At 65.9% G+C, this 55,861-nt stretch carries 55 protein-coding genes and 1 tRNA gene (2 of these 56 only partly in view); 20 read left to right on the top strand and 36 right to left on the bottom strand.

Annotation, left to right across the window (positions count from 1 at the left end; all coding sequences use genetic code 11):
- Window positions 1-918: the 3' portion of an electron transfer flavoprotein-ubiquinone oxidoreductase gene (locus DES47_RS02600; protein WP_133699087.1), read on the top strand. 768 nt of this gene lie to the left of the window's left edge; the window shows 918 of its 1,686 coding nt (coding positions 769-1,686); its start codon lies off the left edge, out of view; the stop codon is at window positions 916-918.
- A gap of 10 nt (window positions 919-928) precedes the next feature.
- Here DES47_RS02600 and DES47_RS02595 read toward each other — a convergent pair whose 3' ends face one another.
- A complete protein-coding gene (locus tag DES47_RS02595) occupies window positions 929-2,392 on the bottom strand; it encodes a class I adenylate-forming enzyme family protein (protein WP_166651814.1) in 1,464 nt (487 codons plus the stop codon).
- 118 nt (window positions 2,393-2,510) lie between these two features.
- Between DES47_RS02595 and DES47_RS02590 the strand changes: the two genes are divergently transcribed.
- The 3 genes from DES47_RS02590 to DES47_RS02580 all read left to right on the top strand — a co-directional run bounded on the left by DES47_RS02590 (window position 2,511) and on the right by DES47_RS02580 (window position 6,712).
- A complete protein-coding gene (locus tag DES47_RS02590) occupies window positions 2,511-2,825 on the top strand; it encodes a hypothetical protein (protein ID WP_133699085.1) in 315 nt (104 codons plus the stop codon).
- A 123-nt stretch (window positions 2,826-2,948) separates the two neighbouring features.
- On the top strand, window positions 2,949-5,729 hold the full coding sequence (prsT, locus tag DES47_RS02585) for an XrtA/PEP-CTERM system TPR-repeat protein PrsT (protein WP_133699084.1): 2,781 nt from the start codon (window positions 2,949-2,951) through the stop codon (window positions 5,727-5,729).
- Between the two features lie 209 nt (window positions 5,730-5,938).
- On the top strand, window positions 5,939-6,712 hold the full coding sequence (locus DES47_RS02580; RefSeq protein ID WP_133699083.1) for a PEP-CTERM sorting domain-containing protein: 774 nt from the start codon (window positions 5,939-5,941) through the stop codon (window positions 6,710-6,712).
- Between the two features lie 94 nt (window positions 6,713-6,806).
- On the opposite strand, the gene DES47_RS02575 is transcribed toward DES47_RS02580, so the two are convergent.
- The 9 genes from DES47_RS02575 to DES47_RS02535 form a co-directional block, all read right to left on the bottom strand.
- Window positions 6,807-7,595 carry a PEP-CTERM sorting domain-containing protein gene (locus tag DES47_RS02575; protein ID WP_133699082.1) on the bottom strand — a complete coding sequence of 263 codons (789 nt, stop codon included), beginning with the start codon at window positions 7,593-7,595 and terminating at the stop codon, window positions 6,807-6,809.
- 305 nt (window positions 7,596-7,900) lie between these two features.
- On the bottom strand, window positions 7,901-8,845 hold the full coding sequence (locus DES47_RS02570; protein ID WP_166651813.1) for a branched-chain amino acid ABC transporter permease: 945 nt from the start codon (window positions 8,843-8,845) through the stop codon (window positions 7,901-7,903).
- Window positions 8,845-9,732, bottom strand: coding sequence for a branched-chain amino acid ABC transporter permease (locus tag DES47_RS02565; protein WP_133699081.1), 888 nt, complete (start codon window positions 9,730-9,732; stop codon window positions 8,845-8,847). Before DES47_RS02565 ends, DES47_RS02570 begins: the two co-directional genes overlap by 1 nt.
- An 86-nt stretch (window positions 9,733-9,818) precedes the next feature.
- A complete protein-coding gene (locus DES47_RS02560; RefSeq protein ID WP_133699080.1) occupies window positions 9,819-11,033 on the bottom strand; it encodes an ABC transporter substrate-binding protein in 1,215 nt (404 codons plus the stop codon).
- A 49-nt stretch (window positions 11,034-11,082) separates the two neighbouring features.
- Window positions 11,083-11,787: an ABC transporter ATP-binding protein gene (locus DES47_RS02555; RefSeq protein ID WP_133699079.1), complete on the bottom strand. Its 705-nt coding sequence runs from the start codon at window positions 11,785-11,787 to the stop codon at window positions 11,083-11,085.
- A 1-nt stretch (window position 11,788) separates the two neighbouring features.
- Entirely contained in the window at window positions 11,789-12,562 is a 774-nt protein-coding gene (locus DES47_RS02550) for an ABC transporter ATP-binding protein (protein ID WP_133699078.1), read from the bottom strand.
- Entirely contained in the window at window positions 12,559-13,368 is an 810-nt protein-coding gene (locus DES47_RS02545) for an IclR family transcriptional regulator (protein ID WP_133699077.1), read from the bottom strand. The genes DES47_RS02550 and DES47_RS02545 overlap by 4 nt, the downstream gene beginning before the upstream one ends.
- A gap of 306 nt (window positions 13,369-13,674) precedes the next feature.
- Window positions 13,675-14,277: a GNAT family N-acetyltransferase gene (locus tag DES47_RS02540; protein WP_133699076.1), complete on the bottom strand. Its 603-nt coding sequence runs from the start codon at window positions 14,275-14,277 to the stop codon at window positions 13,675-13,677.
- Window positions 14,278-14,288: 11 nt separating this feature from the next.
- Window positions 14,289-14,903 carry an FMN-binding negative transcriptional regulator gene (locus DES47_RS02535; RefSeq protein ID WP_133699075.1) on the bottom strand — a complete coding sequence of 205 codons (615 nt, stop codon included), beginning with the start codon at window positions 14,901-14,903 and terminating at the stop codon, window positions 14,289-14,291.
- Between the two features lie 92 nt (window positions 14,904-14,995).
- On the opposite strand from DES47_RS02535, the gene pdxR reads away from it, so the two are divergent.
- Both pdxR and alaC read left to right on the top strand, forming a co-directional pair.
- Window positions 14,996-16,474, top strand: coding sequence for a MocR-like pyridoxine biosynthesis transcription factor PdxR (pdxR, locus tag DES47_RS02530; RefSeq protein ID WP_133699074.1), 1,479 nt, complete (start codon window positions 14,996-14,998; stop codon window positions 16,472-16,474).
- 73 nt (window positions 16,475-16,547) lie between these two features.
- A complete protein-coding gene (gene alaC, locus DES47_RS02525; RefSeq protein WP_133699073.1) occupies window positions 16,548-17,762 on the top strand; it encodes an alanine transaminase in 1,215 nt (404 codons plus the stop codon).
- Window positions 17,763-18,022: 260 nt separating this feature from the next.
- Here alaC and DES47_RS02520 read toward each other — a convergent pair.
- The 6 genes from DES47_RS02520 to cysS all read right to left on the bottom strand — a co-directional run bounded on the left by DES47_RS02520 (window position 18,023) and on the right by cysS (window position 23,947).
- Window positions 18,023-18,116, bottom strand: a tRNA-Ser gene (locus tag DES47_RS02520).
- Between the two features lie 39 nt (window positions 18,117-18,155).
- On the bottom strand, window positions 18,156-19,424 hold the full coding sequence (locus DES47_RS02515) for an aspartate kinase (RefSeq protein WP_133699072.1): 1,269 nt from the start codon (window positions 19,422-19,424) through the stop codon (window positions 18,156-18,158).
- Between the two features lie 118 nt (window positions 19,425-19,542).
- Window positions 19,543-20,844 (bottom strand): tRNA lysidine(34) synthetase TilS, encoded by a 1,302-nt coding sequence (gene tilS, locus DES47_RS02510; protein ID WP_243748125.1) that lies wholly within the window; start codon window positions 20,842-20,844, stop codon window positions 19,543-19,545.
- A 4-nt stretch (window positions 20,845-20,848) separates the two neighbouring features.
- Window positions 20,849-21,820: an acetyl-CoA carboxylase carboxyltransferase subunit alpha gene (locus DES47_RS02505; protein WP_133699070.1), complete on the bottom strand. Its 972-nt coding sequence runs from the start codon at window positions 21,818-21,820 to the stop codon at window positions 20,849-20,851.
- Between the two features lie 50 nt (window positions 21,821-21,870).
- The gene (locus DES47_RS02500; RefSeq protein WP_166651812.1) at window positions 21,871-22,665 is read right to left on the bottom strand and encodes a DNA-3-methyladenine glycosylase family protein; all 795 of its coding nucleotides are present in this window, start codon (window positions 22,663-22,665) and stop codon (window positions 21,871-21,873) included.
- Window positions 22,574-23,947: a cysteine--tRNA ligase gene (gene cysS, locus DES47_RS02495; RefSeq protein WP_133699069.1), complete on the bottom strand. Its 1,374-nt coding sequence runs from the start codon at window positions 23,945-23,947 to the stop codon at window positions 22,574-22,576. Before cysS ends, DES47_RS02500 begins: the two co-directional genes overlap by 92 nt.
- 135 nt (window positions 23,948-24,082) lie before the next feature.
- Between cysS and DES47_RS02490 the strand changes: the two genes are divergently transcribed.
- From DES47_RS02490 to DES47_RS02475, 4 genes are read left to right on the top strand one after another with little or no spacing between them, the layout of a single operon-like run.
- The gene (locus DES47_RS02490) at window positions 24,083-24,652 is read left to right on the top strand and encodes a peptidylprolyl isomerase (protein ID WP_133699068.1); all 570 of its coding nucleotides are present in this window, start codon (window positions 24,083-24,085) and stop codon (window positions 24,650-24,652) included.
- A 3-nt stretch (window positions 24,653-24,655) separates the two neighbouring features.
- Window positions 24,656-25,159 carry a peptidylprolyl isomerase gene (locus DES47_RS02485; RefSeq protein WP_133699067.1) on the top strand — a complete coding sequence of 168 codons (504 nt, stop codon included), beginning with the start codon at window positions 24,656-24,658 and terminating at the stop codon, window positions 25,157-25,159.
- Complete coding sequence (locus tag DES47_RS02480; RefSeq protein WP_208114883.1) at window positions 25,146-25,949, top strand: UDP-2,3-diacylglucosamine diphosphatase; 804 nt, start codon at window positions 25,146-25,148, stop codon at window positions 25,947-25,949. The genes DES47_RS02485 and DES47_RS02480 overlap by 14 nt, the downstream gene beginning before the upstream one ends.
- Entirely contained in the window at window positions 25,949-26,731 is a 783-nt protein-coding gene (locus tag DES47_RS02475; RefSeq protein ID WP_133699066.1) for a M90 family metallopeptidase, read from the top strand. The genes DES47_RS02480 and DES47_RS02475 overlap by 1 nt, the downstream gene beginning before the upstream one ends.
- 45 nt (window positions 26,732-26,776) lie before the next feature.
- On the opposite strand, the gene clpA is transcribed toward DES47_RS02475, so the two are convergent.
- Together clpA and clpS are read right to left on the bottom strand one after the other, a co-directional pair.
- Window positions 26,777-29,080, bottom strand: coding sequence for an ATP-dependent Clp protease ATP-binding subunit ClpA (gene clpA / locus DES47_RS02470; protein ID WP_133699065.1), 2,304 nt, complete (start codon window positions 29,078-29,080; stop codon window positions 26,777-26,779).
- Window positions 29,077-29,433, bottom strand: coding sequence for an ATP-dependent Clp protease adapter ClpS (clpS, locus tag DES47_RS02465; RefSeq protein ID WP_133699064.1), 357 nt, complete (start codon window positions 29,431-29,433; stop codon window positions 29,077-29,079). Before clpS ends, clpA begins: the two co-directional genes overlap by 4 nt.
- A gap of 238 nt (window positions 29,434-29,671) precedes the next feature.
- On the opposite strand from clpS, the gene DES47_RS02460 reads away from it, so the two are divergent.
- Window positions 29,672-29,896, top strand: a complete 225-nt coding sequence (locus DES47_RS02460; protein WP_133699063.1) for a cold-shock protein — start codon at window positions 29,672-29,674, stop codon at window positions 29,894-29,896.
- A 106-nt stretch (window positions 29,897-30,002) separates the two neighbouring features.
- Here the strand turns inward: DES47_RS02460 and icd are convergent, their stop codons facing one another.
- The 4 genes from icd to hemN all read right to left on the bottom strand — a co-directional run bounded on the left by icd (window position 30,003) and on the right by hemN (window position 35,758).
- Window positions 30,003-31,262, bottom strand: coding sequence for an NADP-dependent isocitrate dehydrogenase (icd, locus tag DES47_RS02455; protein ID WP_208114913.1), 1,260 nt, complete (start codon window positions 31,260-31,262; stop codon window positions 30,003-30,005).
- A gap of 11 nt (window positions 31,263-31,273) precedes the next feature.
- Window positions 31,274-33,511, bottom strand: coding sequence for an NADP-dependent isocitrate dehydrogenase (locus tag DES47_RS02450; RefSeq protein ID WP_133699061.1), 2,238 nt, complete (start codon window positions 33,509-33,511; stop codon window positions 31,274-31,276).
- A gap of 133 nt (window positions 33,512-33,644) precedes the next feature.
- On the bottom strand, window positions 33,645-34,316 hold the full coding sequence (locus tag DES47_RS02445) for an urease accessory protein UreH domain-containing protein (RefSeq protein WP_133699695.1): 672 nt from the start codon (window positions 34,314-34,316) through the stop codon (window positions 33,645-33,647).
- A gap of 23 nt (window positions 34,317-34,339) precedes the next feature.
- Entirely contained in the window at window positions 34,340-35,758 is a 1,419-nt protein-coding gene (gene hemN, locus DES47_RS02440; RefSeq protein WP_133699060.1) for an oxygen-independent coproporphyrinogen III oxidase, read from the bottom strand.
- A 128-nt stretch (window positions 35,759-35,886) separates the two neighbouring features.
- Between hemN and fnr the strand changes: the two genes are divergently transcribed.
- On the top strand, window positions 35,887-36,720 hold the full coding sequence (gene fnr / locus DES47_RS02435; protein WP_133699059.1) for a fumarate/nitrate reduction transcriptional regulator Fnr: 834 nt from the start codon (window positions 35,887-35,889) through the stop codon (window positions 36,718-36,720).
- Here the strand turns inward: fnr and DES47_RS02430 are convergent, their stop codons facing one another.
- The 9 genes from DES47_RS02430 to DES47_RS02390 are packed head-to-tail and all read right to left on the bottom strand — an operon-like array spanning window position 36,721 to window position 44,435.
- A complete protein-coding gene (locus DES47_RS02430) occupies window positions 36,721-37,014 on the bottom strand; it encodes a hypothetical protein (protein ID WP_133699058.1) in 294 nt (97 codons plus the stop codon).
- Window positions 37,011-37,283: a nitrogen fixation protein FixH gene (locus tag DES47_RS02425; protein ID WP_133699057.1), complete on the bottom strand. Its 273-nt coding sequence runs from the start codon at window positions 37,281-37,283 to the stop codon at window positions 37,011-37,013. The genes DES47_RS02430 and DES47_RS02425 overlap by 4 nt, the downstream gene beginning before the upstream one ends.
- Before the next feature lie 39 nt (window positions 37,284-37,322).
- The gene (ccoG, locus tag DES47_RS02420) at window positions 37,323-38,813 is read right to left on the bottom strand and encodes a cytochrome c oxidase accessory protein CcoG (protein WP_133699056.1); all 1,491 of its coding nucleotides are present in this window, start codon (window positions 38,811-38,813) and stop codon (window positions 37,323-37,325) included.
- Window positions 38,814-38,822: 9 nt separating this feature from the next.
- Window positions 38,823-39,737 (bottom strand): cytochrome-c oxidase, cbb3-type subunit III, encoded by a 915-nt coding sequence (ccoP, locus tag DES47_RS02415; protein WP_133699055.1) that lies wholly within the window; start codon window positions 39,735-39,737, stop codon window positions 38,823-38,825.
- Complete coding sequence (locus DES47_RS02410) at window positions 39,734-39,928, bottom strand: cbb3-type cytochrome oxidase subunit 3 (protein WP_133699054.1); 195 nt, start codon at window positions 39,926-39,928, stop codon at window positions 39,734-39,736. The genes ccoP and DES47_RS02410 overlap by 4 nt, the downstream gene beginning before the upstream one ends.
- Before the next feature lie 9 nt (window positions 39,929-39,937).
- Window positions 39,938-40,558 (bottom strand): cytochrome-c oxidase, cbb3-type subunit II, encoded by a 621-nt coding sequence (ccoO, locus tag DES47_RS02405; protein ID WP_133699053.1) that lies wholly within the window; start codon window positions 40,556-40,558, stop codon window positions 39,938-39,940.
- Between the two features lie 16 nt (window positions 40,559-40,574).
- A complete protein-coding gene (gene ccoN / locus DES47_RS02400) occupies window positions 40,575-42,035 on the bottom strand; it encodes a cytochrome-c oxidase, cbb3-type subunit I (RefSeq protein ID WP_133699052.1) in 1,461 nt (486 codons plus the stop codon).
- Between the two features lie 40 nt (window positions 42,036-42,075).
- Complete coding sequence (gene ccoS / locus DES47_RS02395) at window positions 42,076-42,258, bottom strand: cbb3-type cytochrome oxidase assembly protein CcoS (protein WP_133699051.1); 183 nt, start codon at window positions 42,256-42,258, stop codon at window positions 42,076-42,078.
- 8 nt (window positions 42,259-42,266) lie between these two features.
- On the bottom strand, window positions 42,267-44,435 hold the full coding sequence (locus DES47_RS02390) for a heavy metal translocating P-type ATPase (RefSeq protein ID WP_243748123.1): 2,169 nt from the start codon (window positions 44,433-44,435) through the stop codon (window positions 42,267-42,269).
- 258 nt (window positions 44,436-44,693) lie between these two features.
- On the opposite strand from DES47_RS02390, the gene DES47_RS02385 reads away from it, so the two are divergent.
- Window positions 44,694-45,140, top strand: coding sequence for a DUF192 domain-containing protein (locus DES47_RS02385; RefSeq protein WP_425057400.1), 447 nt, complete (start codon window positions 44,694-44,696; stop codon window positions 45,138-45,140).
- A gap of 19 nt (window positions 45,141-45,159) precedes the next feature.
- Here the strand turns inward: DES47_RS02385 and DES47_RS02380 are convergent, their stop codons facing one another.
- The 4 genes from DES47_RS02380 to xseA all read right to left on the bottom strand — a co-directional run bounded on the left by DES47_RS02380 (window position 45,160) and on the right by xseA (window position 49,332).
- Complete coding sequence (locus tag DES47_RS02380; protein ID WP_243748176.1) at window positions 45,160-46,581, bottom strand: sensor histidine kinase; 1,422 nt, start codon at window positions 46,579-46,581, stop codon at window positions 45,160-45,162.
- Entirely contained in the window at window positions 46,581-47,303 is a 723-nt protein-coding gene (locus DES47_RS02375) for a response regulator (RefSeq protein ID WP_133699047.1), read from the bottom strand. Before DES47_RS02375 ends, DES47_RS02380 begins: the two co-directional genes overlap by 1 nt.
- Before the next feature lie 47 nt (window positions 47,304-47,350).
- Entirely contained in the window at window positions 47,351-47,932 is a 582-nt protein-coding gene (locus DES47_RS02370) for a superoxide dismutase (protein ID WP_133699046.1), read from the bottom strand.
- A 98-nt stretch (window positions 47,933-48,030) separates the two neighbouring features.
- Complete coding sequence (xseA, locus tag DES47_RS02365) at window positions 48,031-49,332, bottom strand: exodeoxyribonuclease VII large subunit (RefSeq protein ID WP_133699045.1); 1,302 nt, start codon at window positions 49,330-49,332, stop codon at window positions 48,031-48,033.
- A gap of 374 nt (window positions 49,333-49,706) precedes the next feature.
- Here xseA and DES47_RS02360 point away from each other — a divergent pair, with 374 nt between their 5' ends.
- The 7 genes from DES47_RS02360 to DES47_RS02330 all read left to right on the top strand — a co-directional run bounded on the left by DES47_RS02360 (window position 49,707) and on the right by DES47_RS02330 (window position 54,570).
- The gene (locus DES47_RS02360; protein WP_133699044.1) at window positions 49,707-50,384 is read left to right on the top strand and encodes a MotA/TolQ/ExbB proton channel family protein; all 678 of its coding nucleotides are present in this window, start codon (window positions 49,707-49,709) and stop codon (window positions 50,382-50,384) included.
- A gap of 13 nt (window positions 50,385-50,397) precedes the next feature.
- Window positions 50,398-50,841 carry an ExbD/TolR family protein gene (locus DES47_RS02355; RefSeq protein ID WP_133699043.1) on the top strand — a complete coding sequence of 148 codons (444 nt, stop codon included), beginning with the start codon at window positions 50,398-50,400 and terminating at the stop codon, window positions 50,839-50,841.
- Between the two features lie 13 nt (window positions 50,842-50,854).
- On the top strand, window positions 50,855-51,883 hold the full coding sequence (lpxK, locus tag DES47_RS02350; RefSeq protein WP_133699042.1) for a tetraacyldisaccharide 4'-kinase: 1,029 nt from the start codon (window positions 50,855-50,857) through the stop codon (window positions 51,881-51,883).
- 15 nt (window positions 51,884-51,898) lie between these two features.
- Window positions 51,899-52,102 carry a Trm112 family protein gene (locus tag DES47_RS02345; RefSeq protein WP_133699041.1) on the top strand — a complete coding sequence of 68 codons (204 nt, stop codon included), beginning with the start codon at window positions 51,899-51,901 and terminating at the stop codon, window positions 52,100-52,102.
- A gap of 85 nt (window positions 52,103-52,187) precedes the next feature.
- Complete coding sequence (gene kdsB, locus DES47_RS02340; protein WP_133699040.1) at window positions 52,188-52,955, top strand: 3-deoxy-manno-octulosonate cytidylyltransferase; 768 nt, start codon at window positions 52,188-52,190, stop codon at window positions 52,953-52,955.
- A gap of 84 nt (window positions 52,956-53,039) precedes the next feature.
- Window positions 53,040-53,693 (top strand): adenylate kinase, encoded by a 654-nt coding sequence (gene adk, locus DES47_RS02335; protein WP_133699039.1) that lies wholly within the window; start codon window positions 53,040-53,042, stop codon window positions 53,691-53,693.
- Between the two features lie 109 nt (window positions 53,694-53,802).
- Window positions 53,803-54,570 carry a 3-hydroxyacyl-CoA dehydrogenase gene (locus DES47_RS02330; protein WP_133699038.1) on the top strand — a complete coding sequence of 256 codons (768 nt, stop codon included), beginning with the start codon at window positions 53,803-53,805 and terminating at the stop codon, window positions 54,568-54,570.
- A gap of 51 nt (window positions 54,571-54,621) precedes the next feature.
- Here DES47_RS02330 and DES47_RS02325 read toward each other — a convergent pair whose 3' ends face one another.
- Window positions 54,622-55,861, bottom strand: the 3' portion of a protein-coding gene (locus tag DES47_RS02325) for a hypothetical protein (protein WP_133699037.1). It continues 14 nt past the right edge of the window; the window shows 1,240 of its 1,254 coding nt (coding positions 15-1,254); its start codon lies beyond the right edge, outside the window; the stop codon is at window positions 54,622-54,624.

The raw sequence follows: 55,861 nt of genomic DNA, 5'->3' as shown, positions 1-55,861 counted from the left end.
GGCTTCCTCTACCACCTCGAGGGCAACAAGGTCACCCTGGGCTATGTGCTGGGCCTGGACTACCAGAACCCCTGGATGAGCCCCTTCGAAGAGATGCAGCGCTGGAAGACTCACCCTGCCATTCGCGCGCATATCGAGGGCGGCAAGCGCATCGGCTATGGCGCCCGCGCGATCAACAATGGCGGCCTGCAGGCCCTGCCCAAGCTGGTGTTCCCCGGCGGCTGCCTGGTCGGCTGCGAGGCCGGCATGCTGAATGCCTCGCGCATCAAGGGCAGCCATGCGGCGATCAAGACCGGCATGCTCGCCGCCGAGGCCGCCTTCGACGCCCTGCAATCCGGCCGCGCGCAGGACGAGCTGAGCGCCTATCCGGTGGCCTTCGCGCAGAGCTGGCTGCATGCCGAGCTGGAGCGCACGAAGAACTTCAAGCTCTGGTTCAAGAAGGGCAAGCTGATCGGCAATCTGATGACCGGCATCGAGCAATGGTTGCTGCCCAAGCTGGGCGTCAAGGTGCCGCCCTGGACCCTGCATGGCACGAAGCCCGACCACCTGGCCCTGCGTCCGGCGGCCGAGATGCCCAAGATCGAGTATCCGAAGCCCGACAACAAGCTGACCTTCGACCGACTCAGCTCGGTCTTCGTCAGCAACACCAATCACGAAGAGAACCAGCCGGCCCACCTGACCTTGAAGGATGCCTCGGTGCCGGTGGCCATCAACCTGGCGCAGTACGCCGGCCCGGAGAGCCGCTACTGCCCGGCCGGCGTCTACGAGTTCGTCAAGAACGCCGACAACAGCGACCGCCTGCAGATCAATGCGCAGAACTGCGTGCATTGCAAGACCTGCGACATCAAGGACCCGACACAGAACATCGTCTGGGTCACGCCCGAGGGCGGTGGCGGGCCGAACTACGCGGGGATGTAAGCCGCAGGCATCAAGGCAGGCCCGCCAACAGCTGCTGGCGCAGGGCCAGCCTCAGCACCTTGCCCATGCGGTTGCGCGGGAGCTGCTTCAGCAGATGAAAGTGCACCTGGCCAAAGATCTTCAGCTGATCATTGGCCGCCGCCTGCAGTTCGGCCTGGCTCAACGCACGGCTGGACTCGATGGCGATGTGCACCTCGTCATCGGCACCTGGCTTGGGCAGCGACAGCAGGCACACGGCATCGACCTCCAGCCGCTGCTGCAATGCGGCCTCGATAGGGGCGGTGGCGATCTTGTTGCCCAGCACATTGATGACATCGGTGACGCGGCCGCACAGCGCCAGCCGCCCGTCGGCATGCAGCACGGCGAGATCCCCTGGGTAGAAGTAGCCATCGCGGAAAAACTCCTGCGACGCGGCCTCATCGCCCAGATAGCCGCTGACGCCATCCAGGATGCGGATCCGCAGCAGTCCGCTCTGCCCTGCAGGCAGCGGCCGGTCCGCCTCATCCACCACCTGCACCTCGCGCGCGGGATGAACGCTGTGCCAGGCCAGATCGTCCCGGTTCTCGACCAGGGTGGCGGCGACCGTCAGCGCCTCGGTGGAGGCCAGCACCGTGTAGACCTGCCGCGTCAACCGCTGCTGCAGCGCCGCCACCAGGGCACGCGGCATGGCCCCGCCAGTGACCAGCAGACGCATCGCGTCATTGCGGCGCAGGGGCAGCTCCGGGTCGCCCACAAACATCAGCGTCATCGGCGTGGCAAACACATGGGTCAGCGGCTGTGACAGCAGGGGCACATGAAAGTCCCGCCACTGCTGGAACACCACCGTCGCCCCCCGGTGCCAGCTCAGCAGCGGCCAGCGGTAGCCACCCGCCGTCCACAGCGGGAAGTCGCGCACAAAAACCAGCGATGAGGCGTCGATGCCGTTGATGTCGGCATGCAGGTCCAGCGTGCTGACCTCCACCGCCGCATCGCGCAGGATCTTCTTGTAGGCCCCGGTGGTGCCCGAGGTCTGGATGATGTGGCCTGCGACATGAACCGTTGTTGCAGGCCAGGCCTGCTCGCCGACCACAGCAACGGGGCCCAGATCCGTGGGCACCTTGATCCAGGGCCAACCGGTTCGTGCTGCCAGGGCCGCGAGGTCGGGTGGGCTCTCCGCCGCCCAGCTCACCAGGCAACGGACATTGTCAAGCCCGAGCCCGTCAATCTCCTGGACGGATGCGACCGATACCGTGGTCAGCCCCAGCCTGCGCAGGGCGATGCCCAACACCCAGGCCTGGGCCAGGTGCTCGACGCACAACACCGCCACACCAGGCACCGCCGGGTGGTCAGTCGTCGGAACATGCTGCGAAAGGTACGCGCCGGCCTGAACCAGGCGCTGCGCGAATTCGGCATAGTTGCAGGCCGCGCCGTTGTGGATGAAGGCAGGCTTGTCGGGCGTGGCTCGCGCCTGGGCAAATATTTTTTCGGTCAGCACAAGGCATCCTGGTCGGTGGGCCGAACGACTATAAACCCGGCGTCTGTCCCAACTTGACCGACGGCGGGCAATCGAGTCCACTGGGCCGTCACAGCCCTTCGCAATACCGGCGACCATCATGAACGAGCTTCTTGCCGCCTACCGCTACACGACCAACAACTGGGCCCAGATCCAGGCCAGCAAGCTCTGCGGCTGCTGCAACTGCATGCAGATCTTCCCGCCCGACGAGATCACCGCCTGGGCCGGCCTGGACCTGGACCGTGTCGACGACCCGGCAGCGGTCGCGCAGCAGACTGCCATGTGCCCGCGATGTGGAAACGAGGCCGTGCTGGGTGACCAGTCGGGCTTTCCCGTCAACGCCCCCTTCCTGCTGCGCATGAACGAGGCCTGGTTCCAGCGCACGCTGATACGTCCGGCGATCAAGAAGAAGTGACAGGATCGCAGAACCCGAAGACCACAGGAGCTGAGCACAAGTCACGCTCCCCCCGGCTTGCATGCTGTGGTCACGGTCCATTTGCTCCCACAATCGCGGGGCAACAACAACAAGGGACACTCAATGGCCGTCGTCGCTAGGGTAAGCACCACTCTGTGGATCAGCACGCTTTTGGTACTGACCGCCTGTGGGGGCGGTTCGGAGAAGGAACTGCTCGCCTCGGCCCACGGCTACCTGGCCAAGAATGACACCGCCGCAGCGACGATAGAGCTGAAGAACCTGCTGCAGAAGGAGCCGAAGTCAGCGGCTGGCCGCTTTCTGCTGGGCAAGGTGCTGTTCCAGACGGGCAATGCCGCCGGGGCCGAGATCGAGCTGCGCCGCGCTCTTGAGGCGGGTCATGCCAAGGACGAGGTGCTGCCCTTGCTGGCCGCAGTGATGGTGGCTCAGAAGAACTTCGCGCCCTTGTTGCAGCAGTATGGCAAGGAGGAGCTGAAGGAAAGCGCCGCCGCCGCGGAGCTGCACACTCAGCTGGCGATGGCTCATCAGGCCACCAAGGCGCCGGAGGCCACAGACGCCGCGATCGAAAGCGCCCTGAAGCGCGTGCCCGGCTACCCGCCGGCCATGATGCTCAAGGCTCGACTGAAGGCGAGTCGTGGCGACGCCGGATCGGCCAAGGCCCTGATCGACGAGTTGCTGGCGGCCAAACCCGACCATGCCCCTGCCTGGGGGCTCAAGGGCGAGTTGCTGCTGCAGGCCAAGCCCACCGATCTGGCACCGGCGCTGGCAGCCTTCCGGGAGGCGCTGCGCCTGCAGCCCGATATGGTCGCGGCCCACGGCGCGCTGATTTCTCTGCTGCTTGATCAGCGCGACTTCGAGGCCGCCGACATCCAGTTCGCCGCACTGAAGAAGATCCTGCCCCAGCATCCGCAGACCCAATACTTCGAGGCCGCCCAGGCGCTGCGCAAGGACGATGCCAAACGCACGAAGGAAATCACCGAGCTGCTGCTGCGCGGCTCGCCGCAGAACCCTCGCCTGTTGATGCTGGCCGGTCAGGCCGAGGTCAAGCTCAACGCGATGCCTCAGGCCGAGGCCCTGCTGGCCAAGGCCGTGCAGGCCGCGCCGCAGGCGGCGCCGCCGCGCATCCTGCTGGCACAGCTGTATCTGGGCATGGGCCAGGCGGACAAGGCCATGGCCACGCTGAAGCCGCTGCTCGGCAGCGGCGAGCCGGATGCCGACCTGCTGGTACTGCAAGGCCGGGCCCAGCTGATGTCGGGCGATGCCAAGGCGGCCGAGGCGAGTTTTTCACAGGCCGCCAAGCTCAAGCCCGAGGACAAACGCATTCAGGCCTCAGCGGCAATGGCGCGCCTGGGCCAAGGTCAAGGGGAGACGGCGCTGGGCGAGCTGGAGACCATCGCCAAGGCCGATGCCGGCACCAGCGCCGACCTCGCGCTGATACGCGAGCGCCTGCGCGCCAAGGAGTTCGACGCCGCGCTGAAGGCCGTCGATGCGCTGGCCGCCAAGCGCCCCAAGCACCCGCTGCCCGATCTGCTGCGCGCCCGCATTGCCTCGGTGCGCAACGATGCCGCCGGTGCACGCAAGCACTTCGAACTGGCCCTGGGCAAGGATGCCACCTTCTTCCCGGCCATTCTCGGCCTGGCGGCGCTGGATGTGGCGGACGGCAAGCCCGAGGCCGCCCGCGCCCGCCTCGAGGCGGTGTTGGCGCGTGACGCCGGCAATGCCAAGGCGCAGATGGCCCTGGCCGAATTGGCGGCACGCAGCGGCGGCACCCAGGAGGAGGTCGCCACCCGGCTCAACGCCGCCATCAAGGCCCAGCCCAACGCCGTCGGGCCGCGCGCCGCACTGGTCGACCTACATGCCTCGGCCGGCGACAACAAGCTCGCCCTGGCCGCGGCCCAAAGTGCCGTCGCAGCCCTGCCCAACAATGTCGAATTGATGGACCGCCTGGGCCGCATACAGCAGATCACCGGCGACCTCAACCAGGCCATTTCGACCTTCAACAAGATGGCGGCACTGGAGCCGAAGTCGCCCCGGCCGCAGCTGCGCTTGATCGAAGCCCATCTGGCCGCAAAAAACAACGAGGCCGCCGGCGCCAGCGTGCGTCGGGCGATGGAGTTGGCCCCCGCCAATCTGGACGTGCAGCGTGCCGGCATCGCACTGGCGATGCGCGAGAAGAACCCCACGCAAGCGCTGGCCATTGCCCGCCGCGTACAGGCTCAGTTGCCCGATGCCCCGCTGGGTCACGTGTTCGAGGCCGAGATCGAGCTGAGCCAGCAAAAGCACGATGCCGCCGCAGCAGCCTTCCGCAAGGCCATGACCAAGACCGGCTCTGCCGAGCTGGCGCCCCGGCTGCATCAGGCGCTGTTGTCCGGCAAGAAGGCCGCCGAGGCCCAGCAGATGGCTGAGGCCTGGCTGAAGTCCCACCCCGATGACGCGCGCTTCATCCTGCATCTTGGCGACACCGCGCTGGGCCAGGGTCAGCTCGTGCTGGCCGAGACCCGCTACCGGGAGGTGCTCAGGCTGTTGCCCGACAACGTGCTGGCACTGAACAACCTCGCCTACCTGCTGGTCAAGCAGGGCAAGCCCGGCGCCGTGGCCCTGGCGGAAAAGGCGGTCAAGCTGGCCCCCAACCGCGCGGCGCTGATGGACACACTGGCGCTCAGCTATGCCGACGCCAAGGAGTTCTCGAAGGCGGTCGCGCTGCAAACCCAGGTGGTCGCCCTGGCACCCGAGGTGCTCGACTACCGGCTGGGCCTGGCCCGTATGCAGATGCAGTCCGGCAATACGAGCGCAGCCCGAACCGAGCTGAAGAAGCTGTCCATCATGGGCAAGGACTACCCGCGGCACGAGGAAGTGGCGCAGCTGCTGAAGACCTTGGGGAGCTAAGGAAAACCCGAACGCGATCTGTCGGCATTGTTTACGTCGCGGTAGTGGCGAAAAAAAGAAATGTATTGAAATCAAGCACTTGAGGGCTTGGCTCGATTTATGCGTATGGGATCAGTGCTTGAGCCTGTTCGTGCTTGGGCAACGACTTGGAACCCGCGCCTTGCTGTACAGCGGTGTTCTCAACCCACCACTCAATCAGGGCCAGAAGAATGAAGAACCTGTTTCTCAAGTCAATCGCGCTCACTGCCGTGGCGACGGCCTCGGTTGGCGCGCAAGCCGCAGTGACCTATAGCACAAACCTGAGCACCAACATCATCTATGGCGACGGCAATCCGAACGGCAATTTTGCCGTTGACAAGACATCGGGCGGCTTCGAGCTGGGACTGCGCGCGAAGGAGCGTGGGGGCCTGTTCACCGGCGACCAAGGCGGTGGCATCTACAAGCAGCCGGCCGGCATCTCCTCTGGCACGCGTGCCAAATGGAACTTCGACTGGTCGATCTTCACTGGTAACGACTCGGTCTCGCTGGGCCGCTATACCTACAAGCTGGGCATCGACTACAACCCTGGCTTTGGCCAGAACTTCCTAGTCTTCGACCCGATCAACGGCGTTGACCCACGCAGTGGCTTCGCCTATTTCGACCACGACTTCGGCACTAGCGCCACCGCCCAAGATAATGGGGTCAAGGCCGTTCCAGACGCCAACGCGCTGGCCAATTACGCCACCCTGGTGTCGGCCAGCAGCCTGGTGCAGCAGTCCTGGAACCTTGACTTCTACGACAACCCTGTCAACTCCTTCGATGCGAACGCCAACGGCAACTACACGGTCTTTCTGGAGGCCTATGACTCGCTCAGTGGCCAGGTCGCTCGCACAGAGATCACCGTGATCGTCGGCACCGGCGCCGTGCCGGAGCCCGGCAGCCTGGCGCTGGCCGGGGTGGCACTGGCCGGCCTGTTCGGCGCGAGCCGCCGCAAGCGTAGTTGATCGAGCTCGCCATTGAAAAAGCCCGCTTCGGCGGGCTTTTTGTATTTCTCAAGAGGGCCGGGTCCGAGACCGGCCCTTTCAGGAAAGCTGACCATTAGCCCCTATCGCGGCGGCGCGTTGCACAAACGCCCAGCAGAGCCAGGCCAACCAGGCCCAGCGTGGCGGGCTCGGGCACGGCACTGACGGCCGCATCCTGTACCCGATAGCCAGGTCCAGTGCCGGTCACATAGTTCCCCTGGGTGTCGCCAAAGACCCAGTTCACGCCATAGGCAATGTTGGTGCCCAGCTCACGCGGCAGGCCGGTTCCCTTGCCAAGCCAGCCCGGATCAAGCAACTCGGCGATCGAGGGCGGCTTGATCTCATAGCTGAACAGGTCGGAGAACGCCCAGGCATCGTTGATCAGGTCGCCGTTGGTGTCTCGAGTCGCCGCCGGCAGCCAGGTCTTGTCGCTGTTCTCGTAGATCTTCGCTGTCGTATTGGCCAGATCGGCCGCGCTCAGATCCCAGCCATTGTTGTAGAGCCCCTGCATATCCGGGTTGGTGGGTTCGTTGGCGACAACGGCATAGTTGCCGGCGCCGTCGGTGATCCAGAAGTTCAGATACGGCCCCATGTTCGGACCCGAGCCCGGAGTGAACAAGCTGCGATCGTCGATACGGGTGATGGCCACGCTTTGCAAACTGCCCAAGGTGCGGCCATTGATGTCATTCGAACCCAGACCTGCCTTGTCGCCGCTTTTGGGCACCAGAAAGTTGGTCTGCCCGGCGCCCGGGTAGGTGATCGTGGGCGTACCGCGTATCACGAAATCAACAAAACCGGCCTGTGCCGCACTTGCGGACAGCAGCACCGTGACAGCCGATATGGCCTTAGTCATTCTTGTCGTCATCGAACACTCCTAGAGGTTGTAGCCCGGTCAATTTCCCCAACCGGTGCATGGAGCGCCCAAGTTCACCCGAGAGGTATATGGACGCATTCCGCAAAGAGAGCACAAAGCGTGCCGACCATATGCATCACGGGTGCAAAATTCAACAGAAACAAACACTTACCCGAAGATGCCGTGGCGTTTGCTGTCGTGACCCAAGACAATACGCTTTACATCGTCAAGTAGGCCGACAACGGGCAAACCCTGAGCCTTGCCGGCAGGCGGGACGATGGTGCGATCAACGCACATTTGCGCAGCAGACAAGCGAGCTATTTCGCTCTGCGCCGCTCCGCCCACGCCAGCAGTTCCCCGACGATGCCGCGCCGGAAAGCCAGCACGCAAAACACAAAGATCACGCCGATGATCACCGTCACCCAGGCGCCGACGCGGTCGGCCAGGAAGTTCTGCAGGCCGATGATGGTGAAGGCGCCGACCACCGGGCCGGCGAAGGTGCCCATGCCACCCAGCAGCGTCATCAGCACCACCTCGCCGGACAGCGACCAGTGCGCGTCCGACAGCGTGGCAAAACCCAGCACGATGGTCTTCAGCGAGCCAGCCAGGCCGGCGATGGCCGTGGACAGCACAAAGGCCAGCAGCTTGTAGCGGTCAACGTGGTAGCCCAGCGAAATGGCGCGGGGCTCGTTCTCGCGTATCGCCTTCAACACCTGGCCATAGGGCGAGTGCACGATGCGCATGATGGCCAGGAACACCGCCACGAACACCGCCAGCACGAAGAAATACATCACCGTGTCATTGGCCAGCGGCAGCACACCGAACAGGGTGCCGCGCGGCACGCCTTGCAGGCCATCCTCGCCGCCGGTGAACGGCGCCTGCAGGCAGACGAAGTAAATCATCTGCGCCATCGCCAGGGTGATCATCGCGAAATAGATGCCCTGGCGGCGGATGGCGATCAGCCCGACCACCAGGCCCAGGCCCGCGGCGATCACCACGCCCGCCAGCAGGCCCAGCTCCGGCGACCAGCCGGCACTGCGCACCAGCCAGCCGGTGACGTAGGCCGCCGCGCCCAGATAGGCCGCGTGGCCGAATGACAGCAGGCCCGTGTAGCCCAGCAGCAGATTGAAGGCGCAGGCGAAGATGGCGAAGCACAGCGCCTTCATCATGAACACCGGATACAGGCCGATGAAGGGTGCCGCGATCAGCAGCGCCAGCACCACGCCCCAAGCCATGCGGCCCGAATTTTGAGTCGAGCTCATCACTTCTCCTTGCCGAACAGGCCGGCCGGGCGAATCATCAGCACGATGGCCATGATCACGAACACCACGATGCTGGACGCCTCGGGGTAAAACACCTTGGTCAGGCCCTCGACCAGGCCCAGCATCACGCCGGTCAATATGGAACCCAGGATGGAGCCCATACCGCCGATCACGACCACCGCGAACACGACGATGATCAGGTTGGAGCCCATCAGCGGCGTGATCTGGATGATGGGCGCGGCCAGCACGCCGGCCAGCGCGGCCAGGGCAGCGCCACCGGCATAGGTCAGGGTCACCATCACCGGCACATTGATGCCGAAGGCCTGCACCAACGCCGGGTTCTCGGTGCCGGCACGCAGGGTGGCGCCGAGGCTGGTCTTCTCGATCAGGAACCAGGTGCCCAGGCAGACCGTCAGCGAAGCCACCACCACCCAGGCGCGGTAGTTCGGCAGGATCATGAAGCCGAGATTGGTCGCCCCCTGCAGCGCTTCAGGCACCGCGTACTGCTGGCCCGACACACCGAACTGGTCACGGAACAGGCCCTCGAAGATCAGCGCCAGGCCGAAGGTCAGGAGCAGGCCGTAGAGCGGGTCGAGCTTGTAGAGCTGCTTGAGCATGGTGCGCTCGATCAGCACGCCAAGAGCGCCCACCACCAACGGCGCCAAGATCAGAGCGACCCAGTAGTTCAGGCCGAACTTGTCCATGCTGACCCAGGCCACATAGGCGCCGATCATGTACAGCGCGCCATGCGCGAAGTTGACGATGCCCAGCAGGCCGAAGATGACGGCCAGGCCCAGGCTCAGCATCGCGTAGAAGGAGCCGTTGACCAGGCCCAGCAGCAACTGGCCCAGAAAGGCCTGCACCGGTATGCCGAAAATTTCGCTCATGGCGTTTCACTCATGATTCTTCTTCCATGGAGGCAGCCCTGCCCCGTGCGGCCATGCCGGCCGCACGGAACGGGCTCAGGCCCGGCTTACTTCCAGAGTGCGCACTTGGACTCGGCCTTGGTCGTCCAGGCGGCGTCGCCCTTGAAGGTCTCGACGACCTTGTAGTAGTCCCAGGGCTCGGTCGATTCGGCCGGCGACTTGACCTGCATCAGGTACATGTCGTGCACCATGCGGCCGTCGTCGCGGATATAGCCGCCCTTGGCGAAGATGTCGTTGATCTTGGTCTTCTTCATCTGCGCCAGCACCTTGTCGGCGTCATCGCTGCCGATGGCCTTGACGGCATTCAGATAGTGCTGGGTAGCCGAGTAGTCACCGGCCTGCAGCGACGAAGGCATGCGCTTCATCTTCTCGAAGAACTTGCGGCCCCAGGCGCGGGTCTCGGCGTCGCGGTTCCAGTACCAGCTGTCGGTCAGGTACATGCCCTGGGTGGCGTTCAGGCCCAGCGAGTGCACGTCGTTGATGAACATCAGCAGGCCGGCCAGCTTCATCGTCTTGGTGATGCCGAACTCGTTGGCCGCCTTGATGGCGTTGATGGTGTCGCCACCCGCATTGGCCAGGCCCAGGATCTGTGCCTTGCTCGATTGCGCCTGCAGCAGGAAGCTGGAGAAGTCGCTGGCCGACAACGGGTGCTTGACCGAACCGACGACCGTGCCGCCGGCAGCCTTGACCACCGTCGAGGCATCATTCTGCAGCTGCGCGCCGAAGGCATAGTCGGCGGTCAGGAAGTACCAGGACTTGCCGCCCGCCTTGACCACCGCATTGCCGGTGCCCTTGGCCAGCGCCACCGTGTCATAGGCCCAGTGCACCGTGTAGGCATTGCACTGGTCGTTGGTCAGCGCGGCCGAGGCGGCGCCGATGGGGATGAAGAGCCGCTTCTTCTCGGCCGCCACCTTGGCCATGGCCAGGCTGGTGCCGGAGTTGGTGCCGCCGATCAGCATGTCGACACCCTGCGTGTCGAACCATTCGCGGGCCTTGGAGGCGGCCACGTCGGCCTTGTTCTGGTGGTCCGCGAAGACCAGCTCGATCTTCTTGCCGTTGATCGCGCCGCCGGCATCGGCAATCGCCATCTTGATCGCTTCCACGCCGCCCTGGCCGTCGATGTCCGAGTACAGGCCGGACATGTCGGTGATGATGCCGATCTTGATCACATCGCCGGACACTTGGGCCTGGGCCGGGCTGAAAGCCGCAGCGCAGGCCAGGGTGGCGGCCGTTGCCAGAGTCGTGAACTTGTTCAGTTTCATTGCAGTCTCCTGTTGGATAGGGTCAGGTCTAGCGGGAAAATCAAGTGAGTCAAACACCCAGCGTCTCATGCAGCTGGGCCAGGCGGTCAGGCAGCTGGGCCTGGGTGAATTCCTGCAGGATGGAGCCATGCTCCATCACCAGGAAGCGGTCGGCCAGCGGGGCGGCAAAGCGGAAGTTCTGCTCGACCATGACGATGGTGTAGCCCTTCTTCCTCAGCATCACCACCATCTCGGCGAGCTTTTGCACAATCACCGGCGCCAGGCCTTCGGAGATTTCGTCCAGCAGCAGCAGGCGCGCGCCGGTGCGCAGGATGCGCGCCACCGCCAGCATCTGCTGCTCGCCGCCCGACAGGCGCGTGCCCTGGCTGTGGCGGCGCTCGGCCAAGTTCGGGAACATCTCATAGATCTCTTCGACGCTCATGCCGCCCTTGGCCAGCTCGGGCGGCAGCATCAGGTTCTCTTCGGCCGACAGGCTGGAGAAGATGCCGCGCTCCTCGGGGCAATAGCCCAGGCCCAGGCGGGCGATGCGGTAGGTCGGCATCTTGATCGTCTCGGTGCCGCGCACCTTGATCGAGCCCTTGCGGCTGCCGGTCAGGCCCATGATGGCGCGCATGGTGCTGGTGCGGCCGGCGCCGTTGCGGCCCAGGAGGGTCAGGACCTCACCCTCCTCGACCGAGAAGTTCACGCCGTGCAGCACATGCGACTCGCCATACCAGGCGTGCAGGTCACGGACTTCGAGAAATGCGTCGGCCATGTCAGTGCGCCCCTTGGAGTTCTGTGTTTGCGCTGCCCATATAAGCCTCGATCACGGCCGGGTTCTTGGACACCTCGGCATACGGGCCTTCGGCCAGGGTGGCGCCGCGCTGCAGCACGGTGATGGTGTCGGCGATGCTGGAGACCACGCTCATGTTGTGCTCCACCATCAGCACCGTGCGGTTGGCCGCCACCTTCTTGATCAGTTGGCGGATGCGGTCCACATCCTCCAGGCCCATGCCTTGGGTGGGCTCGTCGAGCAGCATCAGCTCAGGGTCCATGGCCAGGGTGGTGGCAATCTCCAGCGCGCGCTTGCGGCCGTAGCTGAGCTCGACGGTGACCGAGGGCGCATACGACTCCAGATCGACCTCGCGCAACAGCTCCATGGCCCGCTCGTTGAGGCTGTCCAGGCTGGACTCCGAGCGCCAGAAGTGGAAGGAAGTGCCCAGCTTGCGCTGCAGGGCCACGCGCACGTTCTCCAGCACGGTCAGGTGCGGGAACACGGCCGAGATCTGGAACGAGCGGATGATGCCGCGCCGCGCAATCCGCGCCGGGGCCTCGCCGGTGATGTCCTGCCCATTGAACAGGATCTGACCCGAGCTGGGCGTGATGAACTTGGTCAGCAGGTTGAAGCAGGTGGTCTTGCCGGCGCCGTTGGGGCCGATCAGCGCATGGATGGTGCCGCGCCGGACCTGCAGGTCCACCTGGTTGACCGCGACAAAGCCCTTGAAGTCCTTGGTCAGCTTGCGCGTTTCGAGAATATGGTCTGCACTCATGGATGGGTTCCGGTCGAATCACTCGCCACTTCAACAAAGGGCATGCCGCCCAGCCGTTCGGTCAGCTGGCGCGCCACCTGCATCACCAGCTCGCGGTGGGTCTCGCGCCAGCTCTCGTCCAGCCTGGCTTTTTGTATGCACATGCCGACGCCCGCCACGGTCTGGCCCGTGGCGTCGAACACCGGTGCGCCTATGCAATGCACGCCCTCGCGCACACCCTCGTCGTCGATGCTGTAGCCCTGGGCACGCACTTGGTCCAGCTCGGCCAGCAGCTCGTCCAGGGTCGGCGCCGGGCGGCGGCTCAACGCCGCCAGCGGCTTGCGCCCGAACAGCTCGCGCACGGCTTCGACCGGCTGAAACGCCAGCATGGCCTTGCCCGAGGCAGCCAGATGCGCGGGCAGGCGCATGCCCACATTGAAGGCCAGGCCCAGCGGGCGTACGCCATTGCGCGCCGCCACATAAACGACCTCGGCGCCGCTGAGCACCGACAGGATCACCGTCTCCTGCGGTTCATGCGACTCGCTCCACAACGTGGCGAACTCCTGGGCGATATTGGTGCCGGCGACAAAGGCCTCCGCCAAGGTCATCACGCTGGGGCCGATGAAGAAGGCCCCATCGCTCTGGCGGCGCAGATAGCCCAGGGCCAGCAAGGTGTTGCACAGGCCGTGCACACTGCTCTTGGGCAGCTCCAGGCTGTCGGCCAGACGGGCCAGCGACATCGCCGTGCGCTCCTGGGCCAACAGGTCCAGCACCGCAAAGGCGCGGGTCACCGCCGGCACCAGGGCCGCGCGCTTGGCCGCGGGCATGGCTGACGTGCTGGACGCAGAAGCAGCAACAGGGGACACAAACACTCCGGCTCAGACAATCTGGCACAGCAGCCCGCCTGGCTTGACACCGGGCAGACCGAGCGATTTGCAGCGACGAGCGGCTCGGCGGGTTGCTTGTTCAACCCGCTGAACGTCATTCATCAAACTGAACCGCAGTGTAGGTGGGTGCCGAATCCAGCAAAAGCGGGTTTGGCACCAAACAAGGGAAAGTCCGAGGGGTGTTTTCCCCAGGGCGGCGCAGGCCAGCACCAAGCAGGTGCCGACTCGCCCCCGCCGATGGGGGGGTCAGGATCTGCTTGGGCCGCCCTGCTCCAGCATAGCCAGCAGCCGCGCCTTGGCTGCCTGCCATTCGCTGTCAATCATCGAGAAATAGACGGTGTCGCGCACCCGACCATCGGCACAGACCACGTGGCGGCGGAAGATGCCCTCCTGCGTGGCACCCAGCCGCGCAATGGCCGCGCGCGAGCGCAAGTTCAGCGCGTCGGTCTTCCACTCCACCCGGTGCGCGCCCAGGGTCTCGAAGGCATGGCTCAGCAGCAGGGTCTTGGCCTCGGTGTTGACGCCGCTGCGCTGATGGCTGCGAGCGATCCAGGTCCAACCTATCTCCAGCCGCCGGTGCTGGCGCTCGATATTGCCAAAGCGCGTGCAGCCGATGACCTGGCCTGTCCGCGCATCGATCTTGGCAAAGGGCAGCGACACGCCGCGCTTTTGCTCGTCCAGCGCCAACTCGACGTAGAGCCGCATCTTGTCGGCACTGTCGAACGGTGTCGGTATCCATTGCCACAGGTCGGGGTCCAGGCCGACGGCGATCAGCCCATCCAGATGGTCCAGGCTCAAGGGCTCCAGGCGCACATGTCGGCCCTGCAGCACCACCGGTTCAACAATCATCGTCGTCATCATCACAGCCCCAGCCGCCGCATCCAGGCAGCCATTGCCTGCTCCTGCGCAGCGCCTCCGGCAAAGGCCTGCTGGATGCGCGTGCGTTCGGCCGCGCTGCGGTTCTGGCTCAGCTTGAACTTGGCCTCGCAGCGCGTCACGCGCAGCCGAAAGCCGACGATGGCGCCGAGCAGCTTCTGCTGGAAGTCCTCCGGCAGTTCCATCCACTGCTGGGCATAGGCCGGCTCATGCTGAGCAATCAGGCGCTTGAGCAGGCGGTCCTTGCCCAGCGGGTCATCGATCAGGCCGAGGCTGCCGTAGGCGTGCACGGCCAGGTAGTTCCAGGTCGGCACCTGCTTCAGATCGTCATAGTGGCGGGGCGACACATAGGCACTGGGGCCGTTGAACACGGCCAGCGCCTCGCTTTGCTGCGACAGCCAGGCCCAGTGCGGATTGGCCCGCGCCATATGGCCCTCCAGCAGCCAGCCTTCGTCGTCGGGGATGACGGTCAGCGGCACATGGGTGACAAAGGACTTCTGCTCGGCATCCGGCCCGATCAGAAGCGCCAGCGGGTTCTCGGCAATCAGTTGATGGACCAGCTTCAGGTCGGTGATGGCAAATCGGCTCGGGTTGTACATGTCGGGGTGCGATGTTGAGGTTGCTACGGACCGATGCTAAACGCCGCACTGGTACGATGAAAGATCCAAGATTCACCAATCTGACCGGACCAATGGATGCACGAGAGAGACCCGCGCTGAACCTGGACCTGACCGGCCTGCAACTCGACCGCAGCCTGGGCCTCAGCGAACAGATCCATGCCCAGCTGAAGGCACGCATCCTGCAGGGCCGGCTGGCGGCCTCGCTGCGGCTGCCGACCACGCGGGAGCTGGCCCAGGCGCTGGGGGTGTCACGCAACACGGTGGTGCGGGCCTACGAGCAATTGCTGTCCGAGGCCTGCATCGAGTCTCGCCCGGGCGCCGGCACGTTTGTCGCGCCCGTACAGTCCAAGCCCAGCGTCATACCGGGCAGCGTAGCAACGCCCCGGGGCCCGGACACGGCGCTGTGGTCGCGACTTGAGGCCTGGCTTCCGAACCCGTCGCATGGCGGCCCGGTGCGGGCCTTCCGCCATGGCGTGCCGGCCATGGATCTGTTCCCGTTCGAGGTCTGGTCCCGGCTGCAGGCGCGGTTCTGGCGGCACCATCAGCAGCAGTCCCTGGGCTATTCCGATCCTGCCGGCGACGCCCGCCTGCGCGAGCTGATCGCCACCTATCTGAACAGCTCGCGCGGTCTGCAATGCGAGGCATCGCAGGTGCTGGTCACCACCGGCTCGCAGCAGGCGATATCGCTGTGTGGGCTGGCCCTGCTGCGCCCCGGCGACCGGGTGGCCGTCGAAACACCGGGCTACCGCGCCGCGGCGGCAGCGCTGGGCCTGGCCGGCGCGGAGCTCATCGGCGTGCCGGTCGATGCACAGGGTCTGCGCGTGCAGGCCCTGCACAGCCTGGGCGCCTTCCGGCTGGCCTATGTCACGCCCTCGCACCAGTTCCCCAGCGGTGCAGTGATGTCCTTGCAGCGCCGCCTGGATTTGCTCGCCTGGGCGCAGGCGCAGAACGCCTATGTGCTGGAAGACGACTACGACGGCGAATACCGCTACAGCGGCGCCCCGCTTCAGCCCCTGGCCTCGCTGGACACGCAAGCCCGCGTGCTCTACATCGGCACCTTCTCCAAGCTGATGTTCCCCGGCCTGCGCCTGGGCTATCTGGTGGCCCCCAAGGCCTGGCTGCCGGTGCTGGCCAAGCTGCGCTCGGCACTGGACCGCCACGCCCCGATCGCCGATCAGGTGGTGATGGCCGACTTCATGGCCGAAGGTCATTTCGGCCAGCACGTGCGCCGCATGCGCCGCGTCAGCCGCGCCCGCCGTGACGCCCTGCACGGGGCCTGGCAGCGGCACCTTGGCGCCCGGCTGCCCCTGCCAGTCACCGAGGCCGGCCTGCATGCCTGCCTGCCGCTGGACAGCCTGGCATTGGAGCAATCCCTGGCCGACAGCGCCCTCGCCCACGGTGTGGAAGTGGGGCGGCTGAGCCAGATCGGCGCGAACACGGCGGCGCCGGTGCGGCCGGGTCTGATGTTGGGCTTTGCCGGGGTGTCACCCGAGGCCATTGCGGCGGCGGTGGCCACGCTGGCACGATGCTGGACGCCAGTCCTGGGTTAGGATGTTCGCGGCCCTGCCTCAATACAGGGCACGTCGCTCGGACGGTTCCGGGCGCTTACGTGAAAGCTCCATCATGACTGCCTCCTCTTCGGGCAAGCGCCGCTTTGCGCGCATTGATCGCCTCCCCCCCTACGTCTTCAACATCACGGCCGAGCTCAAGCTGGCGGCGCGCCGACGCGGCGAAGACATCATCGACATGAGCATGGGCAACCCCGACGGGGCCACACCCGCCCACATCGTCGCCAAGCTGACCGAGGTCGCGCAGCGGCCCGACACCCACGGCTACTCGGCCAGCAAGGGCATACCGCGGCTGCGCCGCGCGATCTCGCATTGGTATGAGAAGCGCTATGGTGTGGACATCAACCCGGACACCGAGGCCATCGTCACGATTGGCTCCAAGGAAGGGCTGGCACACCTGATGCTGGCCACGCTTGACCGCGGCGACACCGTGCTGGTGCCCGACCCCAGCTATCCGATCCATATCTACGGCGCCGTGATTGCCGGCGCCGACATACGCGCCATACCGGTGGCCTCGGATGTGGACTTCTTCGCCGAGCTGGAGAAGACGATTCGCGGCAGCTACCCCAAGCCGAAGATGATGGTGTTCGGCTTCCCGTCGAACCCGACCGCGCAATGCGTGGAGCTGGACTTCTTCGAGCGCGTCATCGCGCTGGCCCGCAAGCACGACATCCTGGTCGTCCACGACCTGGCCTATGCCGACATCGTGTTCGACGGCTGGAAGGCCCCGTCCATCATGCAGGTGAAAGGCGCCAAGGAGGTGGCGGTCGAGTTCTTCACCTTGAGCAAGAGCTACAACATGGCCGGCTGGCGCGTCGGCTTCATGGTCGGCAACCCGGATCTGGTGGCGGCTCTTGCCCGCATCAAGAGTTACCACGATTACGGCACCTTCACGCCGTTGCAGGTGGCCGCCATTGCCGCGCTGGAAGGAGACCAGAGCTGTGTGCAGGAGATTGCCGCCACCTATCAGCGCCGCCGCGATGTGCTGGTCAAGGGCCTGACCGAGGCCGGCTGGGCGGTCGAAAGCCCGAAGGCCAGCATGTACATCTGGGCGCGCATTCCCGAGGCCTACCGCGAGCTGGGCTCACTGGAGTTCGCGCGCCAGTTGCTGGACAAAGCCAAGGTCTGCGTGTCGCCGGGAATAGGCTTTGGCGACCAGGGCGACGGCCATGTGCGCTTCGCGCTGATCGAGAACGAGAGCCGCATCCGCCAGGCGGTGCGCGGCATCAAGGCGATGTTCAAGGCGGACGGGCTGATGAACGGCGGGTAGCGCCCCGGGTATTCCGCAGGGCTTGGGTCATTGCAAATACGAGGTTGCTCGATATACTGTGTTTATAAACAGTGCTCGAGGAGCCCTCCATGCGCCACGACTTCGTCCAGAGCTATCGCCAGACCTACCGCCCCGCGCCCGCCGTGCATCTGCCGGCCTGGCTGCGCAGCCTGTGGCGCTGGCTGTAGCCGCGGCGGACAAAGAAAGAGACGCGCAAACAGAAAAGCCGTTGATGAACTCAACGGCTTTTTGCACAACTTTGGAGGAGACGGAGGGATTCGAACCCTCGAGGCGCGTTTTAGCGCACCTACTCCCTTAGCAGGGGAGCACCTTCGGCCACTCGGTCACGTCTCCGGCACAGCCTCGTATTCTAGACCAAAATCTGGCCGGTTTTTACGAGTTTGGCTGATCCAGTTCAAAAGCTTTGTGCAGCGCGCGCACGGCCAGTTCCATGTACTTCTCGTCGATGACGACGCTGGTCTTGATTTCGCTGGTCGTGATCATCTGGATGTTGATGCCCTCCTCGCTCAGCGAGCGGAACATCTTGGAGGCCACGCCCACATGCGAGCGCATGCCGATGCCGACAATGCTGACCTTGCAGATGTTCTTGTCGCCGACCACCGAGGCGGCACCGGTGTCGACGGCGACGCGGGTCTTCAGCAGCTCCATCGTGCGCTGGTAGTCATTGCGGTGCACGGTGAACGAGAAGTCGGTGCGGCCATCGTGCGAGACGTTCTGGATGATCACGTCCACATCGATATTGGCGTCGGCCACCGGGCCCAGGATCTGGAACGCGATGCCGGGCTTGTCGGGCACGCCCAGCAGGCTGACCTTGGCCTCGTCACGGTTGAAGGCAATGCCCGATACGACGGCTTGTTCCATTTTTACGTCCTCTTCAAAGGTGATCAGGGTGCCCGACTTGGCTTCCTCTTCGATATCGATGTCCCATGGCGTGAAGCTCGACAGCACGCGCAACGGCACGCGGTACTTGCCGGCAAACTCGACCGAGCGGATCTGCAGCACCTTGGAGCCGAGAGACGCCATTTCCAGCATCTCCTCGAAGCTGATGGTGTGCAGGCGGCGGGCATCGCTGACGATGCGCGGGTCGGTGGTGTAGACGCCGTCCACATCGGTGTAGATCAGGCATTCGGCGGCCTTCATGGCCGCGGCCACGGCCACGGCCGAGGTGTCGGAGCCGCCACGGCCCAGGGTCGTGACATGGCCGTTCGGGTCGATGCCCTGGAAGCCGGTGATGATGACCACCTTGCCGGCGGCCAGATCGGCACGCACGCGCTGGTCGTCAATGCTCTCGATACGGGCCTTGGTGAACGACGAATCGGTCTTGATCGGCACCTGCCAGCCGGCGTAGCTGACCGCCTGCATGCCCTCGGCCTGCAGCGCAATAGCCAGGAGACCGACCGAGACCTGCTCGCCGGTGGCGGCAATCAGGTCCAGCTCGCGGTTCAGCTCGGCGCTGCTGCCCTCGGGCGACAACTCCTTGGCCAGGCCCAGCAAGCGATTGGTCTCGCCGCTCATGGCCGAGGGCACGACCACCATCTGGTGACCGGCGCGCGCCCATTTGGCCACGCGTTTGGCGACTTGACGTATGCGTTCGGTCGAACCCATAGACGTGCCGCCGTATTTGTGAACGATCAGTGCCATGTCGATGTTGAGCGATATTGAAATTGCGCGGGGTAGTGAGCCCGGATGGGCGGTTGCGCCGCGGTCGCAACCCACAATTCTAGCTGCTGCACTGCAGCAAGCATTTGTCAAGCCTGGCTCAAGCCTTCGCGTTTGAATCAGGCAGCCATCGCAAGCTCATGATGCGCTCACCGCCCGTGCCCCAGACACGGGCATCGACACCGAGGCCCGGCACGTACAACAGCTGATCGCCGGCGAACAGCAGGGGCCCTTCGCGCTCCCAGGCCGGCACGGCGGCCTCCTGAAAACACTTCTTCAGACTGCGTGCGGTGCTGGCCGGCGCGCGCTGGAATTGCTCGCCACCTTGGCGTGGCCGGATCTGCAGTTGCGCCAACCGGGCCAGTGGCACGCCGCCCTGCTTCACCGCCTGCACCTGCAGCACGCCGCCCCAGCCGGCAAGGCGGTAGCGGCCGGCGCGCGAGATGCTCATATCGGTGGCTGGCGCCTCGCTTGAGGCTATCGATGCCGCAGCCATGAAACGCAGCCGCCCCCGATACCGCCGCAACTCGCCATCGCCATGCGGCCAGGCCGCCGGGGCCAGCGCCTGCCCCAGCTCGGCCATCAGTCGCTGCACCAGGCTGGCGGGCGCCGCCTGGCCCGAGCTGCGCTGAATCCAGGCGCGCAAGGCATTGCTGCACCGGGCCGGCGAGAGCTTCTGCCAATCGCCGAGACGCAGGGCCAGCTTCTCATCGCAAACCTGGTCCAGATCGAACTCGGCCAGCTCCAGCTGCAAGGCCAAGGCCTCCTGCGCCCAGGCGGCGCTGGTGGCCAGGGAACTCTCCGCCTGAGGAAAGGCCTCCAGCAGCTTTGGCCAGACCTGAAGGCGCAGCCGATTGCGGGCATAGCGCGGATCGCTATTGCTGTCGTCGTCGATAAAGCTGAGTTGATGGGCCTGCAGATAGGCCTCGACCTGCTCGCGCCCTGCGTTCAGCCAGGGCCGCGCCCAGACCAGGCCGCTGCGCGCCACCGACTCTGGCATGGCCGACAGACCCGCCATGCCGGCGCCACGCAGCGCCTGCAGCACAAAGGTCTCGGCCTGATCGCGTCGGTGATGGGCCAGCAGAACCAGCGCTGCGCCCTGCTCCTCGGCCATCTCTTCCAGCGCCCGATAGCGGGCATCGCGTGCCCAGGCCTCGATGCTTTCACCCTTGGCCGGTTTGCCGGGCAAGCGCCTAAACATGAACGACACCGGCAAGCCGGCCGCGGCCCAGCCCTCGACCTGCTGGCGGCAATGGGTCAGCCAGGCATCGGCATGCGGGCTGAGCCCGTGGTGCACATGCAAGCCCACGACCTGCACGCCCGTATCGAGCGCGGCGCGGGCCGTTGCATGCAGCAAGGCGGTGGAATCGCGCCCGCCGCTGTAGGCGACGGCAACGCGCACCGGATCAGCGCTCCTTGGTGTCGCTGAAGCGGCCGTAGGATTGCAGGCGCTCATAGCGGCGCTGCAGCAATTCCTTGGGCTTGAGATCGCTGACCTGGCGCAGCGCGTCGTTCAACGCACGCTTCAGGAAGGACGACATCTGCTTGGGGTCGCGATGCGCGCCACCGACCGGCTCGCTGACGATCTTGTCGACCAGGTTCAGCGCCTTCAGACGATGGGCGGTGATGCCCAAAGCGTCGGCGGCGTCCGAGGCCCGTTCCGAAGTCTTCCACAGAATGGAGGCACAGCCCTCCGGCGAGATCACCGAATAGACCGAATACTGCAGCATCAGCACCTGATCGCCGACCGAGATCGCCAGCGCGCCGCCGGAGCCGCCCTCGCCGATGATGGTCGAGATGATGGGCACTTCCAGCTGGGCCATCTCGAAGATGTTGCGGCCGATCGCCTCCGACTGGCCGCGCTCCTCGGCGCCGATGCCGGGATAGGCGCCGGGCGTGTCAACAAAGGTGAACACAGGCAGGCCGAACTTCTCGGCCAGCTTCATCAGGCGCAGCGCCTTGCGATAACCCTCGGGGCGCGACATGCCGAAGTTGCGCGCGGCGCGCTCCTTGGTGTCACGGCCCTTCTGGTGGCCCAGCACCATGCAGGCCTGGCCATTGAAGCGGGCCAGACCGCCAACGATGGACTGGTCATCCGCGTAATGGCGGTCACCGTGCAGTTCCTGGAACTCGGTGAAGATGTCGTTCACATAGTCGAGCGTGTAGGGCCGCTGGGCGTGGCGCGCAATCTGCGTCACCTGCCAGGGCGTCAGGCTCGAATAGATGTCTTTGGTGAGTTGAAGGCTTTTCTTGGCCAGCCGGTCGATCTCTTCGGAGATATCGACCGCCGACTCGCTTTGCACGTAGCGCAGCTCTTCAATCTTGGTTTCGAGCTCGGCAACCGGTTGCTCGAACTCCAGAAAGTGTTTTTTGCTCATCCTGCTTGGGTCTCTCAGAGATGATGATGGCCGCGGGTCCGGGCCGGAAATCAGGCCCGGGCCGGGGGTAGCGGGTCCAGGCTGCGCCAAATGTACCATGTGGCTACCGAGCGGTAAGGCGCCCAGGCATCCGCGACTTCCCTGGCTTCGGCACGCGAAACCGGCTCGCCGCTGAAGTAGTTCTGGCTGATGCCCTTGATCAGGCCGGGATCATCAAGCGGCATCACATTGGGCCGCATCAGGTAGAAGATCAGGAACATCTCGGCCGTCCAGCGGCCGATGCCGCGAATGGCCACCAGCTCCTCGATGATGGCCTCGTCGTCCATCTGCTGCCACTGCGGCACATGGACGCTGCCGGCCTCGAAATGCTGGGCCAGGTCGCACAGATAGTCGATCTTGCGTGCCGACAGGCCCGCCGCCCGCATCAGCGCAGCGTCCAGGGCCAGCACGGCCGCCGGCGCCACCTGATTGGCCGGGCCGGCCATCAGCGCGAGGAACTTCTCCCACATCGCCTGGGCTGCCGGCACCGAGATCTGCTGGCCGATGATGGAGCGGGCCAGGGTGGTGAAGGCGTCGCCGCGGCTTTCCAGCCGGGCTTCGCCGAACTGCGGAATCAGCTTCTTCATCACCCGGTCGCGTTTGGCCAGGTGGCGGCAGGCCTCGTCCCAGTACAGCGGTGTCACGCCGACGGCAGTGCCGTCGGCGGTCGTGTTTCCAGCGGGCGCGGCGCCCGTCGCAGAGGAGCGCGGCACGTCAGGCCTTGACCCAGCTCGTGCCCTGGGGCGTGTCTTGCAAGGCAATGCCCTGGGCCAGCAGATCCTTGCGGATCTGGTCGGCGCGGGCAAAGTCGCGCGAGGCCTTGGCTGCGGCGCGCTCAGTAATCAGCGCCTCGATGGCGGATTCCTCCACCCCGCTGCCGCCCTGCAGATACTGGCGCGGGGCCTGCTGCAGGATGCCCAGCGTGGCGCCCAGTTGCTTGAGCACCGCCGCATCGGCCAGCGAGCCGGTACGGTTGACCGTGTTGGCCAGCTCGAACAGGGTGGAGATGGCCAGCGGCGTGTTGAAGTCGTCGTCCATCGCGGCACGGAAGGCGGCCGCGGACGGATGGGTCCAGTCCAGCTCGCCGTCAGGAACGTCCAGCCCATCCAGCGCCGTGTACAGCCGGCGCAGCGCATTGCGCGCGTCGTCCAGGTTCACATCGCTGAAGTTGAACGGGCTGCGGTAGTGGGTGCGCAGCATGAAGTAGCGCAGCGTCTCGCCGTCATAGCGTTTCAGCACGTCCTGAATGGTGAAGAAATTACCCAGCGACTTGGACATCTTCTCGTTGTCCACATTCAGGAAGCCGTTGTGCACCCAGAAGTTGACGAAGGGGTGACCCAGCGCGCCCTCGCTCTGCGCGATCTCGTTCTCGTGGTGCGGGAACTGCAGGTCCATGCCGCCGCCGTGGATGTCGAAGCGCTCGCCCAGCAGCGCGCAGGCCATGGCCGAGCATTCGATATGCCAGCCCGGCCGGCCGGCGCCGTAGTTGCTGGGCCATTTGGCGTCGTCGGGCTCGCTGTCCTTGGCGGATTTCCAGAGCACAAAGTCCAGCGGATCGAGCTTGCCGTCATCGACGGCCACCCGCTCGCCGGCGCGCAGATCGTCCAGCGACTTGCCCGACAGCTTGCCGTACCCGGGGAACTTGCGCACCGCGTAGTTCACATCACCATTGCTGGCCTGGTAGGCCAGGCCCTTGCTCTCCAAGGTGCCGATCAGGTCCAGCATCTGGCCGACATAGTCGGTGGCGCGGGGCTCGTGCGTGGGCCGCTCGACGCCCAGGGCGCCGATGTCGCGGTGCATGGCGGCAATCATCTCGTCGGTCAGCGCACGGATGCTGATGCCGCGCTCGACGGCCCGCTTGATGATCTTGTCCTCGATGTCGGTGATGTTGCGCACATAGGTCACCCGGTAACCCGAGCTTTTCAGCCAGCGCTGCACCACATCGAAGGCCATCATCATGCGGGCGTGGCCCACATGACAGAGGTCGTAAATCGTCATGCCGCAGACGTACATGCGCACATGGCCGGGTTCGATCGGGGTGAAGGGCTCGACCGCGCGGGTCAGCGAGTTGTAGATGCGCAAAGACATGGGGGCAGATTCGTGGTGCAAAAATCAGTATACCGGGTGAGGCCGGCGCCACTGGGCGACAATAGCGCCCGCCTGCTGGACGGCACCGTCGTCCGCAGGCCCGCTTCAGACCCTCAACCGGAACGCTGTGACGCCATGATCTCTCCCGTCCGAATTACCTCCGTTCTCGCCGCGGCGGCCGCCCTGCTGCTGGCCCAAGGCGCAGCGGCACAGACCGTCAAGCTCGCCACCAATCTGGGCGACATCCGCATCGAACTCGACGCCGAGAAGGCGCCCAAGTCGGTCGCCAACTTCCTGCAATACGTGAAATCCGGCCATTACAACGGCACGATCTTCCACCGCGTGATCCCGACCTTCATGATCCAGGGCGGTGGCTTCACCAAGGACCTGAAGCAAAAGCCCACCCAGCCGCCGATACCGCTGGAGAGCCGCAACGGCCTGAGCAATGTGGTCGGCACGGTGGCGATGGCGCGCACCGGCGACCCCAACTCGGCAACCGCACAGTTCTTCATCAATGTGGTGGACAACCCCTTCCTCGACGCCGCCAACGCCCGTGATGGCAATGGCTATGCCGTGTTCGGCAAGGTCGTCGCCGGCATGGACGTCGTCGAGAAGATCAAGGCCCTGCCCACCGCCCCCATGCAGATGCACGAGAACATGCCCGTGCAAGCCGTCATCATCAACAAAGCCACTGTGGAGAAGTAAACCATGACCAAGACCGTAGAACTGCAAACCAACCACGGCGCGATCCGCCTTGAGCTCGACGATGCCAAGGCGCCCATCACCGTCGCCAACTTCCTGTCCTATGTGGCCAAGGGCCACTACGACGGCACGGTGTTCCACCGCGTCATCAAGGGCTTCATGGTCCAGGGCGGCGGCTTCGAACCCGGCATGAAGCAAAAGCCGACCGACGCGACGATACAGAACGAGGCCAACAACGGCCTGACCAATGACCACTACACGGTGGCCATGGCCCGCACCAGCGCCCCGCACTCGGCCAGCGCCCAGTTCTTCATCAACACCACCGACAACGGCTTCCTGAACTTCAAGTCCGAGAGCCCCTCGGGCTGGGGCTATGCCGTGTTCGGCAAGGTCGTTGCCGGCAAGGAAGTCGTTGACGCGATGGAGCGTGTCAAGACCGGCCGCAACGGCGGCCACGACGATGTGCCGCTGGAAGACGTGGTGATTCAGCGCGCCGTTGAAATCAGCTGATCGCGCTGCGGGGGGCAGCACGCTGCCCCTCTTCGACGAACTCCCGGCCGCGCCCGGATGGACGCAGATCGACCTGCTGTCCGATCTGCATCTGGCGCCCGACACGCCCGCCACCCTGGCAGCGCTGGAGCGCCATCTGCGCGACACCCCGGCACAGGCGGTCTTCCTGCTCGGCGACATCTTCGAGGTCTGGGTCGGTGACGACGCGCGCTTCGATGGTTTCGAAGCGCAGTGCACCGCGCTGCTGCGCCAGGCCGCCCAGCGGCTGACGCTGTTCTTCATGCCCGGCAATCGCGACTTTCTGGTCGGCCCTGCTTTGCTTGCAGACGTCGGCATGCAGGGCCTGAGCGATCCGACGGTGCTGATCGCCTATGGCCAACGCATGCTGCTCAGCCACGGCGACGCGCTGTGCCTGGACGATGCCGACTACCAGCGCTTTCGCGCCGAGGTCCGTGGCGGAGCCTGGCAGACGGCCTTTCTTGCCAAGCCGCTGATTGAGCGCAAGGCGATCGCGCGCGGCCTGCGCACCCAGAGCGAAGACCGCAAACGCGGGCAGATGCCCAGCGACTGGTCGGATCTCGACGCCGCCGCCTGCCTGGACTGGCTGGCCCATGCCGGTGCGGACCTGCTGATCCATGGCCACACGCACCGTCCTGCCACCCATGCGCTGGCCGCCGGCAAGCATCGCGTGGTGCTCAGCGACTGGGATCTCGACGGTCAGCATGGCCCGGCCCGCGCCGAGGTGCTGCGCCTCAGCGCCACCGGCCTGCAACGCTTGTCGCTGGTCTGATGCGTCTGACTCAGCGTTGGCGCGCCTGGCGCGAGTCTCGGCTGCTGCAACGGCGGGCGATCCCCGACCCGTTGTGGCGGCTGACGCTGGCCCGCTACCCCTTTCTGCAACTGGACCACTCTGACGACCAGGCCCAGTTGCGCCGCCTGGCTACGCTGTTCCTGGCCGAGAAGGAGTTCCACGGCATCGCCGGCTTCGAGGTCAGCGATGAGGTCGCCGTGGCCGTCGCCGCCCAGGCCTGCCTGCTGGTCCTGCACCTGGGCCTGCAGCGCTACGGCGGCTTCGTCGGCATCGTCATGCACGCCGACCAGGTGCTGGCCAAGCGCGAGGTGATGGATGAGGACGGCCTGGTCCACGAGTACGAGGAGGAGCTGTCCGGCGAGGCCATGGAGGGCGGCCCGCTGATGCTGTCCTGGGCCGATGTCGAGCGGGCCGGCCTGGACGGTGGCCCGGCCTACAACGTCGTCATGCACGAGTTCGCACATGTGCTGGACATGGCCGACGGCTTGGCCAATGGCGTGCCGCCGCAGTCCAGCACTGCTGCGCGGGCGGCTTGGATCACGACCATGGAGGCGGAGTACCAGCGCTTCTGCGATCTGCTTGACGCCGGCCATGAAACCGCCATCGACCCCTATGGCAGCGAGGGGCCGGAGGAGTTCTTCGCCGTTGCCGTCGAGGCCTTCTTCGTCACGCCGGCGGCACTCTTGGCCGATCACCCGGGCCTCTACGCGCTGCTGGCCGGCTACTTCAGGCAGGACCCGGCGACGCGGCAGCGGCCATGAAAAAAGGGCCCCGAAGGGCCCCTGCTCATCATTCAGCAACTCTGATCAAGCCGTCGCCGGCTCGGCCTTGGGCTTGTCGCGACGCGTCGGCTGGATGTCCAGCACGGTCTTGCCCTCCTCGTCCACATCGACGCCGAGACGTCCACCATCGACCAGGCGACCGAACAGCAGCTCGTCGGCCAGGGCCCGGCGTATCGTGTCCTGGATCAGGCGCTGCATGGGTCGCGCACCCATCAGCGGATCGAAGCCCTTCTTGCCCAGGTGCTTGCGCAGGGCGTCGCTGAAGGTGACCTCGACCTTCTTTTCGGTCAGCTGGCCTTCGAGCTGCAGCAGGAACTTGTCGACCACGCGCAGGATGATGTCTTCGTCGAGCGCACGGAAGGACACGATGGCGTCCAAGCGGTTGCGGAACTCGGGCGTGAACAGGCGCTTGATGTCGGCCATCTCGTCACCCTGCTCGCGCGAGTTGGTGAAGCCTATGTTCGACTTGCCCAGCGCCTCGGCACCCGCATTGGTCGTCATGATGATGATGACGTTGCGGAAGTCGGCCTTACGCCCGTTGTTGTCGGTCAGCGTGCCATGGTCCATCACCTGCAGCAGCACATTGAAGACGTCCGGGTGAGCTTTCTCGATCTCGTCGAGCAGGAGCACTGCATGCGGCTTCTTCGTCACTGCCTCGGTCAGCAAACCACCCTGGTCAAACCCGACATAACCCGGAGGTGCGCCGATCAGGCGGCTGACCGCGTGGCGCTCCATGTACTCGCTCATGTCGAAGCGCACCAACTCGATGCCGAGGATATAGGCCAGCTGCTTGGCGACTTCCGTCTTGCCCACGCCCGTCGGGCCGCTGAACAGGAAGGAGCCGATAGGCTTGTCCGGCTTGCCCAGGCCCGAGCGCGCCATCTTGATGGCGGCAGCCAGGGCCTCGATGGCCGGTTCCTGGCCGAACACGACGCTGTTCAGGTCGCGGTCCAGGTTCTTCAGCTTGCTGCGGTCGTCGTTGGACACGCTGGCCGGCGGGATGCGCGCGATCTTGGCGACGATCTCCTCGACCTCGGTGCGGGTGATGGTCTTCTTCTGCTTGCTCTTGGGCAGGATGCGCTGGGCTGCGCCGGCCTCGTCGATGACATCGATCGCCTTGTCAGGCAGATGGCGGTCATTGATGAACTTGGCCGACAGCTCGGCGGCGGCCTGCAGGGCACCCAGCGCGTACTTGACGCTGTGGTGCTCCTCGAAGCGCGACTTCAGGCCCTTCAGGATCTCGATGGTCTGCTCGACGGACGGCTCGACCACGTCGATCTTCTGGAAGCGGCGGGACAGCGCCGCATCCTTCTCGAAGATGCCGCGGTATTCGCTGAAGGTCGTGGCGCCGATGCACTTCATCGCGCCGGAGCTGAGCGCCGGCTTGAGCAGATTGCTGGCGTCCAGCGTGCCGCCCGAGGCCGCACCGGCACCAATCAAGGTATGGATCTCGTCGATGAACAGGATGGCGTTGGGCTGATCCTTCAGGTTCTTCAACACGCCCTTGAGGCGCTGCTCGAAGTCGCCGCGGTACTTGGTACCGGCCAGCAGCGCACCCATGTCCAGCGAGTAGACGGTGCATTCGGCCAGCACGTCGGGAACGTCGCCCTCGGTGATGCGCCAGGCCAGGCCCTCGGCGATGGCCGTCTTGCCCACGCCGGCTTCGCCGACCAGCAGCGGGTTGTTCTTGCGGCGGCGGCACAGCACCTGCACGACGCGCTCGACCTCATGCTCGCGGCCGATCAGCGGATCAATCTTGCCGTCCTTGGCCAGCTGGTTCAGGTTCTGCGTGAACTGCTCCAGCGGCGAACCCTTGCCGCCGTCGGCCTCTTCGCGCTCGCCCTCATTGCCGCCCTGGCCTTCCGGACCCTTGGCAGGCTCCGGTGGTTCGGACTTCTTGATGCCGTGGGCGATGTAGTTCACCACGTCCAGTCGGGTCACGCCCTGCTGGTGCAGGTAATAGACGGCGTGCGAGTCCTTCTCGCCGAAGATCGCCACCAGCACATTGGCGCCGGTGACTTCCTTCTTGCCGCTGCCGGTGGACTGCACATGCATGATCGCGCGCTGAATCACCCGCTGGAAGCCCAGCGTGGGCTGCGTGTCCACCTCGTCCGCGCCACCGACGGTGGGCGTGTTTTCCTTGATGAACTGCGACAGGCTCTTGCGCAGGTCATCGATATTGGCCGAGCAGGCGCGCAGCACCTCTGCGGCCGAAGGGTTGTCCAATAGCGCCATCAACAGGTGTTCCACCGTGATGAACTCATGTCGCTGTTGGCGAGCTTCTACAAACGCCATGTGCAGGCTGACTTCAAGCTCTTGCGCAATCATGCGGCCTCCATAATGCACTGCAGGGGATGACCGGCACGCCGGGCGGCGGCCAGTACCAATTCCACCTTGGTCGCGGCCAGGTCCTTGGTGAAAACACCGCAGACTCCGCGCCCCTCGTGGTGGATCTTCAACATGATCAGAGTCGCCGCTTCAAGGTCATGCTTGAAATACTCTTGCAAGACCATGATGACGAACTCCATGGGGGTGTAATCGTCGTTCAGCATCACGACTTGATAGAGCCGCGGAGGTTCCGTTTTAAGGGTCTCGCGCTCGGCCACAGTCGCTCCACCCGCGTCGTCGCGGCGTGGATCCTGGCCCGGTGGACCAGGAGGCTGGGTAGGTTCGTCAGGCATGAAATGATTCTATCGAGTTGAGCCCGACACAGCGGGCCTTCCAACGCCATGTTGTGCCAAGTGTGACACTCTGCAATCCCCGAGTTGAGGAATTTAGTGGCCGCATTTCGCGCCCTCGTTCTCTTTTGCCAATTTTGGCTTGCCAAGCACCTGGGAAACCTCTAGCTGTACACCCGCCCAGCGGGGTTTGAAAATCTCTGCCTACGGTGCCACAAGACACCGGGATGGAGAAGACAAAATGGCCAACGGGACAGTCAAGTGGTTTAACGATGCCAAGGGATTTGGTTTCATTGAACCCGAAGAAGGTGGGGACGATGTATTCGCACATTTCTCCGCCATTCAAATGGAGGGCTTTCGCACCCTCCGCCAGGGAAGCCGGGTGAGTTTCGAGGTCGTGCAGGGCCCCAAAGGCCAGCTCGCCCAGAATATTCTCGCGGTCGAGCCGCAGCCCGCAGCACACTGACACCCGCTCGCCAAGGCGAGCACCAGTCCGCTGAGTATGCTGAGAAGTAGAAAGGCCCGCTGAACGCGGGCCTTTGGTGCTTGCCATGCCCGTCACCGGGCCTGCGTCACATCTGGTCGATCATCACCTGTCCGAAGCCGGAGCAGGACACCTGCGTCGCACCGTCCATCAGACGGGCGAAGTCATAGGTGACCTTCTTGCTGGCAATCGCCGCCTCGAGTGAGCGGATGATCAGGTCAGCCGCTGCCGTCCAGCCCATGTGGCGCAGCATCATCTCGGCCGAGAGGATCTCGCTGCCCGGATTCACATAGTCCTTGCCGGCGTACTTGGGCGCCGTGCCGTGCGTGGCCTCGAAGCAGGCCACCGAGTCCGACATATTGGCTCCCGGGGCGATGCCTATGCCGCCGACCTGAGCGGCCAGCGCGTCGGAGATGTAGTCGCCGTTCAGGTTCAGGGTGGCCACCACCGAGTACTCGGCCGGGCGCAGGAGTATCTGCTGCAGGAAGGCGTCGGCGATCGAATCCTTGATGGTGATGCCCTTGCCCGTCTTCGGGTTCGTCAGCTTGCACCAGGGGCCGCCGTCTACCGGCAAGGCGCCGAATTCCTTCTGCGCCAGCGCGTAGGCCCAGTCGCGGAAGGCCCCTTCGGTGTACTTCATGATGTTGCCCTTGTGCACGATGGTCACGCTGGGCTTGTCATTGTCGATCGCGTACTGGATGGCCTTGCGCACCAGGCGCTCCGTACCTTCGCGCGAGACGGGCTTGATGCCTATACCTGAGGTGTTCGGGAAGCGGATCTTCTTGACCCCCATCTCGTCTTGCAGGAACTTGATCAGCTTCCTGGCCTTGTCGCTCTCCGCCTCGTATTCGATGCCGGCATAGATGTCTTCCGAGTTCTCGCGGAAGATGACCATATTGGTCTTCTCGGGCTCCTTCAGCGGCGAGGGCACGCCCTTGAAGTACTGCACCGGGCGCAGGCAGACGTAGAGGTCGAGTTCCTGCCGCAGCGCCACGTTCAGCGAGCGTATGCCGCCGCCCACCGGCGTGGTCAGCGGCCCCTTGATCGAGACCACGTACTCGCGCAAGACCGCCAGGGTTTCTTCGGGCAACCAGACGTCCGGACCATAGACCCGGGTGGCCTTCTCGCCGGCATAGACCTCCATCCAGTGGATCTTCTTCTTGCCGGCATAGGCCTTGGCCACCGCAGCGTCGACCACCTTGAGCATGACCGGCGTGATGTCCATGCCGGTGCCGTCACCTTCGATGTACGGAACGATGGGCTCGTCCGGCACATTGAGCGACATGTCGGCATTGACGGTGATCTTGGCACCCTGGTCAGGAATCGTGATGTGCTGATACATGTACAGGAGTCTCCGAATCAGCCAGCAACCGTCGCCAGCGCGGCATTGAATGTCGCGCTCGGCCGCATCACGGCTTCCAGCTTGGCCATGTCGGGCATGTAGTAGCCACCGATGTCCACCGGCTTGCCCTGCACGGCCGCCAGCTCGGCCACGATGGTGCTCTCCTGATCGGCCAGCGCCTTGGCCAGCGGGGCGAACCTGGCCGCCAGCTCGGCGTCCTCGCTCTGCGCGGCCAGGGCCTGGGCCCAGTACAGGGCCAGGTAGAACTGGCTGCCGCGGTTGTCGAGCTGTCCGGTCTTGGGGCTGGGGTTCTTGTTGTTGTCCAGCAGCTGGCCGGTGGCCGCATCCAGCGTCTTGGCCAGCAGCTTGGCCTTGGCGTTGTTGTTCTTCAGACCCAGGTCTTCCAGGCTGACGGCCAGGGCCAGGAATTCACCCAGCGAGTCCCAACGCAGATGGTTCTCTTCCACCAGCTGCTGCACATGCTTGGGCGCCGAGCCGCCGGCACCGGTCTCGTACATGCCGCCGCCGGCCATCAAGGGCACGATGGACAACATCTTGGCCGAGGTGCCCAGCTCCATGATGGGGAACAGATCGGTCAGGTAGTCGCGCAGGATGTTGCCGGTGGCACTGATGGTGTCCAGGCCGCGTATCACCCGCTCCAAGGTGTAGCGCATGGCGCGCACCTGGCTCATGATCTGGATATCCAGGCCGGAAGTATTGTGCTCGTGCAGGTACATCTTGACCTTGGTGATCAGCTGCGCCTCGTGCGGGCGGTACTGGTCCAGCCAGAAAACCACCGGCATGCCGGAATTGCGTGCACGGTTGACGGCCAACTTGACCCAGTCGCGGATGGCGGCGTCCTTGCACTGGCACATGCGCCAGATATCGCCCTGCTCCACCTCCTGACTCATCAGCACCTCGCCGGAGTCCAGGTCGGTGATATTGGCCACGCCGTCTTCAGCAATCTCGAAGGTCTTGTCGTGCGAGCCGTATTCCTCGGCCTGCTGGGCCATCAGGCCGACATTGGGCACGGTGCCCATGGTCTTGGGGTCGAAGGCGCCATGCCACTTGCAGAAGTTGATGATCTCCTGGTAAATGCGGGCGAAGGTCGATTCGGGCATCACGGCCTTGACGTCCTTCAGGCGGCCATCGGCGCCCCACATCTTGCCGCCGTTGCGAATCATCGCCGGCATCGAGGCATCGACGATGATGTCGTTGGGCGAGTGGAAGTTGGTGATGCCCTTGGCCGAATCGACCATGGCCAGCTCGGGGCGGTGCTCGTGGCAGGCGTGCAGGTCGCGCTTGATCTCGTCCTGCTTGCTCTGCGGCAGGGTGGCGATCTTATTGTACAGATCGACCATGCCGTTGTTGACGTTGATGCCCAGCTCCTCGAACAGCTTGCCGTGCTTCTCGAAGGCCTCGCGGTAGAAGATCTTGACGCAGTGACCGAAGACGATGGGGTGCGATACCTTCATCATCGTGGCCTTGACGTGCAGCGAGAACATCACACCGGTCTTGTGCGCATCCTCGATCTCGCGCTCATAGAAGTCCAGCAGAGCCTTCTTGCTCATGAACATGCTGTCGACCACCTCGCGGTCCAGCAGCGCCACCTTGGGCTTGAGCACGATGGTCTTGCCGCTCTTGGTGATCAGCTCCATCTTGACGTTGCGCGCGCGGTCCAGCGTCATCGACTTTTCGCCGTGATAGAAGTCGCCACTGTGCATGTGCGAGACATGCGAGCGCGAGGCCTGGCTCCAGTCGGCCATGCTGTGCGGGTTCTTGCGCGCGTATTCCTTGACGGCCTTGGGCGCGCGGCGGTCGGAGTTGCCCTCGCGCAGCACCGGGTTCACCGCGCTGCCGGTGCACTTGCCGTAGCGCGCACGCAGTTCCTTCTCTTCGTCGGTCTTCGGGCTCTCGGGGTAGTCGGGGATGGCGTAACCCTTGTCCTGCAACTCCTTGATGGCCGACTTCAGCTGTGCCACCGACGCGCTGATATTGGGCAGCTTGATGATGTTGGCCTCGGGCTTCAAGGTCAGCTTGCCCAGTGCGGCCAGATCATCGGACACGCGCTGCGCTTCGGTCAGGCATTCCGGGAACTGCCCCAGGATGCGGCCGGCCACGGAGATGTCGCGGGTCTCGACGTGAACGCCCGCAGGCGCCGTGAAGGCGCGGACGATGGGCAGGAACGACGCGGTCGCCAACAGCGGCGCCTCGTCGGTCAGGGTGTAGATGATGGTCGGTTGGGAAGTAGTCATGTTGTGTCCAGATCGGCCCATCCATCAGGCGCAAGGGGTGAAACAATTAGAGCGGCGATTCTAAGTCAGCCGCGCCGGATGCGGATCTCAGTCTTATATAAGTCTTGGCGAAGTTCGGCATGCGCCCGGCTACTCAGAAAGCTCGGGAGCAGAACGCGGCGATCTGCGCCCAAACCCCGTGGCCCAGCGCCCAGGTCGAGCTGAGCACCAGGGCCAGGCCGGCCAGCCGTATGGCCCAGACCATGCCCAGTTCGGCGTCCTTGACGCCCAGCAGGCGCCACAGCAGGGCCGGGCCGAGCAGCAGTCCGAGGCTGGAGGTCAGGGCAAAGCCTGACATCACCGCGGCGCCCCAGGCGGGGGTGGAGGCCAGCGCGGCCAGCACCAGGGCCGATTGCAGCAGGCCGCAGGGCCAGGCGATCCAGGCCAGGCCGGCCGCGCCGCTGCGCAGCGGCGCCGAGCGGGGCATCCAGCGCACGGTGGCCAGGCCACCTGTCGCTACGCTGCCAGGGGCCAGCTGCTGACCCACACCCATCATCCAGGCCGGCTGGCGGCCGCGCCACATCAGGCTCAGGCCCAGCAGCAGCACAGCCATGTGCAACAGCACCCAGAACGGCCGCAACGCGGCGCTGGCCTGGGCCAGCTGCGCCATGGCGCCGACGCTGGCGGCCGCGACCGCGCCGCCCAGCGCATAGCTGAGCAGGCGCCCGACGTGAAAGGACAGGCGAGCAGGCGCCCGCCCCTGCGTGACGCCCGCGCAGGCGGCTCCGCACATGGCGGCGCAATGCGGCGACCCGGCCAGGCCCATCAACAGGGCGGAGCCGAGCAGGCTCAGATGATCCGTGAGAAGCGCTCCCGATTGCGATCGGCCTGCAGGGCGCGATCAAACACCATGGCCACGGCGCGCACAAAATACCAGCCCATGGCCGTGACCTGTATCGCCCTCGGCTCCAGGGTGACCAGGCCCAATTCTGCCAAATCGCGGAGTTGCTCGAGTTCGGCCGCGAAGTACTGATCCATCTTCAGCAGATGGGCCAGCTCGATCGACTCGTACTCCACCCTGCCCTGGCACATCAGCGCCATGATGACGGCCCGGCGCACCAGGTCGTCACGGCTCAGGGCCAGGCCGCGCACCACCGGCAGCTGGCCCTGGCGCAGCGCGTCGTAGTACTCGGGCAGGGTCTTGGCATTCTGGCTGTAGCTGGCGCCGATGCGGCCGATGGACGACACACCCAGGCCGATCAGGTCGCAATCGGCCTGGGTGCTGTAGCCCTGGAAGTTGCGCTGCAGCCGGCCCTGGCGCTTGGCCACGGCCAGCGAGTCGGTGGACAGGGCGAAGTGATCCATGCCGATATAGCTGTAGCCATGCGACAGGAAACCGCTGATCGCACCCGACAGCATGGTCAGCTTGTCGCTGGCCGGCGGCAGGCTGGCGCCGTCGATACGGCGCTGCGGCTTGAAGCGCTGCGGCAGATGGGCGTAGCCGTACAGCGCGATGCGGTCGGGCCGCAAGGCGGCAACCTGGTTCACCGTGCGGGCGAAGGACTCCGGCGTCTGCAGCGGCAGGCCATAGATCAGGTCCACATTCAGCGACTCGAAGCCCAGCGCGCGGGCCTCGACCATCAGCATTTCGACGCTCTCATAGCTCTGCTGGCGGTGCACGGCCTTCTGCACCGCAGGGTCGAAGTCCTGCACGCCAAAGCTCAGCCGGTTGAAACCCAGTTCGCGCAGATGTTTCAGGCGCTCCTTGGTCACCGTGCGCGGGTCGACCTCGATCGAGGCCTCGATGCCGGGCTGGAACTTGAAGCAGGCGCGCAGATCGTCCATCAGGCGGCTCAGCTCGGCGTCGCTCAGGAAGGTCGGCGATCCGCCGCCCAGATGCAGCTGCGAGATGGCCGGCGGGCGCTTGAGCTCGGCCAGGGTCAGATCCATCTCTGTGCGCAGCGCGTCCAGATACTCGCCGGCCCGCTCATGGTGCTTGGTGATGACCTTGTTGCAGGCGCAGTAGTAGCAGACCGATTCGCAGAACGGTATGTGCACATAGACCGACATCGGCGCCACGCCGCCGACCATCGCCCCGGTGGCGCGCTGGGCCAGCACCTGGCGGTACTGCGGCTCGGCAAAGGCCTCGACGAAGCGGTCGGCGGTCGGGTAGGAGGTGTAGCGCGGGCCGGGTACATCGAAGCGGCGCAGCGCCTCCTCGGTGATCAGCTCGGGACCCAGCTCAAGGGTCGACAAAGCACTTTGCATGGTAGAGGTGGGGGGGGTGGCAAGCATGATGGCCGTACTCTGCCTACGGGACCGGCCAGCCCCATTGACCTGCATCAAGAAGCGATAGCGGGCTTGGGCCAACAATGCGCAAAGCCTTGAGGAACATCATGTTCAATACGTCCCCTGCCCCCCATGCCGCCCGCGAATCCAGTGACGCCGGTGACGGTCCCTGCGCCGTACAGCGCTTTGCGCGAGTGAACCCCGTCGTGCCGGGGCATGTGCACATCCAGGCAGAGCCGTTCAAGGTCGCCTGCTCCAGCTGCAATCTGCGCGAACTGTGCCTGCCTGTCGGCTTGAACAAGACCGACCTGGACCAGCTCGATACCCTGGTCGAGACGCGCCGCTCGGTGGCCCGCGGCGAGACCCTGTTCCGCACCGGCGACAGCTTCCAGTCGCTGTATGCGGTGCGCACCGGCTTCTTCAAGACCTGCGTCTCATCCGAGGACGGGCGAGATCAGGTAACCGGCTTCCAGATGGCCGGCGAGTTGCTGGGCCTGGACGGCATCAGCACCGAACGCCATGCCTGTGACGCGGTCGCCCTGGAGGACTCGCAGGTCTGCGTGATCCCCTATGAGCAGCTTGAGTCGCTGTCGCGCGAGTTCGGCGATCTGCAGCGCCAGTTCCACAAGATCATGAGCCGCGAGATCGTGCGCGACCATGGGGTGATGCTGCTGCTGGGCAGCATGCGCGCCGAGGAGCGCCTGGCCGCCTTTCTGCTGAACCTGACCCAGCGCCTGCAGGCCCGAGGCTTCTCGGCCTCCAGCCTGGTGCTGCGCATGACGCGCGAGGAAATCGGCAGCTATCTGGGCCTCAAGCTGGAGACGGTGAGCCGCGCGTTCTCGAAATTCCAGGAACAGGGGCTGCTGGAGGTGAAGCAGCGGCAGATCCGCATCCTTGATCAGGCGGGGCTGCAGGCGCTCGTCAACAGCAGCCCGAGCTGATCAATACGGCCATCGCTTGGCCACTGCATTCGGCGACTCCCCTGGCGGCGTTGTCATCAACAGCGCCGTCAGCGCGCCGGCCAAGCTGATCACCACCCAGAACACGAAGAAGGCCAGGCTGTAAATGGCCTGGTGGCTCAGCTCCATGCTGGCGCCGCCGAACCAGTGCAGATCGGCCGGGTCCACGCAGGCAAATACCAGCATCTCAAGCACACCGGCCATCAGGAACGAGGGCCAGACGATGCTCAGGGCCCAGCGCCCCACCCCCGGCGAAGAGACTTGGGGCTCGCTCATTGACCACCCGTGGCAGCGTGGTTGCGGGCCTTCATTGCCGGTGCCAGTGCCGCACCGGGCGCCTTCGCTTCAACGGCCGTCTGCACCGAATCGGCCCCCTGGCCTCTATCCTCGATCACCGCATCCGGAAACTTCAGGGCCAGCCCCAGCGTGACGAAGCTGGCCACCACGACGATGCTCGGCCCGCCCACCACCAACCACATCGTCGGCTCCTTCCACCAGGGCTGCTTGCGGCCATCGACCGGGGTCTTCGAGGCTTGTTGTGACATGCTCTGCTCCTGAAATTTGCTTGAGCTGCGCGAATCCGCTCAGCGGGGCACCACAAAGGTTGACTTTTCCAGCACGGTGGGCACTGGCTGTTCGGCCCCGCCCATCCGCTCGATCTTGAATTTCATCGGGTGAGCCCCCGGCCCGGCCGCCTTGGCCGACTCGGGCGGCAGCTGTACCGCCACCGACACCCAGCGCGCCTCCGTCGAGGCCACGGCAACTTCGCCGCCACTGCCTAGCCGCAAACCTGGCAGACCTTCGACACCGATGCGATAGCGCTGCTCGGACTCGGTGCCGTTCATGATCTGCAGGCGGTAGACGTTCTCGATGAAGCCGTCGTCGACCAGCCGGGCCAGCGAGGCGCGATCGCGCACCACATCGACACGGAAGGGGCTGCGCAGATTCAAGCTCAGCAGCAGCCCGGCGCACAAAGCCAGCAGGATCACGGTATAGATCAGCACCCGCGGACGCAGCACGCGCTGGAACATCTGCTTGCGCGTCCAGCCGCCGTCGATGCCGTGCTGGGTGGCATAGCGGATGAGGCCGCGCGGGTAGTTCATCTTGTCCATCACCTCGTCGCAGACGTCGATGCAGGCGGCGCAGCCAATGCATTCGTACTGCAAGCCCTTGCGGATGTCGATGCCGGTCGGGCAGACCTGCACGCACAGCGTGCAGTCGATGCAGGAGCCCAGATTCAGCGCCGCCGGATCGGCCTTGCGCGAGCGCGCACCGCGTGGCTCGCCGCGTTGTGTGTCGTAGCCGATGATCAGCGTGTCCTTGTCGAACATCGCGCTCTGGAAGCGCGCGTACGGGCACATGTATTTGCACACCTGCTCGCGCAGGAAGCCGGCATTGCCATAGGTGGCCAGGCCGTAGAACAGCACCCAGAACCATTCCCAGGGGCCAAAGCCCAGGCTCATCGCCTCGGCCGCCAGCTCACGTATCGGCGTGAAATAGCCGACCAGGGTGAACCCGGTCCACAGGCTGAGCAGCAGCCACGCCGCCTGCTTGCCACCCTTGCGCGCCAGCTTCTCAGCCGACCAGGGCGCGGCATCCAGGCGCATGCGTGCGGTGCGGTCGCCCTCGAAGTGGCGCTCTATCCACAGAAAGATCTCGGTGTAGACGGTCTGCGGGCAGGCGAAGCCGCACCACAGCCGCCCGGCCACCGCGGTGAACAGGAACAGCGCGTAGGCGCTGATCAGCAGCAAGGCCGTCAGGTAGATGAAGTCCTGCGGGTACAGCACCAGATCGAAGATGTAGAAGCGTCTCGTGCCCAGGTCGAACAGCACGGCCTGACGCCCGTTCCAGGGCAGCCAGGCCAGGCCGTAGAACACCAGCTGCGTGGCCCAGACCAGCGCCCAGCGCCAGGCGGCGAACCAGCCATGCACCGAGCGCGGGTAGATCTTCTTCTCCGACACATACATCGAGACAATCTCGATGCCCGCGCCCCCCCCGGCGCTCGATGCCACCACCCGCCCCGCCCCCTTGGAGGCGGCCGGGGCCGGGGTGGCTGGCTTGCTGCTGTCGTCCATGTCGCTCGCTTACTTCGCTGCCACCGTGCTGGACTGCGACAGGCCCCAGACATAGCCGGCCAGCACATGGATCTGCTCGGCACTGAGACGTGTGTCGTGCGCAGGCATGACGTTGTTCTTGCCCTGGCCGATCATCGCGATCACCGCGTCCTCGCCCCAGCCGTGCAGCCAGACCTTGTCACTCAGATTGGGCGCTCCCAGGGCCTGATTGCCCTTGCCGTCCATGCCATGGCAGGCCGCGCAGGCCGCGAACTTGGCCTTGCCCAGCTGGGCCGCGACCGAGTTGTGCGGGCTGCCCGACAGGCTCAGCACATAGTTGGCGACATTGCGCACATCATCGGGCCCGCCGACCGCAGCGGCCATCGGCGGCATCATGCCATTGCGCCCCTTGGTGATGGTCTCGGCGATGGTCTCGAGCTTGCCGCCCCACAACCAGTCCTGGTCGGTCAGATTGGGAAAGCCCTTGCTGCCCTTCGCGTCGGAGCCGTGGCAGGCCGCACAGTTGTTGGCGAACAGCCGCTCGCCGATGGCCATGGCCTGCGGGTCCTGATGCAGCTGCTCGGCGCTCATTGCGCTGAACTTGGCGTATATCGGGGCCATCGCCGTGCGGGCCTGGTCCATCTCGGCCTTGTGCTGGCCGACACTGCTCCAGCCCAGGCTGCCGGCGACGCTGCCCAGGCCCGGATAGAGGCCCAGGTAGATGCCAGCAAACACCACCGTCAGCACGAACAGGCCCATCCACCAGCGTGGCAAGGGGTTGTTCAGTTCACGCAGGTCTTCATCCCAGACATGGCCGGTGGTGTTGTCATTGGCCATCACCTTGCGGCGGCTGGCGATGATCAGCAAGACCAGGCACAGCAGCAGGCCGAGAATCGTGGACGCGGCCACGAACAGCGACCATCCGGAAGAGAAAAAGTCGCTCATGCAGATCTCCCCTTGGTTGCGGGTGCGGCGGCGGCTTCGGCCGCCAGCAGGGCGTCGTCTTCCTGCAGGGGCAGCGCCGCGATGGCGTCGTACGCATGCTTGTTGCGCCGCGAGTAGGTCCGCCAGACGATGGCCAGAAACGCCACCAGCGACAGCACGGTGACCAGGGCCCTCATAAGATTGATGTCCATTTGCTTTCCTTATTTCACCGCAGTGCCCATGACCTGCAGGTAGGCGATCAGGGCATCAAGTTCGGTCTTGCCCTTCACCGCTTCGCCCGCCTTGGCAATTTCGTCGTCGCTGTAGGGCACGCCCAGGGTGCGCAGCGCACGGAACTTGGGCGCCATGTCTGCGGGGACCAGGTTGTTGGTCGCCAGCCAGGGGTAGGCCGGCATGTTCGACTCGGGCACCAGGTCACGCGGGTTCAGTAGGTGGATGCGATGCCACTCGTCGCTGTACTTGCCGCCCACGCGGTGCAGGTCCGGGCCGGTGCGCTTGCTGCCCCACTGGAAGGGGTGGTCGTAGACGAATTCGCCGGCGGTCGAGTAGTGGCCATAGCGCAGCGTCTCGGCGCGCAGCGGACGGATCATCTGCGAGTGGCAGTTGTAGCAGCCCTCGCGGATGTAGACGTCGCGGCCCGCGAGCTGCAAGGCGTCATAGGGCTTCAGCCCCGGCACCGCCTGCGTGGTCGAGCGCTGGAAGTACAGCGGCACGATCTCGACGATGCCGCCGACGGCCACCGTCAGCAGTATCAGCACGATCATCAAAAAGTTGCTGGTCTCGATTCTCTCGTGACCGGCGGGCGCGTGTGGAGTCGCCATTGTTGTTCTCCTCGAGTCAAGCATGGGCCGGCACGGCCGGCACCTGCGGAATTGCGACCGGCGTTGCCCGGCCCGCGCGCACCGTCATCACCACATTCCAGGCCATGATCAGCATGCCGCTCAGATAGAGCAGGCCACCCAGCAGCCGCACCACATAGAACGGGAAGGTCGCCTTGACGCTCTCGACAAAGGTGTAGACCAGGGTGCCGTCCGGATTGATGGCGCGCCACATCAGGCCCTGCATCACACCGGCAATCCACATCGCGGCGATGTAGAGCACGATGCCCAGCGTGGCGATCCAGAAGTGCAGCTCGATGGCCGACTTGCTGTACATCTGCGTGCGGCCGAACATGCGCGGGATCAGGTGGTACAGCGCGCCCATCGAGATCATGCCCACCCAGCCCAGGGCGCCGGAGTGCACATGGCCGACGGTCCAGTCGGTGTAGTGGCTCAGCGCGTTGACCGTCTTGATCGACATCATCGGCCCCTCGAAGGTCGACATGCCGTAAAAGGACAGGGCCACGATCAGGAACTTCAGGATCGGATCATCACGCAGCTTGTGCCAGGCGCCCGACAGGGTCATCACGCCATTGATCATGCCGCCCCAGCTCGGCGCCAGCAGCACCAGCGAGAACACCATGCCCACGCTCTGCGCCCAGTCGGGCAGCGCCGTGTAGTGCAGATGGTGGGGGCCGGCCCACATATAGGTGAAGATCAGCGCCCAGAAGTGGACGATGGACAGCCGGTAGCTGTAGACCGGACGGCCCGCCTGCTTGGGGATGTAGTAGTACATCATCCCCAGGAAGCCGGCGGTGAGGAAGAAGCCCACCGCATTGTGGCCATACCACCACTGCACCATCGCATCCTGCACCCCGGCGTAGGCCGAGTAGCTCTTGAACAGGCTCACCGGAATGGCGGCGCTGTTGACCAGATGCAGCAGGGCCACGGCGATGATGAAGGCGCCGAAGAACCAGTTGGCGACGAAGATGTGATTGATCTTGCGCCGGCCGACGGTGCCGAAGAACACGACCGCGTAGGCCACCCAGACCAGGGTGATCAGGATGTCGATCGGCCACTCGAGCTCGGCGTATTCCTTGCCGCTGGTCATGCCAAGCGGCAGCGAGACCGCCGCGGACAGGATCACCAGCTGCCAGCCCCAGAACACGAACCAGGCAAGACCTGGCGCGAACAGGCGGGTCTGGCCGGTGCGCTGCACCACATGCAGCGAGGTGGCCATCAGCGCACAGCCGCCGAAGGCAAAGATCACCGCATTCGTGTGCAGCGGACGCAGGCGCCCGTAGCTCAGGAAGGAGATGCCCATGTTCAACTCGGGCCAGGTCAGCTGCGCGGCGATGATCACGCCCACCAGCATCCCGACCACGCCCCACAACACCGAGGCCAGTGCGAACATGCGCACCACGCCATCGTCATAGACGGGGCCCGGTGGGCGCCCCTGACTTGCTGCCAAACTTGCCATTGAAGTACTCCTCATACCCTTGATGCAAACAGGGGAATTGTTAGGGGGCGGACGGCCTTGCACCTTGATGAGCGTCAAGCTCGGGGCCGTCTTCATCCACTATCCGTGCGCCTTCTCGCTCCAGGTCTTCCAACTGGCCGCTGTTGAGCGCCCAACCGAACACACCCACGATCATCAGGACCAGCAGAACCGAGATCGGGACCAGCAAATACAGTATGTCCATCGCGTCGGTCACTCCTTCTTGTCAAGACCGCGCCCCAGGCGCAGGCTGTTGCTGACCACCAGCAGCGAACTCGCCGCCATGCCCAGGCCCGCGGCCCAGGGCGGCAGCCAGCCCATCAGTGCCAGAGGAATGCACGACAGGTTGTAGGCCAGCGCCCACGCCAGGTTCTGGCGCACCACGCGTCGGGTGCGCAGGGCCAGGGCCCGCGCAGCGACGATATCCATCAAACGCTCGGACAGCAAGAAGCCATCGGCCTGGGCCTTGGCAACCACAGCGCCCTGCCCCATCGCGATCGACGCGTCGGCCTGGGCCAGCACCGGGGCGTCGTTGATGCCGTCGCCCACCATCAGCACCCTGTGGCCAGCGGCCTGCAGCGCGCTCACATGGGCCAGCTTCAGCTCGGGCGTGGCCGCGCCCACCGCATTGGCGATGCCGGCCCGGGCCGCCACCTCGGCCACGCGCGCCGAGGCGTCGCCGGACAGCAGGCTCAAGCCCAGGCCCTGGTCCTGCAGGGCCTGAACGGCCCGCAAGGCATCGGCACGCAGCGTTTCCCGGAAACGCAGCATCAGGGCCGGGGCACCGGCTCCGGCAACCGGCGGGCGCTGCGGGCCGAACACCAGCTGGGCGACCTCGCCGTCGACGGCAGAACCCTCCCCCATGACCCAGGCCTGAGCACCCAGACGCCAGACCTGGCCCTGGGCATCGCGGGCCTGCAGGCCGCAACCAGCGACCTCGACGATGTCGTGCCAAAGAGGCTCGTCGCCACCGGGCGTGCAGGCACGCGCCAAGGCCCTGGACATTGGATGGCGTGACTGCCGAGCCAGGGCGGCTGCCTGAAGCAACAGCGCCGGATCGAGCGCATCGGCGTCGCACAGCTCCAGTTCGTCTTCGGTCAGCGTGCCGGTCTTGTCGAACACCACATGGGTCACGCCGGGCAGGCTGTCGAGCAGCTCCATGCGCTGCAGCAGCAGGCCACGCCGCGCCAGCGCGCCGGTGGCCGCCAGCCATGCGGACGGAGTGGCCAGGGCGAGTGCGCAGGGGCAGGTGACGATCAGCACGCTGACGGCCACCCAGACCACCCGCGACGGATCGATGAAGCTCCAGACCAGCGCACCGCCGGCAGCCAGCACCAGCACGCCCCAGAGGAAGAACGCCCCCACCCTGTCGGCCAGACGCAGCTGCTGCGGGCGGCGGGTCATCGCGCTGCGCATCAGAGCCTTGATGCCCTCGAAGCGGGTGTCCGCGCCGACGCGCTGCACCCACACCGTCACCGGGGCCTGAAGATTGACGCTGCCGGCCACGACGCTGTCACCCTTCCGCTTGGGGACAGGCCTTGACTCGCCGGTCAGCAGCGCCTCGTCGGCCTCGGTACCGCCCTCCAGCACCTGACCATCGGCCGGAAACCCCTGGCCGGCAAAGACGCGCACACGGTCACCGACGACCAGCTCCCCGACGCGCACCTGGCTCAGCGTGCCATCGGCATTGATGCGCTCGGCCAGCTCAGGCAGCTGGGTCAGGGCCGCCTCAAGCGAGGCCGCGACGCGATGTCGCGCGCGCAGCTCCAGGTAGCGGCCGGTGAGCAGAAAGGCGACGAACATCGTCAGCGAGTCGAAGTACACCTCGTGCCCGAACACGCCGCCCGGATCGAAACTGGCGCCGGTGCTGGCGGCGAAGCTCACGGCCAGCCCCAGCGACACCGGCACGTCCATGCCCAGGCTGCGCTGCCGCAATTGACGCCAGGCCGACTGGAAGAAGGGGCCGGCGGCGAACAGCATCACCGGCAGGGTCAGCACCCAGCTGCCCCATTGCATCAGCAGCTTCAGATCCGGGGCCATGTCGCCGGCCTCGGCGAAATAGGCGGGCGCGGCCAGCATCATCACCTGCATCATCAGGAACCAGGCCACGAACAGACGCCACACAGCCTTGCGATGCTCGACCTTGCGCAGCGCCAGTGCAGGCGCAGCGACGTCGGGCGCCGCGCCGTAGCCGGCCTTGGCGATCGCCCTCAGCAGTGCCGGCGCATCGGTCAGCGCAGGACTCCATTGCAGGGACAGGCGCTGACTGGCCGCATTGACCTGGGCATCCAGGACGCCCGGCTGCCGCTTCAAGGCCGTTTCGATGATGCCGGCGCAGGCGGCGCAGTACAGGCCGCTGAGCACCAGCTGCGAGAGCGCCACGCGCTGGCCATCGGTGCCACTCTGCCACTGTGAACAGTCGACCAGACAGCCCAGCCCTGCCCTGGCTTCACCGGCGGGCGGTGCGACAGGCGCACACCCGTCCACCGACAAGACAGGCAAGACCGTGGGACAGGAAGCGGAGGACATCGGTGCGCGTATCAGTGCAAGCAGGCAGCGCCCATAATCTAGGGGAGACTACCACCGGCCCACATGATCCATATCAAGTCCCTCACCCCATCGCACCTTCGTACAAGGCTCTTGACATCGCTGAGCGCACTGTTGCTGGGCGCGATGCTGACGCTGGCCGGACCGGCCATGGCCCAGGACGGCCCGCAGCGGCTGCCGGCCGTGACCCTCAGCCTGGGCATGCACAAGATCAGCGCCGAGGTGGCCCAGACGCCCGACGAGCGCACCATCGGCCTGATGCACCGCAGCAGCATGGGCGCCAGCCAGGGCATGCTGTTCGTGTTCGAGCAGGCCGGTCAGCAGTGCTTCTGGATGAAGAACACCCTGCTGCCGCTGGCCATCGCCTTTGTTGCCGATGACGGCACCATCGTCAACATCGACGAGATGAAACCGCAGACGCTGGACTCGCACTGTTCGACCAAGCCGGTGCGCTTCGTGCTGGAGATGAACTCGCGCTGGTTCGACAAGCGCGGCATCAAGGCCGGGGCCAAGCTCAGCGGCCAGCCCTTCAAGCCCTGAGACCGCGAGAGGCAACGGGTCAGCAGCTCAGCACCATGCTGATGCGCAGGCCCGGGTAGTCCGGCCGCGACTCTGCCAGCAGCCGCCCGCCCAGGCGCACCACCACATCATGGGCAATGGCCAGGCCCAGGCCGGTGCCGCCGTCGGTGCGGGTGTCGGCGCGTTCGCCGCGCCAAAAGGGCTCGCAGATGCGTGGCAGGTCGGCAGCGGCAATGCCCGGCCCGTCGTCCTCGACACTGAGCAGGGCCCCGCCCGGCTGGGCCAGCACGCGCACGACGATGTTCGGTCCGCCATAGCGCAGCGCGTTGTCGATCACATTGGCCAGCGCCTCGCCCAGCCAGAGGCCGTGGGCACGGGCCAGCACGATGTCATCGGGCGCCTCGAGGGCCAGGTTGCGCCCCTCGCGCAAGGCACGCAGCGCCAGCGGCTCGGCCGCCTCCCGCACCAGGGGCACGATGTTCTGCAGCGACTGCTCGCCCTCGAAGGACAGCGCCGCCTCGGAGCGCACCAGGCTCAGCAGCTGGCCGATCAACCTCGAGAGCCGGTCGCTGGACAGCAGCAAGGCATTGATCACTGGCGCATGGGCCTGGTTGGCACAGCTGGCCAGCTCCTGCTGCAGCTCCTGGGTCAGCACGCGTATGCCGGCCACCGGTGTGCGCAGTTGGTGGGCCGCATCGGCGACAAAGCGGCGCTGCACCGACACCGAGGCCCGCACATCGCTGAGCAGGGTGTTGATGCGTTCGATCAGCGGCAGTGCCTCCAGTGGCACCTGGTCCAGGGACAGGGGCCGCCAGTCGCGCTCGCCACGGCCGGCCACCTCGGCGGCCACGGCTTGCAGCGGCCGCACGCCGCGGCTGATGCCCCAGGCCAGCAGGATGAAGGTCAGCGAGCCCAGGGCCAGCGCCGGCAGGGCCATGGCGAGAAGGATGTCTCGCAGCAGCGCCTGGCGCTTGTCCGGCGTCTCGACGACGATCAGGGTGACCGAGCTGTCCAGCATCGGCGAGGCCACGGAGAACATCGCCGCACGCACCGTCTTGCCCTGATGGCTGGTATCAACCAGCAGCGGCCGCTCGAAACTGGCCGAAGGACCCGCCAGGGTCGGCACGGGCAGCGGCACCGGCACCAGCGCATCGCCGGCCAGCACCGTGCCATCGGCGGCCAGCAGCACGAAGCCGTTGCGCTCGCCGCCGTCCCAGCTGGGCGCCTCCATGGCCTGGCGCGTGCGATCCAGAAACGGGCCGCGGTCGGACCAGGTGATGCGGGCAGCAAGCGCCGCCGCCTCGTCCTGCAGGCCGCGGTCGAAGGCGGCATTGGCGCTGTTGCGGGCCAGCCAGAAAGCCCCCATCACGGCCATGCCCATGCCCAGCAACCAGACCCAGGCCAGCGGCACCAGCAACTGCCGACGCAGACTGCGCCGTCGCGGGCCGCCGAGCGCCATCATCACGACGAGGTGTCGGTGGGCTCGGGCGGATCGGCCGGGTGGGAGGAATCCGCCGGCTCGCTGAGCTCCATCATGTAGCCGAAGCCCCGCACCGTGCGAATGCTGATGCCCAGCTCGGCATAGCGCTTGCGCAGCCTGTGCACATAGACCTCGACCGAGTTCTCGCTGAAATCCGACTCCCAGCTCGACAGGGTGGCGACGATGGCATCCTTGCTGACGACCTTGCCGGCGCGCTGCATCAGCATCTCGGTCAGCGCGTATTCGCGCGGGCTGACGCGCACCGGGGCGCCGCGATAGCTCAGCTCGCGATGCGCAACATCGAGCTGCAACTCGCCCAGTTGCAGGGTCTCGGTGACGCGGCCGTGGACCCGGCGCTTCAGAGCACGCAGCCGCGCGATCAGCTCGGGCAGGTCAAAGGGCTTGACCAGATAGTCATCGGCCCCGGCATTGAGCCCGGCCACGCGGTCGGCCAGCTCATCACGGGCGGTCAGCAGCAGCACCGGCAGCGTAGCGCCACCTGAGCGCCAGCGGCGCAGCACGCTCATGCCGTCCATGCGCGGCAGGCCCAGGTCCAGCACGGCCAGGTTGTACTGGGCGATCAGGCCCGGTGCCACCGCATGCTCGCCATCGGCCAGCAGGTCCACCCGCCAACCCTCGCGCTCGAGCGCGCGCACCAGGCCCAGGCTCAGTGCGGGATCGTCTTCAACGAGCAGGATGCGCATCGTGAAAAAGGCCGGTCAGTGACCGGCCTTGTCGGTGTGCACCAGGCTCAAGCGAAGTTGGCTTCGGCAAAGTCCCAGTTCACGAGGTTGTTCAGGAACACCTCGAGGAACTTCGGGCGCAGATTGCGGTAGTCGATGTAGTACGCGTGTTCCCAGACGTCGACCGTCAGCAGCGCCTTGTCGGCGGTGGTCAGCGGGGTGCCGGCAGCGCCGGTGTTGACGATGTCCACCGTGCCATCGGGCTTCTTCACCAGCCAGGTCCAGCCCGAACCGAAGTTGCCGACGGCGCTCTTGGTGAAGGCCTCCTTGAACGCGTCGTAGCTGCCCCACTTGGCATTGATGGCATCGGCCAGCGCGCCCTTAGGTGCACCGCCGCCGGCCGGCTGCATGCAGTTCCAGAAGAAGGTGTGGTTCCAGATCTGGGCCGAGTTGTTGTAGATGCCGCCGCTGGACTTCTTGATGATCTCTTCCAGGGTCATCGTCTCGAACTCGGTGCCCTTCTGCAGATTGTTCAGGTTCACCACATAGGCGTTGTGATGCTTGCCGTGGTGAAACTCCAGCGTTTCCTGGCTGTAGTGAGGGGCGAGCGCATCCTTGGCATAGGGCAGTGCGGGCAGGGTGTGTTCCATATCGGCTCCTTGGCTTGTGAGAATAGTTGGGACGAGGTCTGGGCGGCATTGTAGGCAGCTTCGCATGGCCCGCCGGCGGCAAGCCGGCAAGCCCCTGTTCAGGGTGCGGCGTCGGGCAGCACCGAGCGCACCTGCAGCTGGGCCTGGCCATCGGCCAACACCGCATGCAAGTCCTGACCCTGGTGCAGCTGGGCCACCGAACTCAGCGGGTTGCCCTGGCCGTCGTCCAGCCAGGCAAAGCCGCGCGCCAGCACCTGGCGCGGGTCAAGGCTGCGCAAGCGCCCTTCCAGCGCGTCCAAATGCAGCTCGGCGCTGAGCCTGCGCTTCGGCCCGGCCTGCAGCAGGCGCCGACCCAGGCGGCCGGTCACCTCGGCCTGGCGGGTCTGGCTGCGCTGCACGGCCACGCTGAGCCGGTGCGACAGCCAGGCCAGCCGCTGCTGCTGGCTGGCCAGCGCATCGGCCGGCCGGGCAAGGCGCAGGGCCACACGGTCCAGGCGCTGGGCGGCGGCCTCCAGGCGCTGATCGATGCGACGGGTCAGCGCGGCGGCGAGCGCCCCCAGTGCGTCAAGATTGGCCTGGCGCGACGGCGAGACCAGCTCGGCCGCCGCGGTGGGCGTGGGCGCGCGCAGGTCAGCGGCCAGATCGGCCAGGGTGACGTCGGTCTCATGGCCAACGCCGCAGGCAACCACCAGGCCCGAGGTAGCAATCGCCCGCACCACACGCTCGTCGTTGAAGGCCCACAGGTCCTCCAGCGAGCCGCCTCCCCGACAGACAATCAGCACGTCCACCTCGGCACGCTCATTGGCCGTCTGGATCGCCCGCACCAGCGCCTCTGGCGCCTCGGCACCCTGCACAAGGCTGGGATAGACGATGACCTCGACATGGGGCGCGCGGCGTTTCAGCGCCGTCAGCACATCATGCAGCGCCGCCGCGCCCCGGGAGGTGACCACGCCGATGCGCTGCGGAAAGGCCGGCAAGGCGCGTTTGACGCTGGCATCGAACAAGCCCTGCGCCTCCAGCTTGGCCTTCAGGCGCAGGAATTGCTCATACAGCGCGCCGGCACCGGCGCGACGCATCGCCTCGACCACCAGCTGCAGCTCGCCGCGGGGCTCATAGACCGCCAGGCGCCCGCGCAGCTCGACGCGCTGGCCATCGGCCGGGGCAAAGTCCAGCAGGCTGGCCGCGCGCTTGAACATCGCGCAGCGCACCAGGGCGGCCGCGCCATCGGCGTCCTTCAGGGTGAAGTAGCAGTGGCCGCTGCTGGCCCGGCTGAAGCCGGACAGCTCACCCTCGACGGAGCAGCTGGCGAAGCGCGCCTGCAGCGCGTCGGCCACCGCCGCCACCAGCGCGCCGACACTCCAGGTCACCCGTTGCAGGCCCCGGCCGGAAGCCTCAGCCATGGGTCGCTCCAGCGGCAGGCAGGGGCCGAAACTCCACAGCGCCGGCGGCACCGATCCAGACGGCCCGTATACCAGTCACAAGCCTGAAATATCGGTGTATGTGCTTGATTTCAAAAGATTTTTTCATGCCCAATTTTTAAGCAATCTGTTGCAAGCCCTGTGTTTTCGCGGCTTGGCGGGGATTCCAGCCCGCTTGTTCACAAAGTTGTCCACAGCCACGGTGGATTGTCCGGGCCCTGTGCACAAGTCCGGCGGCGGTCACGGCCGAAAAGGCTCCGGGTTCAGGCCATAATCGCGCGTCCCGAGCCCGGGTGGTGAGCAGCCTGCACGCCGCCAGGCGCTTGGTCTGCCGGACCTGCATCAGGGGGATGTCCTTGTTTTCGATCATACAAGCCGCTGGCTGGCCGATCTGGCCCTTGCTTCTGTGCTCGGTGGTGGCGCTGACGCTGATCATCGAACGCTTTTCCAGCCTGCGCACCGTGCGCATTGCGCCCGTCACGCTGCTGGACGAGGTGATGTCGGTCACCCGGGCCAATCTGCCCGCGGCCGACGTGGTCAACAAGCTGGCGCAGAACTCGGTGCTGGGCCTGTTGATGGCCACCGGCCTGCGCGCCGTGATTGCCGATGCCCGCATCAGCGAAGACGGCCTGCGCCAGGTGTTCGAGTCCGCCGGCCGCGCCGCGGTGCACCAGATGGAACGCTACCTGAACGCGCTGGGCACGATTGCTTCGGCCGCTCCCTTGCTGGGCCTGCTGGGCACGGTGGTGGGCATGATAGAGATCTTCGGCTCGCAGTCGCCCACCGGCGGCAACCCTGCCCTGCTGGCCCACGGCATCTCGATCGCGCTGTACAACACCGCTTTCGGCCTGATCATCGCCATCCCCTCGCTGATGTTCTACCGCTACTTCCGCGGCCTGGTGGACGGCTTCACCTTGGACATGGAGCAGGCCACCGAGCGCCTGGTGCCGCACCTGATGCGCTTCTCGGTGCGCACACCGCCGGCGGTGGCCGCCGCACCGCTGCCCGCGGTGCCAGCTGCAACAACGGCATAAGCGAGGCACGGCCATGCGCTTTCGCCGCCACGAACGGGACGAGCCCGAGATCAACCTGATCCCCTTCATCGATGTGCTGCTGGTGGTGCTGATCTTCCTGATGCTGTCCACCAGCTACTCGAAGTTCACCGAGCTGCAGATCAGCCTGCCGGTGGCCGACGCCGAACGCGCCCGTGACCGGCCGCGCGAGGTCATCGTCGCCGTGTCGGCCGATGGCCGCTACTCGGTCAACCGCCAGTTGATCGACGGCCGCTCGCCCGAAATCCTGGCCCAGGCCATGACCGCCGCCAGCGAAGGCTCGCCCGAGGCGATCGTGATCGTCTCGGCCGACGCCGCCGCCGCCCACCAGTCGGTGATCAATGTGATGGACGCCGCCCGCCGTGCCGGCCTGGCCAAGCTGACCTTCGCCACCCAGACCAACCCCGGCGGCAGCCCGGCCGCCAGTCCCTCGCGCTGAGGCGCGCCGCCCCATGTCCCTGGCCCAGCGCATCGAGCGGTCCTGGCAGGTGGGCGGGCCGCTGCAGCTGGCGCTGCGCCCGCTGTCGTGGCTCTATGCCGCGCTGAGCGGCCTGCAACGCTGGCTCTACGCCGCGGGACTGCGCAAGCGCCAGGTGCTGCCGGTGCCGGTGATCGTGGTCGGCAATCTGATCGTCGGCGGTGCCGGCAAGACGCCAACGGTGCTGGCCCTGCTGCAGCTGCTGCAGCAGCGCGGCCTGCGGGTGGGGGTGATCTCGCGGGGCTATGGCCGGCGCTCGGACGCCGTGCAGGTGCTGGATGCGAAGAGCACGGCCGCACAGGTCGGCGATGAACCGCTGCTGATCCACAAGCGCAGCGGCGCGCCGGTGGCGGTCGGTCGCAGCCGGGTGGCCGCGGCGCGAGCGCTGCTGGCCGCCCACCGCGGGCTGCACCTCATCATCAGCGACGATGGCCTGCAGCACCTGCCGCTGCCCCGTGCATTGAACCTGCTGGTGTTCGACGCACGCGGCCTGGGCAACGGCCGCTTGCTGCCGGCCGGCCCTCTTCGCCAGCCCGCGCCCGCGCTGCTGCCCGCCGATACGCTGGTGCTCTACAACGCCGAGCGGCCGAGCACCCATCTGGCCGGCTATCTGGGCCGGCGACGGCTGACCGGTGCCGCGTCCCTGACCGACTGGTGGCAGGGCCGGCCGGCCAGCACCGAGCTGCTCGGGGCGCTGCGCGGCCGCCCATTGCTGGCCGCCGCCGGCATGGCCCAGCCGCAGCGCTTCTTCGACATGCTGGTCGATGCAGGGCTGAGCATCACGCGACTGCCCCTGCCCGACCACCATGACTTCGCCACCCTGCCCTGGCCCGCCGACACGGCCGACGTCATGCTGACCGAGAAAGACGCAGTCAAGATCCGGCCCGAGGCCGTTGGCGCCACCCGGATCTGGGTGGTGGCGCTAGACTTCCAACCCGAGCCGGCCTTCGAGCCGGCCTTGCTGCAGGCGCTGCAGCCCCACCTCAAACACCGACCGGGCTGAAGCCTGACCCCACCGATGGATCACCGCTTGTTGGAATTGCTGGTCTGCCCCCTGTGCAAGGGCCCGCTGGAGGGCCTGCGCGAAGCGCCGGGCGCACCGCTGCACGAACTGGTCTGCCATGCCGACCGGCTGGCCTTCCCAATACGCGACGGCATTCCGGTGATGCTCGAGAACGAGGCCCGCGTGCTGCCGCCCGCAGGCGGGGATCAACCGGAATGAGGGCCGAGCGCCGGGCCGCTCCCAAGCCGGCCCGTATCCCCTCGGGGGATCGACCGAAGGCCCTTCGGGCGAGGGGCTCCGTCCAATGAGCTTCACCGTCATCATCCCGGCCCGCCTGGCCTCGACCCGCCTGCCCGGCAAGCCGCTGGCCGACATCCACGGCCTGCCGATGATCGTCCATGTGGCGCGCCGTGCCGCACTGTCGCAAGCCAGCCAGGTTGTTGTCGCCACCGATGCCGACGAGGTGCGCACGGCCTGTGCCCGGCACGGCGTGCGCACGGTGATGACACGCCCCGACCATGCCAGTGGCAGTGACCGCCTGGCCGAGGCCTGCGAGCAGCTGGGCCTCGACGGCCAGGACCTGGTGGTCAATGTGCAGGGCGATGAGCCCTTGATCGCGCCCGAGCTGATCAATGCCTGCGCCGCCATGCTGCAGGCCCGCCCCGACTGCGTGATGAGCACGGTGGCCCATGCGCTGGAGCAGGCCGCCGACTTCACCAACCCGAATGTGGTCAAGGTCGTGCTCGATGCAGCCGGCCGCGCGTTGTACTTCTCCCGCGCGCCGATACCCTGGTGGCGCGATGGGTCGGTCGATGGCAAGGCCGTGCCGCACGCCATCACGCCGCTGCGCCATGTCGGCCTCTACGCCTATCACGCCGGCTTTCTGCGCCGCTTTCCGACCCTCGAGGCCAGCCCGCTGGAGCAGATCGAGGCGCTGGAGCAGCTGCGTGTGCTGTGGCATGGCGAGCGCATCGCCGTGCACGTCAGCGCGGCCCTGCCCGGCCCGGGCGTGGACACGCCGCAGGACCTTGAACGGGTACGCGATTTGCTCAAGGCCAGGCCCTGTTTGTAAGGGTAGCGCTAGAGTGCCCATGCTATCCTCGCTGACAAGCCCGAGGCGCTGTGCAAGCGCCCTCACACAGCATTGAGGAGACCCATGCGACTGATACTACTGGGCGCCCCCGGCGCCGGCAAAGGCACCCAGGCGGCCTTCATCTGCAACAAGTTCGGCATCCCGCAGATTTCCACCGGCGACATGCTGCGCGCCGCAGTCAAGGCGGGCACACCGCTGGGCCTGCAGGCCGATGCTGTGATGAAGTCGGGGGCCCTGGTCAGCGACGATCTGATCATCAGCCTGGTCAAGGAGCGTATTGCCCAGCCAGACTGCGTCAATGGTTTCCTGTTCGACGGTTTCCCCCGCACCATCCCGCAGGCCGATGCGATGAAGGCGGCCGGCGTGAAGCTCGACTATGTGCTGGAAATCGATGTGCCCTTCGAGGCCATCATCGAACGCATGAGCGGCCGCCGCTCGCACCCGGCCTCGGGCCGCACCTACCACGTCAAGTTCAACCCGCCCAAGGTCGAGGGCCGAGACGACGTGACCGGCGAGGCGCTGATCCAACGTGATGACGACAAGGAAGAGACCGTCAAGCATCGCCTGAACGTCTATCAGGCGCAGACACGCCCGCTGGTCGACTACTACGGCAGCTGGGCCAAGACGGGAGACGCGCAGGCACCTCAGTACCGCCGCATCGAAGGCATGGGCACGGTGGACGAGATCACCGCTCGGGCCCTGGCAGCGCTCTCCTGAGTTCGCGCCGAACCGGAACACAAAAGCCGCTTTTCAGCGGCTTTGTTTTTGCCCGACAATTGACGTTTACGTCAACGTAACTCGACTCTCATCTTCAGGAGACGCTTCCATGGAAATCGCAGGCAAGGTATTCATCGTCACCGGCGGGGCATCGGGCCTCGGTGAAGGCACGGCACGCATGCTGGTGCGCGAAGGCGCCAAGGTGGTGATCGCCGATCTGGCCGAAGAGCGGGGCCAGGCCCTTGCGGCCGAGCTGGGCACCGAGGCAGCCGCCTTTGTCCGGTGCGACGTCAGCCAGGAGGCCGACGGCCAGGCCGTGGTGGCCAAGGCCACCAGCATGGGCAAGCTGATGGGCCTGGTGAACTGCGCGGGCATCGCGCCGGCCGCCAAGACCGTGGGCAAGGAAGGCGCGCATGGCCTGGGCCTGTTCGCCAAGGTGATCACGGTAAACCTGATCGGCAGCTTCAATATGATCCGCCTGGCCGCCGAAGCGATGTGCAAGAACGAGGCTGAGGCCACCGGCGAGCGCGGCGTGCTGATCTCGACCGCCTCGGTCGCCGCCTATGACGGCCAGATCGGCCAGGCCGCCTATGCCGCCTCCAAGGGCGGCGTGGTCGGCATGACCCTGCCGATCGCCCGCGACCTGGCTCGCAATGGCATCCGCAATATGACCATCGCCCCTGGCATCTTCGGCACGCCCATGCTGTTCGGCATGCCCCAGGACGTGCAGGACGCGCTGGCCGCCGGCGTGCCCTTCCCGTCCCGCCTGGGCAAGCCCGAGGACTATGCCAAGCTGGTGCACCAGATCATCACCAACGACATGCTCAATGGCGAGGTGATACGGTTGGACGGGGCCATCAGACTGGCGCCAAAGTAAAAAGAAAAACGGACCTCGCGAGGTCCGTTTTTTCTTGGGCAGAACGAAGAATTAGCGCTTCGCGCTGCGCGACTGTATGACCCACAGGCGAGCCAGATCGGCCGCGCCATCGTTGCCACGCACCGAGCGCCAGGTCTGCTGCGCCTTGCTGACGTCGCCGGCCAGCATATGGGCCAGGCCCAGGTGCAGCTTGGCGTCCTCGGGGCGCTTCAGGCTGCCCTTGGCAATGCCTTCCTCGATCAGCTTGGCGCCCTTGGCGGCCTGGCCGTTGTAGGCCACGCCCAGACCCAGATTGGCCAGCGCATTGCCGTCCTTGGCGGCCTTGGCCTGAGCCTCGGCCTCGGCCTCACCGGCCTTTGACTCGGCCAGACGCTTGACCATCAGGTCACGCAAGCGCTTGTGGCGCTCGCCCTCGGCGCCCGCGCCCAGCACGCCAGCGGCGAAGCCCTTGTCCACCACCTCCTTGCCCTCGGCGGCCGAACCGGCCTGCACGGCCAGCTGCGACATTTCCATGTAGTCGTTGGCCGACTTCATATTGCCGGTGGCCAGCTGCAGACGATAGACATCCAGTGCAAAGCGGTCGGAGAAGGTGGACTTGCGCTGCACGCGTCCCAACACGTCGGCCCAGTACTCCTTCTTCGGGTAGTAGGCCAGCAGCTTCTCCAGCGCCATCGCCTCGGCATTGCCATCCTTGGCGCGCATAGCGGCGTTCAGCAGCAGGTTCAGCTTGTCTGCGCTCGGCGTGCGGCCAGCCTTCTCGTCGGCATTGATTTCCTCCGACACGTCCCTGATGGTGCTGGCCATGTCACCGGTCAGGAACTGCGCGTTCTGCAGCACCTGCTTCATGGTCGCGCTATTGCCGCCCTCCTTGAAGTAGCGCTGCGCCCAGTTCAGTGCCTTGCCATTCTCGTTGTTGCGCAGATAGGTGCCGGCAATCGACTCCATGATGCGCAGTTGCTCGGCCGCCGCCACATTGCCGCTGGACTTCATCACCTCGAAGCTGCGCACCATCGTGTCGGCGTCACCTGCGCCCGACGCAGCGGCGACGCGCATGCTCTCGAGCATGTAGTTCTCGTTGCCCGTGCGGCCGCCCACGGCCTCGACCTCGCGCAGCTTGGCCAGCGCGTCCTTGTACTTGCCCGACTTGATCAGCGCGGCAGCGGCCTGCAGCGGTTTGCCCACTTCCGGACGCACCGACTGACCCTGCGCAGCGGCGGCTGCAAAACCCAGACCACCGTCAGGGGCGGCACCAAAACAAAAGGCCACGGCGCCAATGGCGGCCGCGGCCACA

The organism is Roseateles toxinivorans (assembly GCF_004362525.1).
Lineage (GTDB): Bacteria > Pseudomonadota > Gammaproteobacteria > Burkholderiales > Burkholderiaceae_C > Paucibacter > Paucibacter toxinivorans.
Note: the sequence above shows the minus strand (reverse complement) of the source record. Positions and strands in the feature narration are given on the sequence as shown.

Bases quoted from the DNA above. Each gene is read 5' to 3' on its own strand.
- cysS (WP_133699069.1), bottom strand. From the start codon at position 23,947: ATGTCTTTGCGCATCTACAACTCGCTGACCCGCGCGGTCGAGCCCTTC.
- DES47_RS02430 (WP_133699058.1), bottom strand. From the start codon at position 37,014: ATGAGCGAGCCCCAAGTCTCTTCGCCGGGGGTGGGGCGCTGGGCCCTG.
- DES47_RS02410 (WP_133699054.1), bottom strand. From the start codon at position 39,928: ATGGACATCAATCTTATGAGGGCCCTGGTCACCGTGCTGTCGCTGGTG.
- DES47_RS02375 (WP_133699047.1), bottom strand. From the start codon at position 47,303: ATGCGCATCCTGCTCGTTGAAGACGATCCCGCACTGAGCCTGGGCCTG.
- DES47_RS02460 (WP_133699063.1), top strand. From the start codon at position 29,672: ATGGCCAACGGGACAGTCAAGTGGTTTAACGATGCCAAGGGATTTGGT.
- alaC (WP_133699073.1), top strand. From the start codon at position 16,548: ATGACTGCCTCCTCTTCGGGCAAGCGCCGCTTTGCGCGCATTGATCGC.
- DES47_RS02490 (WP_133699068.1), top strand. From the start codon at position 24,083: ATGATCTCTCCCGTCCGAATTACCTCCGTTCTCGCCGCGGCGGCCGCC.
- DES47_RS02505 (WP_133699070.1), bottom strand. From the start codon at position 21,820: ATGAGCAAAAAACACTTTCTGGAGTTCGAGCAACCGGTTGCCGAGCTC.
- DES47_RS02570 (WP_166651813.1), bottom strand. From the start codon at position 8,845: ATGAGCTCGACTCAAAATTCGGGCCGCATGGCTTGGGGCGTGGTGCTG.
- DES47_RS02515 (WP_133699072.1), bottom strand. From the start codon at position 19,424: ATGGCACTGATCGTTCACAAATACGGCGGCACGTCTATGGGTTCGACC.
- DES47_RS02450 (WP_133699061.1), bottom strand. From the start codon at position 33,511: ATGACTACTTCCCAACCGACCATCATCTACACCCTGACCGACGAGGCG.
- DES47_RS02535 (WP_133699075.1), bottom strand. From the start codon at position 14,903: ATGTACAACCCGAGCCGATTTGCCATCACCGACCTGAAGCTGGTCCAT.
- DES47_RS02370 (WP_133699046.1), bottom strand. From the start codon at position 47,932: ATGGAACACACCCTGCCCGCACTGCCCTATGCCAAGGATGCGCTCGCC.
- ccoN (WP_133699052.1), bottom strand. From the start codon at position 42,035: ATGGCAAGTTTGGCAGCAAGTCAGGGGCGCCCACCGGGCCCCGTCTAT.
- ccoS (WP_133699051.1), bottom strand. From the start codon at position 42,258: ATGGACATACTGTATTTGCTGGTCCCGATCTCGGTTCTGCTGGTCCTG.
- DES47_RS02355 (WP_133699043.1), top strand. From the start codon at position 50,398: ATGCGCTTTCGCCGCCACGAACGGGACGAGCCCGAGATCAACCTGATC.
- DES47_RS02380 (WP_243748176.1), bottom strand. From the start codon at position 46,581: ATGATGGCGCTCGGCGGCCCGCGACGGCGCAGTCTGCGTCGGCAGTTG.
- DES47_RS02475 (WP_133699066.1), top strand. From the start codon at position 25,949: ATGCGTCTGACTCAGCGTTGGCGCGCCTGGCGCGAGTCTCGGCTGCTG.
- DES47_RS02565 (WP_133699081.1), bottom strand. From the start codon at position 9,732: ATGAGCGAAATTTTCGGCATACCGGTGCAGGCCTTTCTGGGCCAGTTG.
- DES47_RS02425 (WP_133699057.1), bottom strand. From the start codon at position 37,283: ATGTCACAACAAGCCTCGAAGACCCCGGTCGATGGCCGCAAGCAGCCC.
- pdxR (WP_133699074.1), top strand. From the start codon at position 14,996: ATGGATGCACGAGAGAGACCCGCGCTGAACCTGGACCTGACCGGCCTG.
- DES47_RS02555 (WP_133699079.1), bottom strand. From the start codon at position 11,787: ATGGCCGACGCATTTCTCGAAGTCCGTGACCTGCACGCCTGGTATGGC.
- fnr (WP_133699059.1), top strand. From the start codon at position 35,887: ATGTTCAATACGTCCCCTGCCCCCCATGCCGCCCGCGAATCCAGTGAC.
- DES47_RS02445 (WP_133699695.1), bottom strand. From the start codon at position 34,316: ATGGGCCTGGCCGGGTCGCCGCATTGCGCCGCCATGTGCGGAGCCGCC.
- DES47_RS02550 (WP_133699078.1), bottom strand. From the start codon at position 12,562: ATGAGTGCAGACCATATTCTCGAAACGCGCAAGCTGACCAAGGACTTC.
- DES47_RS02345 (WP_133699041.1), top strand. From the start codon at position 51,899: ATGGATCACCGCTTGTTGGAATTGCTGGTCTGCCCCCTGTGCAAGGGC.
- DES47_RS02540 (WP_133699076.1), bottom strand. From the start codon at position 14,277: ATGATTGTTGAACCGGTGGTGCTGCAGGGCCGACATGTGCGCCTGGAG.
- DES47_RS02485 (WP_133699067.1), top strand. From the start codon at position 24,656: ATGACCAAGACCGTAGAACTGCAAACCAACCACGGCGCGATCCGCCTT.
- prsT (WP_133699084.1), top strand. From the start codon at position 2,949: ATGGCCGTCGTCGCTAGGGTAAGCACCACTCTGTGGATCAGCACGCTT.
- hemN (WP_133699060.1), bottom strand. From the start codon at position 35,758: ATGCAAAGTGCTTTGTCGACCCTTGAGCTGGGTCCCGAGCTGATCACC.
- adk (WP_133699039.1), top strand. From the start codon at position 53,040: ATGCGACTGATACTACTGGGCGCCCCCGGCGCCGGCAAAGGCACCCAG.
- DES47_RS02330 (WP_133699038.1), top strand. From the start codon at position 53,803: ATGGAAATCGCAGGCAAGGTATTCATCGTCACCGGCGGGGCATCGGGC.
- xseA (WP_133699045.1), bottom strand. From the start codon at position 49,332: ATGGCTGAGGCTTCCGGCCGGGGCCTGCAACGGGTGACCTGGAGTGTC.
- ccoO (WP_133699053.1), bottom strand. From the start codon at position 40,558: ATGGCGACTCCACACGCGCCCGCCGGTCACGAGAGAATCGAGACCAGC.
- DES47_RS02580 (WP_133699083.1), top strand. From the start codon at position 5,939: ATGAAGAACCTGTTTCTCAAGTCAATCGCGCTCACTGCCGTGGCGACG.
- DES47_RS02590 (WP_133699085.1), top strand. From the start codon at position 2,511: ATGAACGAGCTTCTTGCCGCCTACCGCTACACGACCAACAACTGGGCC.
- DES47_RS02560 (WP_133699080.1), bottom strand. From the start codon at position 11,033: ATGAAACTGAACAAGTTCACGACTCTGGCAACGGCCGCCACCCTGGCC.
- clpS (WP_133699064.1), bottom strand. From the start codon at position 29,433: ATGCCTGACGAACCTACCCAGCCTCCTGGTCCACCGGGCCAGGATCCA.
- ccoP (WP_133699055.1), bottom strand. From the start codon at position 39,737: ATGAGCGACTTTTTCTCTTCCGGATGGTCGCTGTTCGTGGCCGCGTCC.
- DES47_RS02575 (WP_133699082.1), bottom strand. From the start codon at position 7,595: ATGACGACAAGAATGACTAAGGCCATATCGGCTGTCACGGTGCTGCTG.
- clpA (WP_133699065.1), bottom strand. From the start codon at position 29,080: ATGATTGCGCAAGAGCTTGAAGTCAGCCTGCACATGGCGTTTGTAGAA.
- kdsB (WP_133699040.1), top strand. From the start codon at position 52,188: ATGAGCTTCACCGTCATCATCCCGGCCCGCCTGGCCTCGACCCGCCTG.
- ccoG (WP_133699056.1), bottom strand. From the start codon at position 38,813: ATGGACGACAGCAGCAAGCCAGCCACCCCGGCCCCGGCCGCCTCCAAG.
- DES47_RS02545 (WP_133699077.1), bottom strand. From the start codon at position 13,368: ATGCCCGCGGCCAAGCGCGCGGCCCTGGTGCCGGCGGTGACCCGCGCC.
- lpxK (WP_133699042.1), top strand. From the start codon at position 50,855: ATGTCCCTGGCCCAGCGCATCGAGCGGTCCTGGCAGGTGGGCGGGCCG.